57 protein-coding genes and 1 pseudogene (1 of these 58 cut by a window edge) are annotated in these 54,988 nt (G+C 64.8%); 29 read left to right on the top strand and 29 right to left on the bottom strand.

The annotated features are described in order from the left end of the window. Positions 1-475, top strand: partial view of an alpha/beta fold hydrolase gene (locus BEK68_RS00505; RefSeq protein WP_012435562.1) — the 3' portion only. 452 nt of this gene lie to the left of the window's left edge; 475 of the gene's 927 nt are visible here — the last part of the coding sequence; its start codon lies off the left edge, out of view; it ends in the stop codon at positions 473-475. Between the two features lie 9 nt (positions 476-484). Here BEK68_RS00505 and BEK68_RS00500 read toward each other — a convergent pair whose 3' ends face one another. Then, positions 485-1,633, bottom strand: coding sequence for an iron-containing alcohol dehydrogenase (locus tag BEK68_RS00500; RefSeq protein ID WP_012435561.1), 1,149 nt, complete (start codon positions 1,631-1,633; stop codon positions 485-487). A gap of 109 nt (positions 1,634-1,742) precedes the next feature. Here BEK68_RS00500 and BEK68_RS00495 point away from each other — a divergent pair, with 109 nt between their 5' ends. Genes BEK68_RS00495 through BEK68_RS00485 form a run of 3 tightly spaced genes read left to right on the top strand, consistent with a single transcriptional unit; the run spans position 1,743 to position 3,649 of the window. Further along, positions 1,743-2,723 (top strand): alpha/beta hydrolase, encoded by a 981-nt coding sequence (locus tag BEK68_RS00495; protein WP_012435560.1) that lies wholly within the window; start codon positions 1,743-1,745, stop codon positions 2,721-2,723. 14 nt (positions 2,724-2,737) lie between these two features. Next, positions 2,738-3,187 carry an acyl-CoA thioesterase gene (locus BEK68_RS00490; RefSeq protein WP_012435559.1) on the top strand — a complete coding sequence of 150 codons (450 nt, stop codon included), beginning with the start codon at positions 2,738-2,740 and terminating at the stop codon, positions 3,185-3,187. Between the two features lie 9 nt (positions 3,188-3,196). Continuing rightward, entirely contained in the window at positions 3,197-3,649 is a 453-nt protein-coding gene (locus BEK68_RS00485; RefSeq protein WP_004626914.1) for a GNAT family N-acetyltransferase, read from the top strand. Here BEK68_RS00485 and BEK68_RS00480 read toward each other — a convergent pair. After that, a complete protein-coding gene (locus BEK68_RS00480) occupies positions 3,639-4,544 on the bottom strand; it encodes a LysR family transcriptional regulator (protein WP_012435558.1) in 906 nt (301 codons plus the stop codon). The genes BEK68_RS00485 and BEK68_RS00480 overlap by 11 nt on opposite strands. Positions 4,545-4,642: 98 nt before the next feature. On the opposite strand from BEK68_RS00480, the gene BEK68_RS00475 reads away from it, so the two are divergent. Beyond that, positions 4,643-5,545 (top strand): sterol desaturase family protein, encoded by a 903-nt coding sequence (locus tag BEK68_RS00475; protein WP_012435557.1) that lies wholly within the window; start codon positions 4,643-4,645, stop codon positions 5,543-5,545. Between the two features lie 11 nt (positions 5,546-5,556). On the opposite strand, the gene BEK68_RS00470 is transcribed toward BEK68_RS00475, so the two are convergent. The 3 genes from BEK68_RS00470 to BEK68_RS00460 form a co-directional block, all read right to left on the bottom strand. Then, positions 5,557-6,372: an NRDE family protein gene (locus BEK68_RS00470; RefSeq protein ID WP_004626909.1), complete on the bottom strand. Its 816-nt coding sequence runs from the start codon at positions 6,370-6,372 to the stop codon at positions 5,557-5,559. A 128-nt stretch (positions 6,373-6,500) separates the two neighbouring features. Further along, positions 6,501-6,791 (bottom strand): DUF4936 family protein, encoded by a 291-nt coding sequence (locus tag BEK68_RS00465; protein ID WP_012435556.1) that lies wholly within the window; start codon positions 6,789-6,791, stop codon positions 6,501-6,503. Positions 6,792-6,804: 13 nt separating this feature from the next. Next, complete coding sequence (locus BEK68_RS00460) at positions 6,805-7,845, bottom strand: YgfZ/GcvT domain-containing protein (protein ID WP_004626904.1); 1,041 nt, start codon at positions 7,843-7,845, stop codon at positions 6,805-6,807. A 132-nt stretch (positions 7,846-7,977) separates the two neighbouring features. On the opposite strand from BEK68_RS00460, the gene mltG reads away from it, so the two are divergent. The 6 genes from mltG (at position 7,978) to BEK68_RS00430 (ending at position 12,838) form a co-directional block, all read left to right on the top strand. Continuing rightward, on the top strand, positions 7,978-8,976 hold the full coding sequence (gene mltG / locus BEK68_RS00455) for an endolytic transglycosylase MltG (protein WP_012435555.1): 999 nt from the start codon (positions 7,978-7,980) through the stop codon (positions 8,974-8,976). Continuing rightward, on the top strand, positions 8,973-9,590 hold the full coding sequence (gene tmk, locus BEK68_RS00450; protein ID WP_004626900.1) for a dTMP kinase: 618 nt from the start codon (positions 8,973-8,975) through the stop codon (positions 9,588-9,590). Before mltG ends, tmk begins: the two co-directional genes overlap by 4 nt. Before the next feature lie 81 nt (positions 9,591-9,671). Then, a complete protein-coding gene (locus BEK68_RS00445) occupies positions 9,672-10,682 on the top strand; it encodes a DNA polymerase III subunit delta' (protein WP_012435554.1) in 1,011 nt (336 codons plus the stop codon). A 42-nt stretch (positions 10,683-10,724) separates the two neighbouring features. Next, a complete protein-coding gene (locus BEK68_RS00440) occupies positions 10,725-11,144 on the top strand; it encodes a PilZ domain-containing protein (RefSeq protein WP_004626896.1) in 420 nt (139 codons plus the stop codon). Between the two features lie 52 nt (positions 11,145-11,196). Then, positions 11,197-12,000, top strand: coding sequence for a TatD family hydrolase (locus BEK68_RS00435; protein ID WP_012435553.1), 804 nt, complete (start codon positions 11,197-11,199; stop codon positions 11,998-12,000). Then, positions 11,984-12,838 carry an ankyrin repeat domain-containing protein gene (locus tag BEK68_RS00430; protein ID WP_012435552.1) on the top strand — a complete coding sequence of 285 codons (855 nt, stop codon included), beginning with the start codon at positions 11,984-11,986 and terminating at the stop codon, positions 12,836-12,838. Before BEK68_RS00435 ends, BEK68_RS00430 begins: the two co-directional genes overlap by 17 nt. Positions 12,839-12,890: 52 nt before the next feature. Here the strand turns inward: BEK68_RS00430 and egtB are convergent, their stop codons facing one another. Further along, positions 12,891-14,195, bottom strand: a complete 1,305-nt coding sequence (egtB, locus tag BEK68_RS00425; protein WP_012435551.1) for an ergothioneine biosynthesis protein EgtB — start codon at positions 14,193-14,195, stop codon at positions 12,891-12,893. 241 nt (positions 14,196-14,436) lie between these two features. Between egtB and BEK68_RS00420 the strand changes: the two genes are divergently transcribed. The 6 genes from BEK68_RS00420 to BEK68_RS00395 are packed head-to-tail and all read left to right on the top strand — an operon-like array spanning position 14,437 to position 20,095. After that, a complete protein-coding gene (locus BEK68_RS00420; RefSeq protein ID WP_004626889.1) occupies positions 14,437-15,507 on the top strand; it encodes a LacI family DNA-binding transcriptional regulator in 1,071 nt (356 codons plus the stop codon). Then, positions 15,504-16,535: an ABC transporter substrate-binding protein gene (locus BEK68_RS00415; protein ID WP_012435550.1), complete on the top strand. Its 1,032-nt coding sequence runs from the start codon at positions 15,504-15,506 to the stop codon at positions 16,533-16,535. Before BEK68_RS00420 ends, BEK68_RS00415 begins: the two co-directional genes overlap by 4 nt. Positions 16,536-16,537: 2 nt before the next feature. Beyond that, positions 16,538-17,389, top strand: coding sequence for an ABC transporter permease (locus tag BEK68_RS00410; protein ID WP_004626885.1), 852 nt, complete (start codon positions 16,538-16,540; stop codon positions 17,387-17,389). Beyond that, a complete protein-coding gene (locus BEK68_RS00405) occupies positions 17,386-18,183 on the top strand; it encodes an ABC transporter permease (protein WP_012435549.1) in 798 nt (265 codons plus the stop codon). The genes BEK68_RS00410 and BEK68_RS00405 overlap by 4 nt, the downstream gene beginning before the upstream one ends. After that, positions 18,180-19,241 (top strand): ABC transporter ATP-binding protein, encoded by a 1,062-nt coding sequence (locus tag BEK68_RS00400; protein WP_012435548.1) that lies wholly within the window; start codon positions 18,180-18,182, stop codon positions 19,239-19,241. Before BEK68_RS00405 ends, BEK68_RS00400 begins: the two co-directional genes overlap by 4 nt. 5 nt (positions 19,242-19,246) lie before the next feature. Beyond that, complete coding sequence (locus tag BEK68_RS00395; protein WP_024541688.1) at positions 19,247-20,095, top strand: phosphodiesterase; 849 nt, start codon at positions 19,247-19,249, stop codon at positions 20,093-20,095. Here BEK68_RS00395 and BEK68_RS00390 read toward each other — a convergent pair. Then, positions 20,092-20,346, bottom strand: coding sequence for an NAD(P)H-dependent oxidoreductase (locus BEK68_RS00390; protein ID WP_024541687.1), 255 nt, complete (start codon positions 20,344-20,346; stop codon positions 20,092-20,094). The two genes, BEK68_RS00395 and BEK68_RS00390, sit on opposite strands and share 4 nt — an antisense overlap. 21 nt (positions 20,347-20,367) lie before the next feature. Here BEK68_RS00390 and BEK68_RS26510 point away from each other — a divergent pair, with 21 nt between their 5' ends. Both BEK68_RS26510 and BEK68_RS26005 read left to right on the top strand, forming a co-directional pair. Next, a complete protein-coding gene (locus BEK68_RS26510) occupies positions 20,368-20,688 on the top strand; it encodes a LysR substrate-binding domain-containing protein (protein ID WP_367126610.1) in 321 nt (106 codons plus the stop codon). Then, positions 20,685-21,086 carry a LysR substrate-binding domain-containing protein gene (locus tag BEK68_RS26005; RefSeq protein WP_367126644.1) on the top strand — a complete coding sequence of 134 codons (402 nt, stop codon included), beginning with the start codon at positions 20,685-20,687 and terminating at the stop codon, positions 21,084-21,086. The genes BEK68_RS26510 and BEK68_RS26005 overlap by 4 nt, the downstream gene beginning before the upstream one ends. Here BEK68_RS26005 and BEK68_RS00380 read toward each other — a convergent pair. From BEK68_RS00380 to BEK68_RS00370, 3 genes are read right to left on the bottom strand one after another with little or no spacing between them, the layout of a single operon-like run. Continuing rightward, positions 21,075-22,550 carry an amidase gene (locus BEK68_RS00380; RefSeq protein ID WP_012435544.1) on the bottom strand — a complete coding sequence of 492 codons (1,476 nt, stop codon included), beginning with the start codon at positions 22,548-22,550 and terminating at the stop codon, positions 21,075-21,077. The two genes, BEK68_RS26005 and BEK68_RS00380, sit on opposite strands and share 12 nt — an antisense overlap. A gap of 20 nt (positions 22,551-22,570) precedes the next feature. Next, positions 22,571-23,785 (bottom strand): M20 aminoacylase family protein, encoded by a 1,215-nt coding sequence (locus BEK68_RS00375; RefSeq protein WP_012435543.1) that lies wholly within the window; start codon positions 23,783-23,785, stop codon positions 22,571-22,573. A 35-nt stretch (positions 23,786-23,820) separates the two neighbouring features. Continuing rightward, positions 23,821-25,125 carry an MFS transporter gene (locus BEK68_RS00370; RefSeq protein ID WP_012435542.1) on the bottom strand — a complete coding sequence of 435 codons (1,305 nt, stop codon included), beginning with the start codon at positions 25,123-25,125 and terminating at the stop codon, positions 23,821-23,823. A gap of 217 nt (positions 25,126-25,342) precedes the next feature. Between BEK68_RS00370 and BEK68_RS00365 the strand changes: the two genes are divergently transcribed. Next, positions 25,343-26,260 carry a LysR family transcriptional regulator gene (locus tag BEK68_RS00365; RefSeq protein ID WP_012761975.1) on the top strand — a complete coding sequence of 306 codons (918 nt, stop codon included), beginning with the start codon at positions 25,343-25,345 and terminating at the stop codon, positions 26,258-26,260. A 3-nt stretch (positions 26,261-26,263) separates the two neighbouring features. Here the strand turns inward: BEK68_RS00365 and BEK68_RS00360 are convergent, their stop codons facing one another. Then, positions 26,264-27,226 (bottom strand): AraC family transcriptional regulator, encoded by a 963-nt coding sequence (locus tag BEK68_RS00360; protein WP_012435541.1) that lies wholly within the window; start codon positions 27,224-27,226, stop codon positions 26,264-26,266. Between the two features lie 119 nt (positions 27,227-27,345). Here BEK68_RS00360 and BEK68_RS00355 point away from each other — a divergent pair, with 119 nt between their 5' ends. Both BEK68_RS00355 and BEK68_RS25895 read left to right on the top strand, forming a co-directional pair. Then, positions 27,346-28,557 carry an MFS transporter gene (locus BEK68_RS00355; protein WP_012435540.1) on the top strand — a complete coding sequence of 404 codons (1,212 nt, stop codon included), beginning with the start codon at positions 27,346-27,348 and terminating at the stop codon, positions 28,555-28,557. A 221-nt stretch (positions 28,558-28,778) separates the two neighbouring features. After that, positions 28,779-28,901, top strand: a pseudogene (locus BEK68_RS25895) (DEAD/DEAH box helicase); the annotation flags it as partial. A 244-nt stretch (positions 28,902-29,145) separates the two neighbouring features. Here BEK68_RS25895 and BEK68_RS00350 read toward each other — a convergent pair. Genes BEK68_RS00350 through BEK68_RS00335 form a run of 4 tightly spaced genes read right to left on the bottom strand, consistent with a single transcriptional unit; the run spans position 29,146 to position 33,836 of the window. After that, entirely contained in the window at positions 29,146-30,483 is a 1,338-nt protein-coding gene (locus tag BEK68_RS00350; RefSeq protein WP_012435518.1) for an MFS transporter, read from the bottom strand. A gap of 56 nt (positions 30,484-30,539) precedes the next feature. Further along, positions 30,540-31,187, bottom strand: a complete 648-nt coding sequence (gene leuD, locus BEK68_RS00345; protein WP_004626859.1) for a 3-isopropylmalate dehydratase small subunit — start codon at positions 31,185-31,187, stop codon at positions 30,540-30,542. Further along, entirely contained in the window at positions 31,174-32,616 is a 1,443-nt protein-coding gene (gene leuC / locus BEK68_RS00340; protein ID WP_009238149.1) for a 3-isopropylmalate dehydratase large subunit, read from the bottom strand. The genes leuD and leuC overlap by 14 nt, the downstream gene beginning before the upstream one ends. Before the next feature lie 14 nt (positions 32,617-32,630). Continuing rightward, positions 32,631-33,836 carry a CaiB/BaiF CoA transferase family protein gene (locus BEK68_RS00335; protein WP_004626857.1) on the bottom strand — a complete coding sequence of 402 codons (1,206 nt, stop codon included), beginning with the start codon at positions 33,834-33,836 and terminating at the stop codon, positions 32,631-32,633. 155 nt (positions 33,837-33,991) lie between these two features. On the opposite strand from BEK68_RS00335, the gene BEK68_RS00330 reads away from it, so the two are divergent. The 4 genes from BEK68_RS00330 to BEK68_RS00315 all read left to right on the top strand — a co-directional run bounded on the left by BEK68_RS00330 (position 33,992) and on the right by BEK68_RS00315 (position 36,618). Then, positions 33,992-34,891 (top strand): LysR family transcriptional regulator, encoded by a 900-nt coding sequence (locus BEK68_RS00330; protein WP_012435517.1) that lies wholly within the window; start codon positions 33,992-33,994, stop codon positions 34,889-34,891. Between the two features lie 85 nt (positions 34,892-34,976). Beyond that, entirely contained in the window at positions 34,977-35,972 is a 996-nt protein-coding gene (locus BEK68_RS00325; protein WP_012435516.1) for a hydroxymethylglutaryl-CoA lyase, read from the top strand. 81 nt (positions 35,973-36,053) lie between these two features. Then, positions 36,054-36,401: a hypothetical protein gene (locus BEK68_RS00320; protein ID WP_004626854.1), complete on the top strand. Its 348-nt coding sequence runs from the start codon at positions 36,054-36,056 to the stop codon at positions 36,399-36,401. A gap of 7 nt (positions 36,402-36,408) precedes the next feature. Continuing rightward, positions 36,409-36,618, top strand: coding sequence for a DUF1653 domain-containing protein (locus BEK68_RS00315; RefSeq protein ID WP_004626853.1), 210 nt, complete (start codon positions 36,409-36,411; stop codon positions 36,616-36,618). Positions 36,619-36,713: 95 nt separating this feature from the next. On the opposite strand, the gene BEK68_RS00310 is transcribed toward BEK68_RS00315, so the two are convergent. From BEK68_RS00310 to bioA, 5 genes are all read right to left on the bottom strand, one after another. Further along, the gene (locus BEK68_RS00310) at positions 36,714-37,238 is read right to left on the bottom strand and encodes a hypothetical protein (protein ID WP_012435515.1); all 525 of its coding nucleotides are present in this window, start codon (positions 37,236-37,238) and stop codon (positions 36,714-36,716) included. A 165-nt stretch (positions 37,239-37,403) separates the two neighbouring features. After that, the gene (locus BEK68_RS00305) at positions 37,404-37,922 is read right to left on the bottom strand and encodes a hypothetical protein (RefSeq protein ID WP_012435514.1); all 519 of its coding nucleotides are present in this window, start codon (positions 37,920-37,922) and stop codon (positions 37,404-37,406) included. 37 nt (positions 37,923-37,959) lie between these two features. Continuing rightward, entirely contained in the window at positions 37,960-38,667 is a 708-nt protein-coding gene (gene bioD / locus BEK68_RS00300; RefSeq protein WP_012435513.1) for a dethiobiotin synthase, read from the bottom strand. Between the two features lies 1 nt (position 38,668). Continuing rightward, entirely contained in the window at positions 38,669-39,916 is a 1,248-nt protein-coding gene (gene bioF / locus BEK68_RS00295; RefSeq protein ID WP_012435512.1) for an 8-amino-7-oxononanoate synthase, read from the bottom strand. Beyond that, positions 39,903-41,318 (bottom strand): adenosylmethionine--8-amino-7-oxononanoate transaminase, encoded by a 1,416-nt coding sequence (gene bioA, locus BEK68_RS00290; RefSeq protein ID WP_012435511.1) that lies wholly within the window; start codon positions 41,316-41,318, stop codon positions 39,903-39,905. Before bioA ends, bioF begins: the two co-directional genes overlap by 14 nt. A gap of 385 nt (positions 41,319-41,703) precedes the next feature. Here bioA and BEK68_RS25655 point away from each other — a divergent pair, with 385 nt between their 5' ends. After that, complete coding sequence (locus BEK68_RS25655) at positions 41,704-41,865, top strand: hypothetical protein (protein ID WP_012435510.1); 162 nt, start codon at positions 41,704-41,706, stop codon at positions 41,863-41,865. Between the two features lie 67 nt (positions 41,866-41,932). Here the strand turns inward: BEK68_RS25655 and BEK68_RS00285 are convergent, their stop codons facing one another. The 9 genes from BEK68_RS00285 to BEK68_RS00245 form a co-directional block, all read right to left on the bottom strand. Then, positions 41,933-43,129 (bottom strand): benzoate/H(+) symporter BenE family transporter, encoded by a 1,197-nt coding sequence (locus BEK68_RS00285; protein ID WP_004626846.1) that lies wholly within the window; start codon positions 43,127-43,129, stop codon positions 41,933-41,935. Positions 43,130-43,142: 13 nt separating this feature from the next. Then, positions 43,143-44,462 carry an MFS transporter gene (locus tag BEK68_RS00280; RefSeq protein WP_004626844.1) on the bottom strand — a complete coding sequence of 440 codons (1,320 nt, stop codon included), beginning with the start codon at positions 44,460-44,462 and terminating at the stop codon, positions 43,143-43,145. A gap of 100 nt (positions 44,463-44,562) precedes the next feature. Further along, a complete protein-coding gene (locus tag BEK68_RS00275; protein WP_004626842.1) occupies positions 44,563-45,345 on the bottom strand; it encodes a 1,6-dihydroxycyclohexa-2,4-diene-1-carboxylate dehydrogenase in 783 nt (260 codons plus the stop codon). Continuing rightward, positions 45,342-46,370 (bottom strand): benzoate 1,2-dioxygenase electron transfer component BenC, encoded by a 1,029-nt coding sequence (gene benC / locus BEK68_RS00270; RefSeq protein ID WP_012435509.1) that lies wholly within the window; start codon positions 46,368-46,370, stop codon positions 45,342-45,344. The genes BEK68_RS00275 and benC overlap by 4 nt, the downstream gene beginning before the upstream one ends. Positions 46,371-46,405: 35 nt before the next feature. Continuing rightward, on the bottom strand, positions 46,406-46,894 hold the full coding sequence (benB, locus tag BEK68_RS00265) for a benzoate 1,2-dioxygenase small subunit (protein ID WP_004626838.1): 489 nt from the start codon (positions 46,892-46,894) through the stop codon (positions 46,406-46,408). Beyond that, complete coding sequence (locus BEK68_RS00260; protein ID WP_004626836.1) at positions 46,891-48,249, bottom strand: Rieske 2Fe-2S domain-containing protein; 1,359 nt, start codon at positions 48,247-48,249, stop codon at positions 46,891-46,893. Before BEK68_RS00260 ends, benB begins: the two co-directional genes overlap by 4 nt. A 28-nt stretch (positions 48,250-48,277) precedes the next feature. Next, the gene (gene catA, locus BEK68_RS00255; RefSeq protein ID WP_012435508.1) at positions 48,278-49,213 is read right to left on the bottom strand and encodes a catechol 1,2-dioxygenase; all 936 of its coding nucleotides are present in this window, start codon (positions 49,211-49,213) and stop codon (positions 48,278-48,280) included. A gap of 35 nt (positions 49,214-49,248) precedes the next feature. Beyond that, complete coding sequence (gene catC, locus BEK68_RS00250) at positions 49,249-49,539, bottom strand: muconolactone Delta-isomerase (protein WP_004626833.1); 291 nt, start codon at positions 49,537-49,539, stop codon at positions 49,249-49,251. Between the two features lie 36 nt (positions 49,540-49,575). After that, positions 49,576-50,685, bottom strand: coding sequence for a muconate/chloromuconate family cycloisomerase (locus BEK68_RS00245; protein WP_012435507.1), 1,110 nt, complete (start codon positions 50,683-50,685; stop codon positions 49,576-49,578). A gap of 111 nt (positions 50,686-50,796) precedes the next feature. Between BEK68_RS00245 and BEK68_RS00240 the strand changes: the two genes are divergently transcribed. Beyond that, on the top strand, positions 50,797-51,708 hold the full coding sequence (locus BEK68_RS00240; protein WP_012435506.1) for a LysR family transcriptional regulator: 912 nt from the start codon (positions 50,797-50,799) through the stop codon (positions 51,706-51,708). 103 nt (positions 51,709-51,811) lie between these two features. Continuing rightward, positions 51,812-54,847 (top strand): transglycosylase domain-containing protein, encoded by a 3,036-nt coding sequence (locus tag BEK68_RS00235; protein WP_012435505.1) that lies wholly within the window; start codon positions 51,812-51,814, stop codon positions 54,845-54,847. Positions 54,848-54,988: the final 141 nt, after the last annotated feature.

The raw sequence follows: 54,988 nt of genomic DNA, 5'->3' as shown, positions 1-54,988 counted from the left end.
GGCTTCATCAGCGTATATGAATTGGCTACGCCAGCCGGGCTCGGAGGAGGCGCTGGCCGCCAACGAGTTCGAAAAGCTCGAGGGCTTCTTCAGCGGTATGGGCCAGCCCGTGGCCGAATGGTTCACGCCCGAGGTGCGGGCGCGCTATCACGCCGCCTGGAGCCAGCCGGGCGAAGGCGGCTCGCATGGCCTGACCGGCGGCGTCAACTATTACCGCGCCTCGCCGTTGCACCCGCCCACCGAGGGCACGGCGCCGTTGCGCATCGACCAGATGCCGCCCGAGGCGTTTATTGTGAAGGTGCCCACGCTCGTGATCTGGGGCGAGATGGACATGGCGCTGCCGAAAAGCCTGCTCAACGGGTTGGAACGCTTCATTCCTGACATGCGCCTGGAGCGCATTCCCGACGGCACGCACTGGGTCGTGCACGAACAACCGGAGCGCGTTAATGCGCTGATCCGGTCGTTCGTTTCCTGAACGCCCGCGTTACATCGACTCCGCCAGCATGCGGCGGTAGTCGTCCGCTGTGGCGATGCGCGGGTTGGTCTTGTGGCAGTGGTCGAGCAGGGCGCCTTCCACGACGTGTTCCAGCGCATCTTCGGGCACGCCCATCTGGCGCAGGCCGGTCGGCAGACCCAGGCGCGCCGTCAGGTCGTGCACGGCCTGGGCAAGGTCGGCGCCCGCCGGCAGGTTCATCACGCGGCGCATGCGGGCGTAGCGGTTGTCGCGCACCACCGTCTCGGCCGTTTCGTTGAAGCGCAGCACCGCCGGCAGCACCACCGCATTCAGCGTGCCGTGATGCAACCCAGTCTTGCCGTCGACCTTCACGCCGCCCAGCGGGTGCGACAACGAATGCACGCACCCCAAGCCCTTCTGAAACGCCATCGCGCCCTGCATCGACGCGCTCATCATGTTCAGGCGCGCATCGCGGTCAGTGCCATCGCGCGTGGCGCGTTCGATGTTGGCCCATGCGCGCTCCAAACCATCCAGGGCGATGCCGTCCGCGGGCGGGTTGAACGCCGGGGCCAGGAAGGTCTCGATGCAATGCGCGATCGCGTCCATGCCAGTGGCGGCCGTCAGCGCGGGCGGCAGACCGAGCGTCAGTTCCGCATCGCAGATGGCGGACTTGGGCAGCAGATGCCAGGAGTGGAAACCGAGCTTGCGGCCGTCTTCCAGGATGATGATCGCGCCGCGCGCCACCTCGCTGCCGGTGCCGGCCGTCGTGGGAATCGCAATCAGCGGCGCTGCCGCTTCCGTGATCTTCGTGCTGCCGCCCTCGATGGTCGCGTAGGTGGTGAGCGGTTCCGGGTGCGTGGCCGCAATGGCGATGCCCTTGGCCAGGTCGATCGACGAACCGCCGCCAATGGCGATCAGCCCGTCGCAGCCGGCGTCTTTATACTGTGCGGTGGCTTTCAGCACCATCGCCTCGGTTGGGTTGGAGGGCGTTTCGTCGAACACGGTGACGGGCAAGCCGCCCGTGGCGTCAATGGCGCGCTGTGCCAGCCCTGCGGCGGCTACGCCCTTGTCGGTCACGATCATCGGCCGGCGGATGCCGACGCGTGCGCATTCGCTTTTCAGTTCATTGATGGTGCCGAAGCCAAGGTGAACGTGCGTGAGGTAGAAGATGAGGGCCATGCTGTCTCCAGAGGGTGTTGGTCTGCATCGCCCGTCTTGTCGTGCGGGCGTGGTTCAATGGATACTCCGATGATAGCCAAATTAGAACGATCGTTCAGTTCCCGCCCTCATGCAGCACCCGTCTCTCGACCTGCACGTCGCCCAGTTGCTCGATCTGGTTGCGCGTGCCAAGCGTCCGCCGCTGAATGCCCTTGACCCAGCCGACGCCAAGATTGCCTACGAAAAAAGCAGCCCCATCGTCGACATCCCGCCCATCGCGCTGGAAGCTGTGCATGACCTGACGGTGACGGCGCGCGATGGCCATGCCATCCCTGTCCGCACGTACGCAGCGCGCGAGGCCAGTTGGGCCGATCCGCTGCCCCTGCTGGTGTATTTCCACGGCGGTGGTTTTACCGTGGGCAGCATCAAGACGCACGACCAGCTTTGCCGGTCGCTGGCGGCCAAATCGGGGGCGATGGTGTTGTCAGTGGACTACCGGCTTGGGCCCGACTGGAAATTTCCGACCGCAGCGAACGACGCATTCGACGTGCTGCAGTGGGTGTTCGATGAAGCCCCCACCATGGGCGCTGACCCAGCCCGCATCGCATTCGGCGGCGACAGCGCGGGCGGGACGCTGGCCGCGATCAGCGCCATCGAGGCACGCAACCGCGGCCTGGCACCTGTGCTGCAGCTGCTGATCTACCCCGGCACCACCGCGCGTGAATCCACGCCGTCGCACCGTGAGTTTGCCGAGGGCTACCTGCTGACGCAGGACATGATCCACTGGTTCTTCTCTCAATACCTGCGCAGTGATGCCGACCGCGACGACTGGCGTTTCGCCCCGCTCGATGCAGGCGGCCATGGCGCGGACGTGACCGGCGTCTGCCCTGCCTGGATTGCCGTGGCCGGCTTCGACCCGATCCGCGATGCGGGCATCGGCTACGCCAACAAGCTGCGCGCGGCAGAAGTGCCCGTCGAGCTGAAACTGTACGAAGGCATGATTCACGACTTCTTCAAGATCGGGCGCTTCGTGCCGGCTGTGGAAGACGCGCACCGCGATGCCGCCGACGCGCTACGCCGAGCCTTCGGCACCGAGACCGAATCCCTATAACGAGAGGAGACCGCATGGCGATCGAGGATTTCCGTCACAGCACGCCGCTGCGCGTACGCTGGGCCGAAGTCGATGCGCAGAGCATCGTCTTCAACGGCCACTACCTGCTGTACGCGGATGTGTGTATCACCGAATACTGGCGCAGCATCGGCGTGCGGTATCCGGTGGATGTGGTCGACACCTTTGGCGTGGATTTCTACGTGGTCAAATCCACGCTCGAATACCACGCCTCCGCGCGCTTTGACGACGAGCTGGACCTGCGCTGCCGGGTGGCGCGCCTCGGCCGTTCCAGCATGCGCTTTATCATCGAGATGTATCGCGCAGACGAACACCTCGTCACCGGCGAAGTCATCTATGTGTGCGCCCGTCCAGCCACACCCATGGCCACGCAGACCTCCGCGCCGATTCCCGAGACGCTGCGCGAACGCATCCTCAATTTTGAAGTTCTGAAGCCTGAAGTGTGAGAACGAAGCATGACCGCCCCTGAATCTGTCCGCCCGCTTGCCGGTGTTGAAGTCGAGCGCTGGGATGCCGTGCGCGAAGAAGCGCGCGCCATCCGCTACGACGTGTTTGTCATCGAACAAGGCGTGCCCGTTGAACTGGAATGGGACGAGTGGGATGACGAGTGCTGGCATGCGCTGGCACACGATACGGCGGGGCGCCCCGTCGCCACTGGCCGCCTATTGCCCGACGGCCATATCGGCCGGATGGCGGTGCGCAAGGAGGCGAGAGGCACGGGCGTTGGCGCACGCGTGCTGGAAGCCTTGATCGACAAGGCGCAGTCGCTTGGCTATCCCGAGCTGATCCTGAACGCACAAACCCACGCCATGCCGTTCTACTCGCGCGCAGGCTTTACGGCCGAGGGCGAGGAGTTCGAGGAGGCCGGCATTCCGCACCGGACCATGCGCCGCGTGCTTACACGTTGATGTCCTGGGCGGCCCGCACAATGGCTGCGATGGCCGCCTGCGCCGCCGGCGACGCAGTTCTGCCGTGCAGCCGCACAATCCCAGTCTTGGACGGCGGCGAAAGCCACCCCGTCACTGCCAACCGCACCAGCGTGCCGGTCTCCAGCTCCGCCTTTACCGCAGCGTCCGTGGCACCCAGGACGGTGTCTGTCGTGAGCGCGACCGTCTTCAGTACGCCGTAGTTGTCGCATTCCAGCGCGATGCTGGCTTCCTGTCCTGCCGGCAGGCCAAGCAGCATCGCCAGTTCCACCTTTGACGGGCTCAGAAGCTTCGGTACGGCAATGCCGTATTCCCAAACTTCGCGCAGCGTGTGCGTGCGCCCTGCAAGCGGATGGCCGGCCCGCACGTACAGGTGCGGGGGCTGACCTCCAATCAATTGGATATCCAGCGCGGCGTCTTTCGGCATGTCGCGCACGTCGGCGGCGAAGAATTCGATGCTCTCGCTGCGCAGGCTCTCCAGCAGTTGCACCCAATTGCCGACTTCCATGCGCAGCGCCACCTGAGGATGTTGCTGCCGCAATTCCTGCAGCGCTTGCGGCATGAGCGTGGCCGTCAGCAGTGGCCCGACACCGAAGGCCGTGTCGCCAAGCTGGCTGTCGCGATACAGATCAACATCGCGTTGCAGGCAGCGCGCCTCGAACAGCAGGCGCCGCGCGCGTTCGATGACGAATTCGCCGGCGGGAGTGGGGCGCACGTCGCCGGTTTCGCGATCAAACAGGCGAATGCCGAGATCATCCTCGATCGCCTGGATGCTCCGGCTGAATGCGGGTTGGCTCAGATGCACCGCTTGCGCGGCACGTGCGAAGTGCAGCGTGTCGGCAAGGACAACCACGTGGCTGAGGCGTCGCAAATCCATGATGTTGCGTACTTTGCATTGAATGAATGTTAATTATGCATTGGACGCATTGGTATCGCCCTCCTAGGCTTGTCTCCACAACAAGCGAGGAGACACCAATGAGTTCGCACATGGAGCACGCGCTGATCGTCGCCTGCATCCTCGGATTTGCCGCCATGGAGTTCGTGACACGGCGCTACCAAGCCAACGTGCGCGGCCGCGCCACGGCCAACGATGCCTGGCTGGAAGTGCTGATGTTCATCAGCCTCGTTGCAGTGACGCAGCCGATCGCGCTGCTGGGCAGCAATGCACTCTGTAACTGGCTCATTCCGGCGCAGCACAACGCGTGGGCGGATCTGCCCTGGTGGGCGATGACGGGGTTGTTGCTGATCGGCGACGACCTCACGCAATACCTCTGGCACCGTGCTTCGCACACGCCGCTGCTGTGGCCGTTGCACCGCGCGCACCACAGCGCTTCCTACATGAGCGTGCGTATTACGTACCGCAACAACTTCTTCTACTACCTGATGATGCCGGGCCTGTGGATTGGCGGCGTGGCGGTGTACCTGGGCTTTGGGCCGGTCTATGCGGCGTACCTGGTCGTCAAGCTGACTGTCATTGTTGGCGCGCATTGCGCCTGGCCCTGGGACGCACCGCTGTACCGCATCCGCGCGCTGCGTCCGCTGATGTGGGTGATCGAGCGGACGATTTCCACGCCCGCCACGCACTGGGCGCATCACGCGCTCACCAACGCCGACGGCATCGGCCACTACAAGGGCAATTTCGGCAACCTGCTGTTTTTCTGGGATGTCCTATTCGGCACGGCGCATATCACGCGCAAATATCCCGCGCAGATCGGCTTGCAGGATGACGTGCTGTTCGGCGCAGAGCCTTGGACGGCGCAGATGTTCTATCCGCTGGTGCAGTCAAGGCGCGAACAGTCGGCGTTGCGCCCGGGCGGCGCGGCCATCACCGAAATGGAAGTGGACCAGGCCGCGAGCGCCAAGCAGGAAGCAGCCTGAGTGGGCAGCGCCTAGGTATCGGCGTGCGTGACGGTATCGAGCACGCCGAGATAGCGCGTTTCGCCAATCTGGCCCTGGGCGTCGAAGCGGCGCTCGGTCACGTCAAAGCACCCGTCGTGGCGGATGCGCAGGATGGTGCTGGCACGCGTGCCGTAGCGCGGCGAGCGGATGAAGGCGGCGGATAGCAGCTTCTCCCATTCAGGGGCCACGCCTGTGGCGGGCAAAGCGCCGGTCGGTGCTTCGCGCGCTTCCGATAGCAGATCGAGATAGCGCGCCACGTCCAGCGCGTTGCCGTGCCGGCCCGTATCTGCGGCCAGCGCTTCGGCAAAGGCAGCCATGCGATGCCGCACCTTGAACCACGGCGTATCGAGCAATGCGTTGGACAGCCCGTAAAGGCCGGGCGCGAGCTTGCGCGGCGCTTCGGCGCGGTTGCTCGTCCACCAGAGTTCGTCGCGCGTGGCGGTCAGCAGGTTGTAGCCGTTGTAGGCACGGTCGCGTGCGGCGAGGCTATCGAGATAGGCGGGCACCGACATGTCGTCCGCCATCAGGAAATTCGAGACGAGTTCCCCGCGCGAGCGTGCATCGGGCCGGCGCTCGGACGGCGCGCGGTAGTTTGTCAGCGCGGCAAAGCGGCCGTCACGCGTCATGCCCATCCACGTGCCTGCGTGACCGACCACCTGGGCCATGTCACGCCCGGCCAGGACATTGGGCGCGTCGCTCCACCACGCCAGCGGCGCGGCAGGGCGATCATAGAATTCGTCCCGGTTGGCGGCCACCACCAGCGCGTAGGCGGGGTGGGCGTGCCAGGCCGTGAGAATCAAACACATGAGCACTTCCTTTGAACATGCCGCGCAACGAACGACCAATGGTCAATGTGACGACCTGTGTCGCGCGGGCTTCGGCCAAGCATAGCAGCCTGCCGGATTTTTGCGATGTCGATTGCGGCAGGACGCCGTCAGCTGTTTTCCAGATCGACAAACAGCTCTGCATGGCGTTCACCCGCGACGAATTCACGCGGGCCGCCGGTTTCCCACAGGGCCGCCAGCGTGGTCGCAAACGCAGGCGGGACGTCGTCGTAGGACTCCATCCATGTGGCCTGGCCGTCGCGCGTTTCGGGCCGGCGCATCAACGCGCCGGCCACGCCGGTCGCCTCTTCCACGGTATCGAGCCAACGCTGCCAGCGCGGCAGGGCATTGGCAGCGTCACGCTCGGCGATGCGGAAGTAGACGAACAGGTGGTCGGCCATGGTGGGGGCGGTATCAGGCGTTTTCTGAAGCGGGAATGACGTACGGCAGTTCTTGCAGCGTCAGCATCGGGCCGTCCGGCGTGGCCAGGTGGATGACGGTGTCGAGGGCGTCCAGCTTCAATTCGACGAGTAGATCGGTCCCGCCATCCGGCGCCATGGCTGCATTGACCACCATGCCGCACGGTTGGTTCGGATCGGCTGCGCTGTAGACCTCGGCGCCGGCCGACGTGGGGGCATTGACGTGCGCGCGCTGCATGCGCCGCTTGAGCGTGCCGCGATACTGGCTGCGTGCCACGATTTCCTGCCCCGGATAACAACCCTTGCGGAAATCGACGCCGCCCAGCAGTTCCAGGTTCACCATCTGCGGGACGAACTGCTCCTGTGTGGGCAGGGTGATGTGCGGCACACCTGCCTGCAGGCTCAGCCAATCCCACACCTCGGTGCCGACCAGCGACAGCCGCGACGACAGCGTCTTCCAGGCGTCCTGGAAGTGCTCGGCATGCACCATCCATTGATAGCGCGGGCGGCCGCCGGCATCCGGCAGGCGGACGACGGCGCCGAATTGCTGGCCGACCGTGGCAGGCTGCTGCGCCACCGCGTTGACGGTATCGGGTTCAGGCAGCACGGCACCAGCCTCGCGCAGCGCTTCCGCCGCGTCAGGCCCGGCGACGCCGATGGCGATGAACTCGTCCATCGGGCGCAGCTTGGCCTTGGCGCGCAGCACGAACATCGACAGGCGCTTGGTCAACGCGGGCGCGATCAGCTTGTCTGTCTGCAGCACGATCGTATCGGCCTGGCGCCATACCAGCAGGGTGGCAAGCAGCCGTCCTTTGGGCGAGCAATAGCCCGCCAGTCGCGCCTGGTTCAGGCCCAGGCCGGTCACGGCGTTGGTGAGTTGGTTATGGAGGAACTCGGCGGCATCGGCGCCTTCGACAGCGATGCGCGCCAGATCGGTCGGCGCACACAGCACGCTGCCGCGCGTGGCGGCATCAAATTGCACGTCGAGCGGAGGAAAGCTCAGCGTATCGACAAAATCGTGGAAGACATCATTCATGGTGCGGGGCGGCCTGAGATTGACCCGGTATTATATTGGGCTGTCTGAAGGGCAGCTTGTGCCCTGTCTATCCATTTCAAGAGTGCGGCAATCGCCGGTGTCGGCCGGTTCCTCACACAGATTCGCAACAGAATGCTCTCTTTTCTCAAACGCTTGGTCCTGCTGGCCATCCTGATTGTGCTGGCGGCGGCAGGCGGCGTGGTGTGGTGGGCCCAGCAACCGGTGAGCCTGGCGGCGTCGCCGCTGGAGGTGGTGATCAAACCGAACTCGAGCGTGATCTCGGTCGGCAAGCAGCTTGCGAGCGCCGGTGTGGGCGTGCAACCGCAGTTGTTCTCGCTGGTGGCGCGCGCGACAGGCAACGCCAAGAGCCTGAAAGCCGGCGGCTATGCGCTGGAAACCGGCGCGACGCCCATGTCCATCTTGGACAAGATGGCGCGCGGCGATGTCACGCATTACGTGGTCACCGTCATCGAGGGCTGGTCGATGCGGCAGATGCGGGCGGTGGTGGACGCAGAGCCTGCGCTCAAGCACGACACGGCCGGCATGTCCGATGCAGATCTGATGCGCAAGATTGGGGCGCCTGAAACCAATCCGGAAGGCCTGTTCTTTCCCGACACCTACCTCTTCGCACGGGGCAGCAGCGACGTGGAGCTGTACCGTCACGCGTACCAGGCCATGCAGAAGCGTCTGAACGATGCCTGGGCCAAGCGCTCACTGGATCTGCCGTACAAGACGCCGTACGAAGCGCTGACCATGGCCTCCATCATCGAGAAGGAGACCGGCCAGAAGCTGGAACGGCCGATGATTGCCGCCGTGTTCGTCAACCGCCTGCGCAAGAACATGCTGCTGCAGACCGACCCGACGGTCATCTACGGCATCGGTGCCGGCTTTGACGGCAATTTGCGCAAGCGCGACCTGCAGACCGACACGCCGTACAACACCTACACGCGCACCGGCCTGCCGCCCACGCCAATCGCGCTGCCGGGCATGGCGTCGCTGCAGGCGGCACTGAACCCGGCACCGTCCGACGCGCTGTATTTCGTGGCGCGCGGCGACGGCAGCAGCCAGTTTTCGACCAACCTGACGGACCACAACCGGGCCGTCAACAAATATCAGCGCGGCCAACCATGACCGGCAAGTTCATCACATTCGAAGGGATCGACGGCGCGGGCAAGAGCACGCACCTGGCGTGGTTTGCACAGCAACTGCAGGCGAAGCTCGCGCCCCTGGGCAAAAAGGTGGTCGTCACCCGCGAGCCCGGCGGCACGCCGCTGGGCGAGCGACTGCGCGAAGTGTTGCTGCACGAACGCATGCACCTGGAAACCGAAGCGCTGCTGATGTTCGCGAGCCGCCGCGAGCACATTGCCGAGGTGATTCAGCCCGCGCTGGACGCCGGCGATTGGGTCATCTCGGACCGCTTCACCGATGCCACGTTCGCCTATCAGGGCGGGGGCAGGGGCCTGGCAATCGACCGGCTGGAAGCGCTGGAGCACTGGGTACAGCAGGGCCTGCAGCCGACCAAGACCATCCTCTTCGATCTGGCGCCTGAAATTGCCGCCGCGCGCCTGGCCGATGCCCGCACGCCGGACAAGTTCGAGGCCGAATCAGCGCAGTTCTTCCTGCGCACGCGCGCCGAATACCTGCGCCGCGCGGCAGCCGAACCGGATCGATTTGTCGTGCTCAACGCCAACCGCGAGCGCAGTGATATCCAGAAAGACTTGGAGAATCTGCTTGCAACGCTCTGATTTTGCAGGCAATTTCGGATACGGAAATAATGGTTCCACGGCAAGTTTTCGCATCAATAATCTGACGCAACCCATTGATTCATGATGCTTTATCCTTGGCAATTCGCTGATTGGTCCCGCCTGCAAGCCATGCGGGCCAAGCTGCCGCACGCGATTCTGCTCAACGGCCAGGCCGGCACCGGCAAGCGCGATTTCGCCATGCACTTCGCGCAAAGCCTGCTGTGCGATACGCCGGCGGCCGACGGCCAGCCCTGCGGCACATGCGCGGCCTGCAACTGGTTTGCGCAGGGCAACCACCCGGACTTCCACCTCGTGCGCCCTGAAGCGATGGAAGACGCGCCCGAGACGGAGAAGGACGCCGACGGCAAGAAAAAGGCGCCGAGCAAGATCATCCGCATGGAGCAGGTCCGTAACCTGATCGAAGGCGTGGGGGTCGGTACGCACCGGGCCGGGTTGCGGGTGGTGGTGCTGTATCCGCTCGACGCGTTGCAGACCGAAGGCGCCAACGCGTTGCTCAAGACGCTGGAAGAGCCGCCGCAGAACACCGTCTTCCTGCTGGTGACGGATCGTATCGACCGTATCCTGCCGACCATTCTGTCGCGCTGCAGGCAGTTTCCGCTGCAGCCGCCGCAGCCCGAGGCCGCGCGCCAGTGGCTGGAGCGGCAAGGCGTGCCGCACGCGCAGGATCTGCTGGCCGAGTTCGGTAACGCGCCGCTGGCCGCGCTGGCCGCCGCCGAGTCCGAAGACCGTCCGCTGCTGCAATTCCTGCTTGAACAGCTCGGCCAGGGCGCAAAGCTCGATGCACTGGCCACGGCCGACCATTTACAAAAATTGTCGGTCCCGGCCGTTCTCAGTACCATGCACCGATGGGTCTTTGACTTGATGGCGGCACGCTTGGCGGGGCGTCCGCGCTACTTTCCGGCGCAGCGCGATGTGCTGCAACGTTGCGCGAATACCATTCCGCTGGACCGCCTGGAACGTTTTGCGCGTGCCTTGCCGCAGCGGCGCCGCTCCGAGCAGCATCCGCTGGCCGCGCGGCTCGTCATCGAAAGCCTTTTGCTGGATTACCGGCAGCTCTTTCCGTCTGCCTGAACCCGAACCCGCACCTGAACGTTTGCACTCTGTGGACACCCTGTGAGCACTGCACCTCTTCGTACGCCCGGCACTCCCGTCACCCCTGGCACCCCCGCTGCACCCGGCACGGCTTCAGGCGCACCGACCCGTCCGGGCATCGTCTCGCTGGCCATCAAGGATGAAGCTGGCCTGCACGCCGCCTACATGCCGTTCCTGAAGAACGGCGGCATCTTCGTGCCGACACAGCGCCCTTACCGGATTGGCGAGGAGGTCTTCCTCGTGCTGTCGCTGCTGGACCGCCCGCAGAAGTATCAGGTGGCCGGCAAGGTAGCCTGGATCACGCCGGTGGGCACGCCGGCCAAGACGCCGGGCATTGGCGTGCACCTTGGCGAAGATGAGCAGTGCCGCGTGCTGCGCCGTGTGATCGAAGAGGTGCTGGGCAAACAGATCAATTCGCAGCGCCCCACCCAAACACTTTGATTTTTTCCTGATACGGCGCACGAAGTTTACGCCGTAACTTTCTGATTATTCGATGTTTGTCGATTCCCACTGTCATATCAATTTCCCCGACTTGCGCGCGCGCCTGCCTGAGCTGCTGACGCGCATGCGGGAGAACCGCGTCACGCACGCACTCTGCATTTCCGTCACGCTGGAGGATTTTCCGAGTGTGCTGGAGATTGCCGAGCAGGAGCCCAACGTGTACGCCACCGTGGGCGTGCATCCCGACGCTGAGGCCGACGTCGAAGAAGGCCGGTCCATTGAAGAGCCCACGCTCGAGCGTCTGCTGACGCTGGCCGATCATCCGCGCGTGGTCGGCATCGGCGAAACCGGGCTCGACTACTACCGCCTGGGCGACCGTACCGTGGCCGACATGGAATGGCAGCGCGATCGCTTTCGTACGCATATTCGCGCGTCGAAGCAGACCGGCAAGCCGCTGGTGATCCACACGCGCTCGTCGGCTGAGGACACTTTGGCCATCATGCGCGAAGAGGGCGCCGAGGCCGCAGGCGGCGTCATGCATTGCTTTACTGAGACCTGGGACGTGGCCAAGGCCGCGCTGGACCTGGGTTTCTATATCTCCTTCTCGGGCATCGTGACGTTCAAGAACGCGGTGGACCTGCAGGAAACCGCCAGGAAGGTGCCGCTGGACCGCATGCTGATCGAGACCGACTCGCCGTACTTGGCGCCGGTGCCGTTCCGAGGCAAGACGAACGAGCCGGCGTATGTGCGGCACGTGGGCGAATTCCTGGCTACGCTGCGCGGCGAACCACTCGAGCGGATTGCCAGCGCCACCACCGAGAACTTCTTCAATCTATTCAATGCGATACCGCGATAACTTGAAGCAAGCGATGAAAAAAATCGCACTGGCTGGTGCGCTGACCATGGCGTTGTCGGGTGCCGCATTCGCCACGCCGCAGGACGATCTGCGCAACGCCGTCGAATACAACCGCCCGGCGCTGGTGCAGAAGTATGTCGCGCAGGGCGTCGACCCCAACCTGAAGACCCGCGATGGCACGCCGCTGCTGGTGGATGCGCTCAAGGAGAAGAACATCGAGGTGGCCGAGGCGCTCATCCGCGCCAAGAACATCGATTTCGAGCGCACCAATGCCGCAGGTGAAAACGCGCTGATGATGGCCGCGTACCAGGGCCTGCTGCCCATGGTGAAGCTGATGGTGGAAACGTACGACGTGGAGGTCAACAAGACCGGCTGGACCGCGCTGCATTACGCCGCCACCAATGGGTATGACGACATCGTCAAATACCTGCTCGACCACGCGGCCTATATCGATGCCGAAAGCCCCAACGCGACCACGCCGCTGATGATGGCCGTCATGGGCGGGCACATCACCACCGTCAAGCTCCTGCTGGACGAGGGCGCCGACATGAACCTGCGCAATCAGCAGAAGATGGACGTGATCGACTTCGCCAAGCGGTATCACCAGGATGAGATTGCTGCGGGGCTGGAATCGCGCCGGCGCAAGCTGGCGGAGCAATCCGGCAAGCCTGCTGCAGCACCGGCGCCTGCGGCCGCAGTCTCGCAGCCTGCCAAGCCTGCAGCGCCGGATGTGCCAACGCCGATGCCGCCCGCCAAACGCGGCGCCGGTGCGCCCAGCCCGGCCGGTCGGGATACGATCGGCACGCCCACCAACATGCTGTTTGACAGCAACCGCTAGACGCGGCCCGAACGGCCCGGCACGTCAGCGCCGGTGCCGGGCGTGATGCGCTTCACGCCCGCCGCGCCAGCCGCACTCCGGTGAACTGCCACCGTTGGTGCGGATAGAAGAAGTTGCGATACGTCGCCCGCAGATGCCCCTCGGGCGACACGCACGATCCACCGCGCAGCACCATCTGGCTGCACATGAACTTGCCGTTGTATTCGCCCACGGCGCCCTCGGCCGGCTCGAAGCCCGGATACGGGCCATAAGGGCTGGCGGTCCATTCCCACACATCACCGAACAATTGACGCAGGCTGCCGGCCTGGGCGATGCCGTGGTCGGGAAGCGGGCGTAGCGCGCCGCGGCCGGCGAAGTTGCCTTGCACGGGCAGGCCTTCGGCGGCGTGCTCCCATTCGGCTTCCGTCGGCAGGCGGGCGCCGGCCCAGCGGGCGTAGGCATCGGCCTCGTAAAAGCTGACGTGCGTGACCGGCGCGTCCAGATCGACCGGCTGCAGGCCGTGCAGCGACATCTGCTGCCAGCCTTCAGCCTCATCCATGCCGGCGCGCCAGTAGAGCGGGGCGTCAATGCCTTCCCGCTGCACCCACGCCCAGCCGTCGGCCAGCCACAACGTTGGCTGGCAATAGCCGCCGTCCTGCATGAAGGCGAGCCACTCGCGGTTGGTGACAGGGTGCGTGGCCAGCGCATACGCCTCCAGCCACACGGTGTGACGCGGGCCTTCGCAGTCGAACATGAAGTCAGTATCGGTTCCCGTATCGGTTCTGCCGATCTGTACGGCGCCGCCCTGGAAGCTGACCCAACCCGGTTGCACCGGGGCCGCGTGCACGCGTGCTACGGGCGCTTGGGCATAGGCCGGGCACAACGGGTTCTGCGCAAACAGGTGGAGAAGATCGGTCAGCAGCAACTCCTGGTGCTGCTGTTCGTGGTGCAGGCCGAGGGTCACCAGACGGGCAAGATCGTCCGATACGCCGCCGGCCAGCAAGCGCTGCATGGCCGCATCGACATGGGCGCGGTAGGCGCGCACCTCGTCGAGCGTGGGGCGCGTGAGCATGCCCCGGCGCGGGCGCGGGTGCCGCGCACCGACCGTTTCGTAGTACGAATTGAACAGGTAACGGTAGCGAGCATCGGGTGAGCGATAGTCCGGCACGTTGGGGCCAAGGATGAACTCCTCGAAGAACCACGTCGTATGGGCCAAGTGCCATTTGGCGGGGCTGGCGTCGTCCATGGACTGGACGGTGGCATCGGCGTCGGACAACTGCGCCGTCAAGGCCAGGGATTGCGCTCGCACCATGCCGTAGTGCTGCATCAGCGCGGGCAGGGCGGTGGTCGGCACATCAAATACAGGCGATACGCGCATGGGGTCTCCAGAGCAGGCAGCGAGGACAGCACAGCAGCAAGTGGGCCATGCCGCTGCGCGCGCATTGGCGCCCCCAGCTTGCCCATGTTCGTAAGAAGCATATGCGAGCTTTGTAACTTTGCCATGCGCAACGCTGGCGATGCTGCGTTGCGGTAATGGCTGCATCGCAGCATCGATTGTCATGAAACAGTCACTGCGCGCACCTAGCATGTAAACGTTTACACCTTCCCGGGGGCGCGTAGTGGGCAGCAGCATCAAGGACGTGGCGACGCACGCCGGCATTTCGATTGCCACCGTGTCGCGGGCGGTCAATACGCCGGAGCGGGTGAGTGCCTCGACGCTGGCCCGAGTGCAGGCGGCCATGGATGCGCTGCACTATCGCCCGAACGCGCTGGGCCGCCAGTTGCGCGCCGAGCGCACGGGCTTGCTTGGCGTGGTGCTGCCGTCGCTCGCCAACCCCGTGTTTGCCGAGTGCATGCAGGGCATCGAGGAAGCCGCATCCATCACCGGCCAGCGTGTGATGCTCATGACGACCGCCTACGACCGCGAGCGCGAGGCCCGCGCCATCGAGACCATGCTCGAGCAACGTGTCGACGGTCTGATCCTGACCGTGGCCGATGCAGCCGCCAATCCGCATCTCGATCGACTGGACGCCGAGCACGTGCCTTATGTGCTGGTCTACAACGACACGGTCGGCCAGGCACGCATTCCGGCGCGCTGCTGCGTGACGGTCGACAACCGGGCCGCTGCGCGCGACGCCATCCGCGCGTTGCTGGCGCAAGGGCACCGACAGATCCGTATGCTCACCGGCACGCTGGCGGCCTCGGACCGTGCGGCCCTGCGCCACGACGGCTACCGCGAAGCGCTGGAGGCGGCCGGCATTGCGCCGCAGCCGCCCGTCGAAATTGACTTCAATGCCGATGCCATGCTGCCCGCCGAGTTGGCCCGGCTGCTCGCACCGCCGCGCCCGACCGCCATTTTCTGCAGCAACGACCGCCTCGCGCTGCTCACCATCCGCTCGCTGCGCGAGATGGGCCTGCGCGTGCCCGAAGACGTGAGCGTGGTCGGCTTTGATGGCCTGGCGATAGGGCAGTGGCTCTCGCCCACGCTGGCCACCGTGGCGCAGCCGCACCGCCGGATCGGCACCGATGCGGCCACGGCGCTGGCTCGCCGCATCGCCGGCGAGGTGGTCCCCTCGATTACCTTGCCGCACCGCCTGCTGGCGGGCGGCACGCTGGCCCGAGCGCCGGCTGAAACGTCTCTCTCCGTTGTTTCTTCCCTCACGTCTGATACGCAAGGAGCGTCTCGATGAAACGTCTCGTTCAATGGCTGCGCGCGTGCGGCCTCGTGGCTGCCGGCGCCATCGCCCTGGCTACGCCGGTGCAGGCACAGCCCGCGGGCCAGCAGGTCGCCATCTGCTACAACTGCCCGCCCGAATGGGCCGACTGGGCCAGCCAGATCAAGGCCATCAAGGAAAAGACCGGCATTACCGTGCCGTTCGACAACAAGAACTCCGGCCAAGCCATCGCGCAGATGCTGGCGGAGAAATCGCACCCTGTGGCCGACGTGGCATACCTCGGCATCACGTCTGCGTATCAGGCCAAGGAAAAGGGCCTGGTCGCCAACTACAAGCCCAAGCATTGGGAAGACATTCCGGCCGGCATGAAAGACCCGGACGGCGCGTTCTTCTCGATCCATTCCGGCACGCTGGGCTTCTTCGTCAACAAGGACGCGCTGGAAGGCAAGCCGGTGCCGCGTTCCTGGAAAGACCTGCTCAAGCCCGAATACAAGGGCATGGTCGGCTACCTCGACCCGAGCAGCGCCTTCGTCGGCTATGTGGGCGCCGTGGCGGTCAACCAGGCGCTGGGCGGCTCGCTTGACGACTTCGGCCCGGCCATCGAGTGGTTCAAGCAGTTGAAGAAGAACGCGCCGATCGTGCCGAAGCAGACAGCCTACGCGCGCGTCGTGGCCGGTGAAATCCCGATCCTGCTCGACTACGACTTCAACGCTTACCGCGCCAAGTACAAGGATCACGCGAACGTGGAATTCGTGATCCCGCAGGAAGGCACGATTGCCGTGCCGTACGTGATGAGCCTGACAGCTGGCGCGCCGCATGCCGAGAACGCCAAGAAGGTGCTCGATTTTGTCCTGTCGGACGAAGGCCAGACGCTGTGGGCCAACGCCTACCTGCGCCCGGTGCGCGCCAGCGCCATGAGCAAGGAAGCCGCCTCGCGCTTCCTGCCGGCCAGCGAATACGCCCGTGCAAAGACGGTCGACTTCAACAAGATGGCAGCCGGCCAGCAGGCATTTGGCACGCGCTACCTGAACGAGGTCCGCTGAGCATGAGCACCGTCACCCGAACCACCTTGCCCGACGATGCGGTGTTGCCCGCTCGGTGGCGGGTGGCGTTGCTGGCACCGGCCGTTGCGCTGTTCTGCGCGTTCTGGCTGCTGCCGATGGCCGCGCTGCTGCGTGTCAGCGGCAGCGAGGGCGTGATTGCCACCTACACCGCAGCGCTGACCACGTCTCGCTACCTCAGCAGCCTGTTTTCGACGGTAATGCTGTCGGCGGCAGTCACGCTGGCGACGCTCGTCCTCTCGACCATCGCCGGGCTGTTTCTGGTGCGCCACAACGTACCGGGAAAGCAAATGATTACCGCCATGCTGACGTTTCCGCTGGCGTTTCCTGGTGTGGTGGTCGGCTTCATGGTGATCCTGCTGGCGGGGCGCCAGGGACTGCTGGGCGACGTCACGCACAAGCTCATCGGTGAGAAATGGGTGTTCGCCTATTCCATCGGCGGGCTGTTTCTCGGCTACCTGTATTTCTCGATTCCGCGCGTTGTGCTGACGGTGATGGCGGCGGCGGAAAAGCTCGATCGTTCACTGGAAGAAGCGGCGCGCTCGCTCGGCGCATCGTCGTGGCAGGTCACGCGCGATGTGCTGGTGCCAGGGCTGGCGCCTGCGCTGATCGCCTCCGGCGCGATCTGCTTTGCCACGTCGATGGGCGCATTCGGCACCGCCTTCACGCTCGCCACCGATATCGACGTCTTGCCGATGACGATCTATACCGAGTTCACGCTCAACGCGGGCATTGCGATGGCGGCAGCGCTGTCGGTGGTGCTGGGCGTGGTGACGTGGCTGGTGCTGGCGATTGCGCGCACCGCGAGTGGTAGCCCAAGTGGGGCCGCAGCATGAAACGCGTGCTTTCTCTTTCGCAGTGGCTCATCACGCTGCTGCTGTGCCTGTTCCTGATCGTGCCGGTCGTGTTGTCGATGGCCGTGGGCCTGACGCGCAACTACATCCGCGGGTTCAAGAGCGGTTGGACGCTGGATTGGGTCTTCCAAGTCTGGGAGATGTATCACGCGTCGATCTGGATGTCGCTGCTGGTGGCGCTGTGCACGCTGGCGATCGTGCTCGCGGCCGGCGTGCCGGCAGGCTATGTACTGGCGCGGCGCCAGAGCCGTGCGAGCCGCCTGATCGAAGAATTCCTGACGCTGCCCGTGGCGCTGCCCGGCTTGGCGACGGCGCTGGGCTTGATCGTGGCGTACGGCGGCTTTGGCGGCTTTCGCGAGAGCCTTTGGTTCATCGTCGTCGGCCATGTGGTGTTTACGCTGCCGTTCATGGTGCGCTCGGTTGCCGCCGTGGCGGCAGGCCAGAACCTGAAGACGCTGGAAGAGGGCGCTGCCAGCCTGGGCGCGTCGTTCTGGCAGCGCTTTCGCACCATCGTGCTGCCCAACGTGCAACCCGGCATCCTGGCCGGCGCGCTGACGGTGGTGACGCTCTCGGTGGGCGAGTTCAACCTCACCTGGATGCTGCACACGCCAGAAACCAAAACCCTGCCGGTCGGCCTGGCCGACACCTATGCGTCGATGCGGCTGGAAATTGCCAGCGCCTACACGCTGATCTTCTTCGTCATGATCGTGCCGCTGCTGGTGCTGATGCAGCGCTTTGGCGGCCTGCGGGTGAACAACGGAAAGGCTTCCCGATGAGTACCGAATCCCTACATCTCGCGCCCGTGCCCATCCGGCTGCGTGGCTGCGGAAAACACTTCGGCGGCCAGCGCGTGCTGGAGTCGATGGACCTCGACATCGCCGCCGGCGAGACCGTCGTGCTGCTCGGCCCCTCGGGCTGCGGCAAGACCACCACGCTGCGCGTCGTCGCCGGGCTGGAGGCGCCGGACGCCGGCGGCACCGTGCACTTCGGCGATGAAGACGTGACCGCACGCCCGATCGAGCGCCGCCGCGTCGGCATGGTGTTCCAGAACTACGCGCTGTTCCCCAACCTGAGCGTGCGCGGCAATGTGGAATACGGCCTGCGCATCCAGCGCCGGCAGAACGGCTTGTCCGACACACAGATCAGCGCCCGGGCAAACACGCTGCTGGAGATGATGCAACTCACTCCGTACGCGGACCGCGGTGTCGATCAGCTCTCCGGCGGTCAGCGCCAACGCGTGGCACTGGCGCGCGCATTGGCGCCCGAGCCGCGCGTGCTGCTGCTCGACGAACCGCTAACGGCGCTCGACGCCAAGCTGCGCGAGTCCGTGCGTGCAGAGATGGACCGCCTACTGCGCAGTCTCGGCATCACGACCATCTATGTCACGCACGACCAGGAAGAGGCGATGGCGCTGGCCGATCGCATTGTCGTCATGGAAGCCGGCCGCATTGCGCAGATCGGCACGCCGCGCGAAATCTACTTCCAGCCGGCCAACCGGCACGTGGCGGATTTCATCGGCATCATGAACCGGCTCGACGGCACGCGGCAGGATGGCACGTTCGTCTGCGCGGGCGGCAGCGTGCGCGTGCCGGACGGCGACGGCAATGCGGTCTTCTTCCGTCCCGAAGATGCCGTGCTGGCCGACCCGTCCCAGGCGGCGCTGAAGGGCACGGTCGAGTCGGCGGTGTTTCTCGGCTTCCGCACCCGCGTGCGCGTGGCGGGCGTGTCAGCCACGCCGTTGTTCATCGATGTGCCCGGCCGCCAGCAGTTTGCGCTGGGCCATGCGGTCGGCTTCGATATCCCGGCAGACCGCCTCTTGTCCTTGCAAGCCTGATGCCGATGCACTTCCTGCAACTGACCGACCTTCATATCAAGCGCCCGGGGCGACTGGCTTATCGGCGCGTAGATTCGGCGGCCTATTTGTCACGCTGCGTGGCACATATCCTGGCACAGCCCGAGAAACCAGACGCTATCGTCCTGACCGGCGATCTGGTCGACGCCGGCGCGCCCGAGGAATACGCCCACCTGCGTGCGGTGCTGGCGCCGCTCGATGCGGCAGGCATCCGCATGCTGCCGGTGCTCGGCAACCACGATGGCCGTGATGCCGCACGCGAAGCCTTTGCCGATTGGCTCGCGCCAATTCCGGCCGCCGCGCAGGACACGCGTGCATTCCAGTACTGGACCGACATTGGCGATGTGCGCCTGATCGTGATCGACACGCTGGACACCGGCCATCCGGGCGGCCGTCTGGGCTTACCGCGCCTTGATTGGGTGGCCGAAGCGCTGGCATGCGAAACGCAACGCCCGACCGTCATCGCCATGCACCATCCGCCATTTGCCACCGGCATCGGCCACATGGACGTGCAATCGCTCGCCGAAGAAGATATCCCGGCCTTCGCGCAGATCGTGCGTGCCGCCGGCAACGTCGAGCGCATCATCTGCGGGCACCTGCATCGCTCCATCGACGTGCGTTTTGCGGGCACGGTGGCGTCCACTTGCCCATCGCCGGCACACCAGGTCGCACTGGATCTGGACCCTGATGCTGCGCCCGGTTTTGTCATGGAGCCACCGGCCTACAAGGTCCATGCGTGGGTGCCGGGGCAAGGCTTGGTGAGCCATCTCGCCTACGTGGGGCAATTTGATGGCCCGCATCCGTTTTTTGAGCCGGACGGCCGGCTGATCGACTAGGCCGCTTCCACGGCGGCCGCCAGACGGGCGACCAGCGCATCGGCCTCGCTTTCCGCCGATGCGATGGACGCGCGTAACCGCTTGTCGGCAAATTCGTCGTATTCGATCGCGACGGATGCCACATCCGTGACGCCGATGTAGCCGAATGCCGTGGCGACGCCGGCCTCGACGTGGTTCAGGTGGGCAATGCGCTGGCCGGGGCCGTAACCGAAAGCGCCGCGTGCGCTGAGGATGACGAGGCGCTTGTTCATGCCGGCGAGCAGCTGTATCCGGTGCTCAACACCGGCTTTGATGCGTTTGCGCAGGCCATCGATGCCATTCGTAGCTCCCAAGCGCAACCGGGGCGTCAGCGCGTGACGCTCACGGCACCGGTGGGGGTTGCTGCGCGCTGGCTGGTGCCTCGGCTGGGTGAATTTGCTACGCAGCATCCGGAGGTGGATCTGCGCATTCATGCGTCCGACACCGTGGTCGACCTGCATGGCGGCAGCGCAGACCTTGCCGTGCGCTATGGCGATACGCCCGTCACGGGGAAGGACTCGTCACCGAGCGGCTCTTTGGCGACGCCTATGCGCCGGTCTGCCACCCGGGCCTGAACGTGCGGTCGCACGACGATCTGGCGCGCGTGCCGCTTATCCACTCCGAGTGGCAGCGGACACTGCCGCAGCCGATTGCCTGGCCGATGTGGGCGCGCGCGGCAGGTATCGAGCACACGCTCAGGCACGACACGGGCATCGTGCTGTCCGACGACGGGCATGCCATGTCGGCGGCAATGGCGGGGCAAGGCGTGATCCTGGCGAACCTGCCCCTGGTGCGCGATGCGCTGGAGGCGGGCACGCTCGTCCAGCCTTTCGCAGCGCCGGTCATTCAGCGCTATGCGTTCTGGGCCGTGGCGCCATCTGCGCGGCTTGAAGACGCTGCCGTGCGCGCGGTGTGGGATTGGCTATGCGCGTGCCGGGAAAACACGGCACGTGTGCATCGCTCAGCCCAATAGCGGCGACGCGGCACGTGCCGGCGCGAACGCTTCGTGCCACGCGGCCGCAAGCTGCAGCAACGCAAACTCCGACCGGGGCGGCGCAATCACCTGCAGGCCCAGCGGCAGGCCATCGGCGGTCAAGCCCGACGGCAGGCTCGCGGCCGGCACGCCCGCCAGCGTGGCGCCAATCACGACTTCCATCCAGCGGTGGTATGTGTCCATCGCGCGGCCTGCTGCGGCCTTGGGCCAGTGCTCTTCGGCGGGGAAGGGCGCAACCTGCGTGCAAGGCAGGACGAGGAAATCGTAGTGCGCAAACTGCCGCAGCAGCGCCTGGTACCAGCTTGCCCGTGTGGCGATGGCTCGGTGGATGTCGATGGCGGTGCGGCTGCGTCCGTGCTCAATTTCCCAGATCGCTTCGGGCTTGAGCAAATCGCGCGTGGCGGCGTTGGCGTACAGCAGGCCGAGGTTGCCGGACACGCTCAGCGCGCGCAGCGTGCACCAGCATTCCCATAGCGCGTCCATGGCGAAGAAGGGCCGCACGGTCTCGACATGGCAGCCCAGCGTGTCGAACGTGTCGAGCGCATGCTCGTTGACGGCCAGCACTTCGCGGTCGACGGCAAGGTAGCCACCGAAATCTCCCAACCAGCCAATGCGGGCCTGCCGGAAATCCCGGTGCAGCGGCTGCATGAAGCACGCCGGATCGTCACTCAGCGACAGCGGCGCACGCGGGTCGTAGCCGGCCTGCGTGGCGAGCAGCCACGCGAGGTCGTGCGGATTGCGCGCCATGGGGCCTTCAGTGCCCAACTGCTGGAAGAACACGTCGCCGGTCGGTCCGTAAGGCACGCGACCGAGGCTCGGACGCAGGCCGTAGATGTTGTTCCAGGCCGCGGGGTTGCGCAGCGAGCCCATCATGTCGCTGCCGTCGGCCACGGGCAGCATGTTCAGCGCCAGCGCGGCGGCCGTGCCACCGCTGCTGCCGCCGGCCGAGCGCTCGGGGTTCCAGGCGTTGCGCGTAGTGCCGTACACGCGGTTGTAGGTGTGCGAGCCGAGCCCGAACTCAGGCGTATTCGTCTTGCCGATCAACACCGTGCCTTGCCGGCGAATGCGCTCGACGACGATGCTGTCATGCGTCGGCACGTTGCGCGCCATGGCGAGACTGCCCATCGCCGTCACCATGCCCGCGGTGGCCGCAAGATCCTTCGGCGCCTGCGGAAAGCCATGCATCCAGCCGCCGGACAAACCTTGCGACAGCAGCACATCCCGCTCGCGTGCCTGGTCGATGGCGGATTCGGCATCGATGCGGGCCACGACGGCATTGACCGTCGGGTTATGACGATCGATCTGCGCAAGGAACGCTTCCATGACTTCCACGCACGACACATCGCGCGCGTGGATACGCCGGGACAGTTCGATCGCGCTCCATTGGACGATCTCTTCGTTGGCGGCCGCAGGTGTTGCAGCGTGGCTCGGATTCGCTTGCATTGCTTGACTCGAAGTTCACTTCACGCGGCGGTCAGATAGGCCTGCGCCAGACGCACCCAGGCGGCTGCGCCCAACGGCAACACCTGGTCGTTGAAATCGTAGCCGGGGTTGTGCACCATGCAGCCGCCGAATTCGCCTTCGCCATTACCCAGGATCAAGTAGCAGCCCGGCACTTCATTGAGCATCCAGGCAAAGTCTTCGCTGCCGTTGAGCCCCTTGGGCGCCTGGGTGACGACGTTGGCCGCACCCACCAGTTCAGTACAGACCTGCTGCGCCAGTTGCGTCTCGGCCTCGGTATTGACCATGGGCGGTGTCAATTGACGATAGTCGATCTGCGCCTCGACGCCATGCGCCTGTGCGGTCAGGCTGACAATCTCGCGAATGCGCATTTCCACCAGCGCACGCGTTTCCGGCCGCGCTGCGCGCACATTCAGGCCAATCGTCACCGATTCGGGAATCACGTTGTGCGTTGCACCGCCGCGAATGAAACCGACCGACACCACCGCCGTGTCGTCAGGCGCGACATTGCGTGCGACCACGGTTTGCAACGCGGTGATGATGGCGGCCGACGCGGCAATCGGATCACGCGCGCGATGCGGCATCGCACCGTGTCCGCCCATGCCCTTGATGGTGACGTCGGCCACGTCGGAGGACAGGCTCACCGGTCCCGGCAGCACGCGGAAGCTGCCGGCCGGCACGCCCGGCATGTTGTGCAAGGCATAGACGGCATCGCAGGGGAAGCGCTCGAAGAGGCCGTCTTCGATCATGGCGCGCGCACCGCACAGGTTTTCTTCATCGGGCTGGAAGATGAGGTTCAGCGTGCCATCAAAATCGCGGCTCTCGGCCAGCGCCTTGGCTGCGGCGAGCAGGATGGCGGTGTGCCCGTCGTGGCCGCACGCATGCATCTTGCCGTGGTTGCGGCTGGCGTAAGGCAGGCCGGTCGCTTCAACAATGGGCAGGGCGTCCATGTCCGCGCGAATGCCAAGGCGGCGCGTGCCGTTGCCCAGCTTCAGTTGGCCCACCACGCCGCTCTTGCCGATGCCCGTGTGCACCTCGTAACCCCAACTCTTGAGCAGATCGGCCACCAACGTGCTGGTGGCGCCCACCTCGAAACCGAGTTCGGGCTGCGCGTGGATCTGACGGCGGATGTTGACGAACGTTTCTGCATCGATATGGACGGGCGGCAGGAGATGCGGCAACAGTTGGAACGGCGTGAGCGTGGGGGCTTTCGTCATGTCGGGGCTCCGGGGTTGGGGATGGGAATCCGGGGTCAATCAGTTTCGCGCGCTTCGCGCAGGCTCAGCACGGTCAGCAGCGTGATGGCGCTGCACGCCATCATGTAAAAGGCAGGGGAGAGCGGATTGCCGGTGCGGGCCAGCAGCCACGTCACGACAAACTGGCACGAGCCGCCAAACACCGTGACGCCGATCGCGTAGATGACCGACAGGCCGCTGGCGCGCACCTTGATGGGCAGCAGCTCCATCATCATGAGCAGCATGGGCGTGGTGCCCAGGTACAGCGTGCCGGTGAGCAACGCCGACAGTGCCAGCACCAGCGGCACGCTCGGGTAATGCGTCATCAGCCAGAAGGCCGGATAGAGCGCCGCCACGGTGACCAGCGTTGCGCCCACCACCAGAGGCTTGCGGCGCGGCAGGCGGTCGGCCAGCCAACCGGAAAGGAGCGACGCGCCGAAGCTCGTCAGCCCCGTCACGCAACCGGCCAGCAGCGACAGCGAAGCCGGCAGATGCAGCTCGCGGATCATGTAGGTCGGCATGAAGTAGATGACCAGATACGTGCCGACTGTCCCGCCGATGATCGTGAGCACGCCCTTGATGACCAGCCCGCCGTGGTCGCGAAACAAGGTGCCGAGCGGGCTCGGCGCATGCGCCTCGGCGGTGTGCGTTTCATCCAGGTGCGAGCGGATATACAGGCCCACCGGCGCAATCAGCAGGCCAAGGAAGAACGGCACACGCCAGCCCCAGCTCTGCAGCGCTTCCGGCGACAGGCTGCCGTACAGAATGGCCGCAGTCAGCGCGCCGCACAGCGCTGCAATGCCCTGGCTGCCCAACTGCCAGCTCACGCGAAAACCGCGCCCGCGGATACCGCCGGACTCCATCAGCATCGCCGTCGACGCGCCGATTTCACCGCCCAGCGAGAAGCCCTGCAGCAACCGCCCGGCAAGGATCACCAGCGGGCCGAGCAGGCCTGCGGTGGCGTATGTGGGCGCAACCGCCAGGCACAGCGTGCCGATGACCATCAGCCCGATTGTCAGCGTCATCGCGGCCTTGCGTCCGTGGCGGTCTGCGTAGTTGCCGATGACGAAACCGCCCAGCGGCCGCATCACAAAGCCGATGCCGAACGTCGCCACCGCGAGCAGCAACGAGCCGTACGCGCTGTCGGAGGGAAAAAACAGCTTGCCGATCATCAGCGCGAAGAAGCTGTAGACCGTGAAGTCGTACATTTCCAGCGCATTGCCGATCGAGCACGCGGCGATCAATCGCGCCTGGCCGGCGGGCTTGGGCGCAGCAACGGCCGAGGCGGGCAGGGCCGTAGTCTGCAAGGTGGCGTCGTTCATGGGGTCTCCGTCCACGATGTTGGAAAGGGCTTCTCTGAGCCTTGGGTGCTTGCAGTATTCAGGGAACGCGGGCGCTGAAAAAATCGCAAATATTCATCTCGATAACCAAATAGAATCACCGTCATAACCGGCATATATCCGCTATCAGGGAAAGCCCGTGAAGGCGTGAGGCGAGACGCACACCCAACCGTGTGCAATGAGCGAGGAGGAGAGCGAGGTGAAGCTGCACCAGTTGCGCATCCTGCTTGCCGTGGCACAGCACGGCAGCATTCACGAGGCCTCGCGCGGGTTGCATATCTCGCAGCCGGCGTTGTCCAAGGCGATTGCGGAACTGGAACGGGAGCTCGGCGTCACGCTGCTGTCGCGTTCGGTGCGCGGCGTGAGCCTGACGGCGTATGGGATGGCGCTCGTCAAACGGGCCAGCGTGGTCGAGCAGGAACTGCGTCACGCGCTGGAAGACATCGAAGCCATTCGCGGCCACGCAGAGGCCGAACTGAACATCGGCTTTACCGCCGTCGCCTCCAGCGGCCCGCTACCGGATGCCATGGCGGCATTCCGCACGCGCTTTCCCAATGTGGCGTTGCGCGGTTTCGAACAGCGCTCGCAGCAGATTCTTGAAGGTCTGCGCGAAGGCCGCATCGATCTGGGATTGATCTCCACCAACAGCGGGCCCGGCACGAGCAGCTTCCAGTGGGAGCCGTTATTCTCCGTGCCGATGCGCTTGGCGGTGCGCCCCGGTCATCCGCTACGGCGCACGCGCAAGCTGCGCTCGCTCCTGGATGCCGACTGGCTGGTGCTGGACCCGCTGGATGACCCTGGCAGCCCGATGGCAAGCCTAATGCGGCTGCACCGGCTGGAAATCCCGCACCGGATCGTGCAGAGCGGCTCCAACCTGCTCGGCCTGCAACTGGCTACCAAGACGGACCTGGTGAGCATGTGGTCGGATTTTGTCTTCACCAACACACTGGGGCCGCTGCGTACGATTTCGGGCGCGCTGGAGGTGCTCCCCATGGAAGACGAACTACCCGACTTCAGCGTCTACATGGTCTACCGATCGGCGGACCTGATGACGCATGCCTGCGCGGAATTCAGCAAGGAGATTCGGCACGCGGCGCAGCGCTATCGTCATCGCTGACCGTCACGCGTCGGCTTCCGCACCCTCCGCGCGCATGGCCCCCGGCGGTCGTCCGACCACCCGCTTGAACGCGCGGCTGAACGCAGCGAGCGACCCATAGCCGAGCCGGTACGCGACGGCTTCGATCGCCTCGCGGTCACGCGTGATCCATTGCGCGGCGAGCCGCATCCGCAGCTCGGTCAGATAGCGCACGGGCGTCATTCCGGTCGCTGCAAGGAAGCGCTCGGCAAACACCGAGCGCGAGACCCCGGCTTGCGCTGCCAGCTCCGCGACGCTCCAGTTGCGCCCTGGGTCACGATGCAGGGCGACGATCGCCGGACCGAGTTTCGGCTCGCGCAGCGCCTGCACCCAGCCCGTGGCGTCGCCGCAGCCGCACTCCACCCAGCCGCGCACGATGAAGGCGGCCACCACGTCCGCCAGCCGCGCGAGGATACCGGCAAAACCTGCGCGCTCCGAGCACGATTCGCGCTCCATCGCGTCGAGCATCGGGCGGATTTCCGGGTAGCGCGCGAGCAAGGTGCCGACGTGCATGAACTCCGGCATCGTGCCCACCAAGGGCTGCATGCCGCCCAGATCCAGCTCCATGCAGGCGCTGAAAATGAGCGCATCGCCCGGGGCCGCTTCCGCCCCGACGCCAACCGACGCCACCGTGTCGCAGATCTTCGCGGATTCAAAGCCGGCGATCTCGCGGCACGGCGCATCCGGATCGGACAGCAACGCGTGCGGGGTGCCCTGCGGCAGCAACACCGCATCGCCCGCTTCCAGCCGCATCGTCGCCCCCGACGCGTCGCGCAGCAGCACCGGCCCGCGCCCCACGAAGTGAAACTGCGCACGCCCCGGCGCCTTGCCAAAGCTCAGCCCGAAGGGCCGCGCCACGTGGATACGGCGGTACTGGACGCCGCTCAGCCGCATGCCGAGCAGCAGCTCGCTAACAAGGTCGTGCACGTCGGGCAGGGGAGTCAGCATGTCGAAAATCCGGACGATTGATCAACAAGGTCGGAGTGTATGCCATAGACCGTCCGGCTATCGGGCCCTACCATGCGCCCTTATTGGTATTTTCCCTGATGTTTTCGACGGAACGACGCATGAATCCCGGAATCTCCACTGCCGCGTCAATCGCGGCCCCGCGTGAACCGGCCTGGGGTGCTGTCTTTGCAATGGCACTGGGCGTGTTCGGGCTGGTCACGGCCGAATTCCTGCCTGCAAGCCTGCTGACGCCCATGGCGGAAAGCCTGGGCGTGACCGAAGGCGTGGCAGGGCAGGCCGTCACGGCCACGGCAACGGTTGCGCTGGTCACCAGCTTGTTGACCGCCGCTGTCACGCGGTCCATCGACCGGCGGCGCGTGCTGCTCGCATTCTCGGTGCTGCTTGTGGCATCCAATCTTGCGGTGGCGTTTGCAACCAGCCTCACGACGATCCTGATCGGCCGCGTTGTGCTTGGCATTGCACTGGGCGGCTTCTGGACCATGGCGACCGCCACCGCAATGCGGCTCGTGCCACCGGCGTTGGTGCCGCGGGCGCTATCGATCATCTTCAGCGGCGTGGCCGTCGCCACGATTGCCGCCGCGCCGCTGGGCAGCTACTTCGGCCACCTGATCGGCTGGCGCAATGTGTTCCTGGCCTCAGCGGGACTGGGAGTGATGGCGTTTGTGTCGCAGGTCTCGACGCTGCCGTCGATGGCGCCAAGTGGCACAACGCGCCTGCGCACGCTGATCGACGTGCTGCGCCGTCCGAGCGTGGGCATCGGGATGTTCGCGACGATCCTGGTGTTCACCGGGCACTTTGCGTTCTTCACGTACCTGCGGCCGTTCCTGGAGCAGGTGGCGGGCGTTGGCGTGAACGGGCTGTCGGCCATCCTGTTGGGCTACGGCATTGCCAACTTCGTCGGCACATCGTTGGCCGGCCGCGTGCTGGAACACCGGCTGCGCCCAATGCTGATCGCAATGCCCGCGTTGATGGTCGTGCTGGGCATCGCGCTCGTGGCGCTGGGCCGCGCACCGGTCATCGACGCTGTGCTGATCGCGCTGTGGGGCATGGCGTTTGGCGGCGTGCCGGTGGCGTGGTCGACATGGGTGACGCGCACCGTGCCCGATGAAGCCGAAAGCGCGGGTGGCCTGATTGTTGCAGCCGTACAGCTCGCGATCGCCACCGGCGCGGCAGCCGGTGGCTTGGTGTTCGACGCGAACGGCGCAGCTGGTGTGTTCATTGGCGCCGCCGTGGTGCTGGCCACTGCCGTCGCGACGATCGTGACGGGCGTGCCGAAGCGCGTCGAGGTGGTGCCGGCGATGGCCGAGTGAATTGGCGAGAATGGCGAGATGCGCGCTGCGAGGCTGGCCGGACGATGTCCCGCACCACTCAGCGCATGCGTCTATATTTCTCATAATTTGCATTATGTTAAATAAAAGACACGAGCAAAAACCAGAGCTGCGGCACGCAGTGGGAGCTGTCCGACGTCGTCATCAAGGATGAGGGCCAAAGGCCGCTGTTCCGCTGTGCGCTATGCGGCGCGCGCAGTTATATTCAGGCCGCAAGCCTGCCGATCGCCCCTGCCGGCCACGATCTGATCGCGCAGGCAAAAACGGGCAGCGGCAAAACCGCTGCGTTTGCGCTGGCCCTGCTCGCACGGCTCGACGCGCTGCGCAAGCTCAACGCCGACACGTTGAAGGGCAAGAAGGTCAGGGTTCGGTTGATGGACGAATGACGCCGGTACGCGGCCGCAGCGTTTGACGACGCAAATGGCACGTCGAAGCACGGCAGCGTCGCTCGGCACCCCGGCACATCCCTGAGCCTCAGTGCGTGTCGGCAGCGGCCTCAATCCCCTTCTCTTCTCAAAAAAAAAGCGCGGCGATTTCGCCGCGCAGCCAAAGTGCCGTAGGGATGGGCGCTTAGTGTGGTAGACCTTCCCCCTGCGTTTCCGGCAGGAACCACGGCAATACAAGCCCGAGGACGTAGACAGAGCCAAGCGCCAGTGCCGCATTGGCGACGCCACCGAACGAGTGGATCAACGAGCCGGCGATGATCGGGAACACCCAGGCGATCAGGCGCGCAGCATTGAAGACGAAACTGCACGCGGTCGAGCGTACGGTCGAGCCGAACAGCTCTGCCGGATAGATCGCCATCCACACATAGGCGCAGCCCAGCGTGAAGAAGCCGTTGATGGGCGCGACGACGGACATCGATTCAACCGAGGTCGTCATCGCGTAGGTCACGTAGGTCGTCGCCAATGAGCCCAGGAACGTCAGGAACAGGAAGCGGCGGCGGCCAATGGCGTCGATGATGAAGCCGGCGGCCATGTAGGCAACAATGGCGCCCACCGTGTAAAGAATCGTGATCTTCGAGCCCCAGCCGGCCGGGTTGGCCAGACCTTGTTCCTTGGCGAGTCCGATGGTGAAGGTCGGCAGCCAGCTCGAGATCGCCCACCAGCCGACGGTGGTGACCACCGAAAGCAGCAGCGTGACGAACGTACGGCGACGAGCCTCCGGTTCGCGGAACAACTGGGACAGCGTGAAGGGCCGCTTGTCGCTGCCGCCCTTGCCTGCCGCGCCGGTGGCGCTCCAGCGCTTTTCACGCACGGCCTGCTTCCATTTTTCCGACTCCTCGACACCGCGGCGGATGTACAGCACGAAGAACGCGGGCAGTGCGCCGAGGGCAAACATCAGCCGCCAGGTTTCCTGGCCCATCGGGAGCGACGACGACAGACCAAACCAGATCAGCGCAGCAATCAGCGTGCCCCAGCCAAAACCGGATTGCAGGAAGCCGGCGCCCTTGGCGCGCGCCTTTTCCGGCCAGGTTTCGGCAAGCAGGGAGATGCCCGTGCTCCATTCGCTGCCCATCGCCAGACCGGTGATGAAGCGCAGCGCGCACAACTGCACGAACGTCTGCGAGAACGTGGTCAGGCCCGAGAACAGCGCGTACAGAAAGATCGACCACAGCATCATCCGCTTGCGCCCGACATAGTCCGCCATCACGCCGCCCACCAGGCCGCCGATCCCCCAGCCGAGCAGAGTCACGCCGATGACGATGCCGGCGTAGAGGGCCGGCGTCGCCAGCTGTGCGGGTGTGAGCAGCGAATGCAGCATCGGGAATAGCACGACGACGAGCGCGAAGGCTTCGTAGCCGTCGAAAATCCAGCCCAGAAAGCTGCCGGTCAGCACGCGCCAGTGCGTGGGGGTCAGGTCTGCATGCCAGGGCTTGCCCGCAGCGACCGCTTGTTGGGTTTCCATCGTTGTCTCCTTTGGAAGATAGGGATATGCGGCTGCTTTTTGTGTGTTGTGCCGGCTTATGCTGGTGAGTTGAATAGCCAGGGTTCCGCGGTGCGGCGCGCCTGCTCGAATGCGGCGATGGCGCTGCGGTGCTGCAGCGTCAGGCCGATTTCATCGAGCCCGCGCAGCAGGCAGTCTTTTCGGAAAGGGTCGATGTCGAAGCGGTACACGTTGCCGTCCGGCGTCGTTACCGACTGCCCCGCCAGGTCGACCTGCAGCCGATAGCCGGGCGTGCGTGCGACGGCCCCGAACAGGCGGTCTACCACGTCGGTGTCCAGCACGATCGGCAGCAGCCCGTTCTTGAAGCAATTGCCATGGAATATCTCGGCAAAGCTCGGGGCGATGAGCGCGCGGATGCCCCAATCCCGGAGCGCCCACGGCGCATGCTCGCGGCTGGAGCCGCAACCGAAGTTCTCGCGCGCCAGCAGGATCTGCGCGCCCTCATAGCGGGCCTGATTGAGCGGAAAATCCGGCACGCGCGGGCGCGTCGAGCAATCCTGCTCCGGTTCACCGCGGTCCTGATAGCGCCACTCGTCGAACAGGTAAGGCCCAAAACCGGTCTTGCCGATCATCTTCAGGTATTGCTTTGGCAGGATGGCGTCGGTGTCGATATTGGCGCGGTCAAGCGGCACCACCAGTCCGTCAATCGAATCAAAAGCCTGCATCGTTGTTCCTCCCCAAAACATCGGCGCCAAGTTCGCTGACGGCAACGAAATGCCCCGCGATTGCTGCGGCAGCCGCCATTGGCGGGCTGACCAGATGGGTGCGCCCGCCAGCGCCCTGCCGCCCTTCAAAATTGCGATTGGACGTTGACGCGCAGCGCTCGCCCGGCTGCAGGCGGTCGTCGTTCATGCCCAGGCACATCGAACACCCCGGGTCGCGCCATTCAAAACCGGCATCGACGAAGATGCGGTCGAGCCCTTCGGCCTCGGCCTGGCGTTTGACCAGTCCGGAGCCCGGCACCACAAGCGCCTGCACGATGTTGGCCGCAACGTGCTTGCCGGCCACCACACGCGCCGCGGCACGCAGATCTTCGATACGTGCATTCGTGCACGAGCCGATGAAAATCTTGTCGAGTGCGATGTCGCGCAGCGGTGTGCCCGGCTCGAGTCCCATGTAGGTAAGCGCCCGGGTGATGCCTTGCCGCTTGATGGGGTCGCTTTCCTCGGCCGGGTCGGGCACACGGCCGTCGATGGTGACCACCATCTCGGGCGAGGTGCCCCAGGTGACGTGTGGGCGAATCGTGGTCGCGTCGAGTGCGATAGTCCGATCGAACTGCGCCCCTTCATCGCTGCGCAGCGTGCGCCAGTACGCCTGCGCGGCGTCCCATTGCGCGCCCTGCGGCGCACGCGCCCGCCCGCGAAGGTAGTTGATGGTTTTGTCATCCACGGCGACCATGCCGCAGCGTGCTCCGGCTTCGATGACCATGTTGCACAGGGTCATGCGTGCATCCATGCTCATCGCAGAGATGGCCGAGCCGGCAAATTCGATGGCATACCCGGTGGCGCCCGCGGTGCCGATACGGCCGATCAGCGCAAGCGCCACGTCCTTGGAAGTCACGCCGGGCGACAGGTCGCCCTCCACCAGCACGCGCATCGTCTTCATCTTTTTGACGATCAGGCATTGCGTGGCCAGCACGTGTTCGATTTCGGACGTCCCGATACCGAATGCCAGCGTGGCGAATGCGCCGTGCGTGGTGGTATGCGAATCGCCGCAGACGATCGTCATGCCTGGCAGCGTGGCCCCCTGCTCCGGCCCGATCACGTGCAGGATGCCCTGACGCGCGTCCTGCATCGGGTATTCGGTAATGCCGAAGCGCGCGCAGTTGCTGCGCAGCGCCTCGACCTGACGCCGCGCGATGTCATCGGTAATGCCGGCGGCGCGGTTGGCGGTCGGCACGTTATGGTCTTCGGTGGCCAGCACTGAGGCGGGCCGCCACGGGTGCAACCGGCTGATGCGCAGTCCTTCGAACGCCTGCGGGCTGGTCACTTCATTGACCAGATGCAGGTCGATGTAAAGCAGCGTGTGGCCATCGTCGGTATCACGCACGGCGTGGCGTTGCCACAGCTTTGCGAACAAGGTCTGAGGTGTCATGTGCGATCCCGCTGTCAGATGATGCCTTCGGCGCGCAGGCTGTCGAGCGCGGCAGCGTCGAGTCCGAGCGCGTGCAGCACCTCGTCGGTGTGCTCACCCAGCTCGGGGCCGACCCAGCGCGTGCTGCCCGGCGTGGCGGACAGCTTGGGCACGATGCCCGGCAAGTCGATAGGCTGGCCATCGGGCAAGGTGTGGCGCTCGATCATGCCACGCGCCGCATATTGCGGATCGCGTGCGATGTCGGCGGCGGTATAGATGCGCCCGCTCGGCACATCGGCTTGCTCCAGCACCTGCAGCACAGCGTCGATCGGATGACGCGCGGTCCATTCGCCGATCACCCCGTCGAGCAGATCGTTGTGCTGGACGCGCTTGGCGTTGTCGGCAAAGCGCGCGTCCTCCGCAAACTCCGGCAGGCCGATGGCCTGCATCAGGCGCTTGAAGATGCCGTCGCCGTTGCCCGCGATGATCACGTAGTTGCCGTCGGCACACAGGTAGGTGTTGGAGGGCGAAATGCCCGGCAGGCTTGAACCGGTGCGCTCACGCACGTGCTCGAACATCGCATACTCGGGGATCAGGCTTTCCATGATCCCGAACACCGCTTCGTACAGCGCCACGTCGATGAACTGCCCGGTGCCGCGATTGGCCTTGACGTGATGCATGGCCAGCAGCGCGCCAATCACGCCGTAGAGGGACGCCAGCGAATCGCCCAGGCTCACGCCCACGCGTACCGGAGGCCGATCGGCGTAGCCAGACAGGTAGCGCAGGCCACCCATCGACTCGGCAATCGCGGCAAATCCGGGCCGCTCGCGGTACGGGCCGCTCTGCCCGTAACCCGAAATGCGCACCATCACCAGCTTCGGGTTGATGGCCGAGAGTTGCTCCCAGCCCAGTCCCCAGCTTTCCATCAGACCCGGGCGGAAGTTCTCGATCACGACGTCGGCATCTTTCACCAGATCGCGGACGATCTGCTGAGCGCGTTCCGACTTGAGGTTGAGCGTGACCGATTTCTTGTTCCGGCTCTGCGAATACCACCACAGGGATGTGCCATCGTGCAGCTTGCGCCATTTGCGCAGCGGGTCGCCGTTGACCGGGGTCTCGATCTTGATGACCTCGGCGCCGAACTGGGCCAGCAGCGTGCCGGCATAAGGGCCGGCGATCAGCGACCCCAACTCGATCACCTTGATGCCTTGCAGCGGCAAGGGTTGATCTGGCTGTGCCATGTTGTCTCCTCTTTACTCCATATCGTGCAGCGCACAACATTGCCGCGCTCGATGAATGCATCATGGACACTTCTCGCCAGACCAAAAAACGCTAAATAATCAAGCGAGCCATCTCCAAAGGAGAAGGCTTCAACACGAAGGGGGAATGGACGACCATGCGTTTCGATCTGGAATCGCTGCAGGTATTGGTCTCGGTAATCGAGGAAGGCAGCCTGGCGGCGGCTTCCGAGCGGCAGCACATCGTGCCTTCGGCCATCAGCCGACGCATTGCGGAGCTGGAAAACGACGCCGGCACCGCCCTGCTCTATCGGCACAGCCGTGGCGTGGAGCCCACCCCGGCGGGCTCGGCGTTGTACTACCGGGCCAAGCGCCTGATCGATCAGATGCAGGAAATCTCGTCGGAAATGAGCGAGTACGCCCAGGGCGTGCGGGGGCACGTGCGCATGCACGTCAACTTTTCGACCATGGTCCAGTACCTGCCGGGCGACCTGTCCTCGTTCCTGTCGATCAACCCCGACGTGAAGATCGACCTGATGGAGAAAAGCAGCAGCCAAGTCCTGCGCTCGGTCGAAGCGGGTACCGCTGACATCGGCATCTGCAGCCAGCCGGAAGCTGCACCGGGGCTGGAAGTACGGCCGTATCACGTCGATAGGCTCGTCCTGATCGTGCCGCACGACCACCCGATCGGCGCGGCGCGCCACCTGCGCTTTGCCGATACCCTGGACTATGACTACGTGAGCATGCCGCTGGGCGCGTCAATCTCCACGCTCTGCGCGCAGAGCGCCGAGCAGGCCGGCAAGCAGCACAAGATCCGCATCCAGGTGACCAGCTTCGAGGGGCTGCGCAACATGGTGGCGGCAGGCCTTGGCATCGGCCTGCTGCCCAAGGCCAGTGTCAAGCCCTATCTGCGCAACAGCACGCTGCGCATGGTCGAGCTGGATGAGACGTGGGCACAGCGCCCGCTGTCTGTCATCACGCGGGGCTACGCGGCGCTGCCGGTGCCGGCCCGGCTGCTGATCGACCATCTGGTATCCCAGGCCAGCGCAGAAAACTAGCGCGAGCCATCTGGTTCGGAGAAGGCTCACGTCCTGATTCTTCAATTGCGCGCTGGCTGCCTGCGCAACACACTGCAGTTCCAACATGTCCAGCACGGGGAACGCAGTGGTACTCAACGGTCAAGGGAAAAGGGTGTTCATCCAGGAAGTCGCCACGCGCGATGGCTTTCAGATTGAACCGCGCATGGTTCCGACCCAAGACAAGATCGCGCTTATCGACCGGCTGAGCCAATGCGGGCTGAGCAAGATCGAAGTCACCTCGTTCACCTCGCCCAAGGCCATCCCGACGCTGGCCGACGCGGAAGACGTGATGCGCGGTATCGCGCGCGTGCCCGGCGTCACTTACGCCGCGCTCGTGCCGAATATGCGAGGCGCCGAACGTGCGGTGGACTGCGATGTCGACGAGTTGAACCTCGTGATGTCGGTAAGCGAAACGCACAACCTCGCCAACCTGCGCATGACGCCGGGGCAGTCGTTCCAGCAGGCTGCGCAGGTCGCGGCGGCAGTCCGTTCGAGCCGCACGTCGCTCAACCTTTCGCTCTCATGCGCGTTCGGCTGTCCGATGGAAGGCCAGATCCCCACTGACACCGTGCTGACCTGGGCGGCACGGGCCGTCGAAGCGGGCATCGGCGGCATCACGCTGTGCGACACCACCGGCATGGCCTGGCCCAGCCAGGTGTTCGCGCGGTGCAGTGCATTCCGGCTGGCGTTCCCCCAGACCACGCTGACCGTGCACTTGCACAACACGCGCGGCATGGCACTTGCCAACGTGCTGGCCGCGCTGCAGGCGGGAGTCGATCGCTTCGATGGCGCGCTCGGCGGCCTGGGAGGCTGCCCCTACGCGCCCGGTGCCTCGGGCAACGTCTGCACCGAAGACATGGTGCACATGCTTGAACTCCTGAACTACGACACTGGCACCAACCTTGGCGCCCTGCTGGAGGCTTCGCGACTGTTGCCGGGCCTCATCGGTCATGACACCAACGGTCAGGTCGCCAAGGCCGGACGCACCCACGATCTGCACCCCACGCCCGACTATGTTGAGACGGCCCGGCAGCACGCCCTGTCGAAAGCACCGGCTTGAGTTTCTTGACGGCCGGTCGTCATGGGTTCCGTGCCGTTCGGTATGATCCCGCCTGTAATCATTTGAATACAGGAGGACATCATGGGCGAAGCCAAACGACGCGGCTCTCAGGCCGACCGCATTTCTCAGGCGCACGCCCGGCTGGACGCGCTGCGTCCTGAAAAGCTGGTCTGCGGTGCCTGTCAGACCGCCTTTACCGAATTTGAAGGCATGGAGCCGCGCGACATGCCCGGCATCCACGCCATTTTCGGCGGCGAATGTCCGAACTGCGGCGAGAGCGTGATCTCGTTCAACGGCGAGCCCGAAGCCGTGGCCGCCGCCATGCTAGCGTACAAGGACGCCATGGAAGACGCCAAGCTCGGCGCGCAGACGCAAGAGGGCAAGCACGTGCCCTACGTCGACGAAGAAGACAAGCCCACCCAACACTGAAGCCGCCATGCAGAACACGCCAACGCGCCGCTACCGTCACTACAAGGGCGGCGAATACGAATGGCTGTGCGAGGCCACATACGAGCCGGATCCCGCCATCAGGATGACGGTCTATCGCGCCGCCAACGGCACGATTTGGACACGGCCATCGACGATGTTCCACGAGATGGTTGAAGTCGACGGCCGGCAAGTGCCGCGCTTCGCGCTGATGGACTGAATGCTGGCGGAAACCGTCTCCTTGCGAGCGGGCCTTCGGGCCCGTTTTACGTATTGGCGCGACGGCAGCGGTGCTTGGGCGGCGCGCAACGGCCATCAACCCGGCGCGGCCCGTTTCTGGCGCTTGAACCAGGCATGCCCGCCCGGCGCCCGGTCGCGAAATTCGAAGGTGATGCGCACGCGCCGCGAGACCTGCACGTAGACGCCGCACGTCAGCGTCAGTGCCACCGCAACGGCAACGCCGTCGATGAGAGTTGAACGCGCCCCTGGAACGCCGCCGGCCATGAGCATCAGTCCGATCAGCGGCGGCAGCAGCGCCATGTGCACAAGCATGGCCGGCCGGAACGCGCTGTCGTGCGTGGTAGCGAGCACCAGGACCGTCACGCAGGAAATCAGATAAAGCAGCGTAGTCAGGTTGATCGCCCCGCTGCCAGGCGCGTTGGCATTAAATAGATCGGCGCCTGCCAGTTGCAGCGCATCCATCGACAGCCCCTGCCAGAACACCCACGTTGGCCCGGCAATGGCAATGGCCAGCACCCACGGCAGCCATCCGGCAATGCCGTACAGCGGATGTTGGCCCGCTGCGATCGGGTCGATGTCGACCCAGCGATGCGTCAGCATGATGCACCCCCAACAATGCGCGTCCGTTCTGATGACGGTTGCTTTCGGCAAGCGCCGGCGGCGTCTGCCTCCCCTGCCCTCTAGCTTAGGTCGCCGCGCAATGCGCGCAATGCAGGAGGAACCCTGAGCGCACAATCGGATTGCGCTACCTCAACTGCCGCCCAACTAGCGGCGGAACAGCCGGAGGCGGTCCGGATCGTAAAGCGGGTCGGGCGTAATCTGCGTCAGTTGCAGGACGCCGGCGGGGTCGAAGTAGAAATGCATCAGCGACGGCCAGACGTCGTCTGCCTTGAAGCGGTACGACCAGACCAGCCGGTCCATGCGTGGGAAATACGCGGTTTCGACCGGCTGACCGAAATGCCGCAGCACGTCATCGCGGGTCCAGACGCCGATCTTGGCCTGGGCAAACTCGAGGCTGCTCAGGACTTGCTTGAAGGCGACGAGCTTGCCGCCGGCATCAAAGTCGGCCGCGTAGGTGAACTGCCCGTACGGTTTGGTCGGATAGAGCCAGCGGGTGCCGCCATCGAGCGGATAGGTTTCGCGCGGCGGCCCGAATTGCGCCTGCACGGCGGGCTCGTCCGCACCCACCAGCCGCTGCCCCTTGGTGACGGGGGACTCCAATACTGCACATCCTGCCGTCGCCGCCACGACAATCGCTACCGCCAGCCAACGCATCGCCCGCATCACAATGGTCCCTGTTGCACTGAGTGAAGCGCGTAGTTTACCGCCGCGTTTCAGCAGTGCGCGCGAGTAGCGGTGCGATGTCGACGTGGGCCGCGGCCAGCCGCGCATCGGCGTGCGGCAATCGCGGAATCGTGCCCAGATGCGGTGCGTTGATCCAGCGGCGCAGCGTGGCGACATTGTCGTCAAGCCCCGCCATGGACGGGTCGACCACGTTGCCGACCCAGCCGGCCAGATGCAGCCCGCGCGCGGCAATCGCCTCGGCAGTAAGGGCGGCGTGATTCAGGCAGCCTAGGCGCAACCCGACAACCAGCACCACCGGCAAGCCCAACGCCACGGCCATCTCAGCCGTATCAAAGTCGTCCGACAGCGGCACGCGAAAACCACCAACGCCCTCCACCACAACGGCATCCGCCAACGATCTGGCGTGTGCAAACGCATCGAGAATCGGCGGCAGCGTGATCGTCACGCCTTCGCGCGCGGCAGCCAAATGCGGAGACATCGGCGCGTCGAGCAACCATGGGCAAACGGTGTCGAACGGCAGATTGACTGACGCGGCGGCGCGCAGTTGCTCGACGTCTTCGTTGGTGCGCGTGGGCGCGCCCGCCAGCGTGCCTGCCGCAATCGGCTTGAGGCCCGCGGCACGGTAGCCGGCGTCGGCGAGCCGGGTCAGCAATACCGCGCTGACGAGCGTCTTGCCGATCTCCGTATCGGTGCCGGTGACAAAGCAATCGAAGCGTGCGGGCATATCAGGCTGCCTTGGCCGGCTGCAGCGATTGGCCGGCCGCTTCCAGCGCCTGCGCAAGCCGTTCGATGTCTGCATCGGTATGTGCCGCTGACAGCGTGATGCGCAAGCGTGCCGTTCCTGCAGGCACCGTCGGCGGGCGAATCGCGGCGATGCGGATGCCTTCGTGTTCGAGCGCGGCGGCCAGCGCCAATGCGGGTGCGTTCTCGCCAATCACGATCGGCTGAATGGCCGTGGGCGATGGCATCCATTGCCAGCCGAAGCGCGCAGCCAAACGCTGCGCGTGCGCACTCCACACGGCGATGTGGCGATCGAGGCGGGCGCGGCGTTCATCCCCCTCCTCGCTTGCGATCAGGTCCAATGCCGCTTCCACCGCACACGCAATGCCCGGCGGCGTGGCCGTTGTGAAGATGTACGTGCGTGCGCGCTGCACCAGCCAGTCAATCACCAGCCGATGTCCGACGATGGCCGCGCCCGAGCCGCCGGCAGCCTTGCCGAACGTGCCGACATAGATGATGCGCTGTGAGTGCAGCCCGAAATGAGACAGCACACCCGCACCGTTCTCGCCCAGCACGCCCAGACCATGGGCGTCGTCCACGATCAGCCAGGCGTCGTAGCGTTCGGCCAGCGCAAGCAGTTCGGGCAGCGGTGCGATGTCGCCATCCATGCTGAACACGCCATCCGTGACGATCAGCTTGTTGCGACTGGTGCTCGCGGCCAGAAGCGCTTCCAGCGCAGCGAGGTCGACGTGCGGATAGACCTTGATCGGCGCCCGCGACAACCGCGCACCGTCGATGAGCGAAGCGTGGTTCAGCGCATCGGAAAAGATCGTGCATTCCTCCGCCGGCCGGATGCCGCCAGCCTGCGCCATGGCACTCACCACGGCCAGATTGGCCATGTAGCCCGTGCAGAAGAACAGCGCATCCGCCTCGGGAATGTGTTCGCCTTGCAGCGCAGCCATGCGTGCTTCCAGCCGCGCGTGCGCGATCGAATGGCCGCTGACCAGGTGCGATGCGCCGCTGCCGAAGCCATATTGCTGTGTGCCCTGCGTCATCGCCTCGACCAAGGCCGGATGCGCTGCCAGGCCGAGATAATCGTTGCCGCAAAAGCCGAGAATGTCGCGCGGCGCTTCACCGGGCACGCTGATGCGCTGGCTGCGGTCGGTCGGGCTGTACGCGGTGCGGCGCACGCGGCGCAGGTGCGCGGCGTCGATAGCAGCTAGGCCCGCCTGCAGGTCGTCAAGCAATCGCATAGGTGTGTCCCTCTGTTTCGCCCGTGGCTTGGGCCAGCGTGTCTTCAAGCGTCTGCAGCGTGCGTTCGACCAGCGTGTCGGTCTCTTCATCGCTCAGCACATATGGCGGCAGCAGATAGACGGTGTTGCCGATCGGGCGCAGCAGCAGCCCGTGCGTGCGCGCCGTGAGCGCAAAGCGCTCGGCAAAGCGTGCACCGGCCACGTCCGGGTGCACGTCGAACGCGGTGATCATCCCGGTCTGGCGCAGATGGGCAAAACGCGCATCGTGCGACAGTGGCGCCAGGCCCTGAGCGATGCGTGCCGCGGTTACGCGATTGCGCGCAAAGACGTCTTCTTCAGCAAACAGATCGAGCGTGGCCAGTGCCGCGCGGCACGCCAGCGGGTTGCCGGTATACGAATGCGAATGCAGGAAGCTGCGTACCGGCGCATCGTCGTTGAACGCGTTGTAGATGACATCGCGCGAGAGCACGATCGACAGCGGCAGATACCCCCCGCTGATGCCCTTGGACAGGCAAAGCAGGTCCGGCCACACGCCAGCCTGCTCGCATGCGAAGAATGTACCGGTGCGGCCGCAGCCAACGGCAATTTCGTCTGCAATCCAATGCACGCCAAACTCGTCGCACAGCGCACGCACGCCGCGCAGATAGCTCACGTCGTGCATGGCCATGCCGGCCGCGCACTGCACCAGCGGCTCGATGATGACGGCGGCGATGGTGCCCGCGTTGGCGACGAGGCAATCGCGCAGTGCGGCCAAGGCGCGGTCGGCCACATCAGCGGCGGTTTCGCCGGGGCCGGCCAGGCGTGCGTCGGGCGATGGCACGCGGTGCGACTGCAGGATCAGCGGGTCATACGCATCGCGGAAGACCGCAACATCGGTCACGCCCAGCGCGCCGAGCGTTTCACCGTGGTAGCCGTGTTCCAGGCAGATAAAGCGATTGCGGGCGCCCCGCCCTGCATTCCGATGCGCGTGGAAGCTCATCTTGAGCGCAATTTCCACGGCAGAGGCGCCGTCTGAGCCGAAGAAGCTGTGGCCCAGCACGCCGCCCGTCAGATCGATCAGGCGCTCGGCCAACTCCACAGCCGGGCGATGTGTGGCGCCCGCCAGCATGACGTGCTCCAGCGAATCGAGCTGCGTCTTGAGCGCAGCGTTGATATGCGGATTGGCGTGGCCGAACAGGTTGACCCACCACGAGCTGGTGCCGTCCAGGTAGCGCTTGCCGTCAAAGTCGATCAGCCACGGGCCCTGGCCGCGCGCGATCGGCAGCGGCGGCATGGCATCGAGCCGTGCGTTCTGCGTGCACGGATGCCAGACGGCCGCGCGGCTGCGCGCCTGCCACGCCGTGTTGGCCGAGCAGGCACCTTGCGCGCCGGCAGCCGGCACAGGAATGGGGGGATACGCCATACGAACCTCCAGTCAACAACACCGGCCCGCATCATGCTGCAAAGCGGAACCGGCACATGGCGGCGTATGGTAGGTGCCTTGCGGATCAAACGACAAGCGGACAGATCAACGCTTTTTGTCGGCGAAATCATTGCCAATGCACGATGATGAGCGCTTTATCCGCAGATGTGCCGTGTCCTGCTTCGATCTCGCAGGGAAAAAATTTTTGCGAGGCGCGATTTTTGTGGCTTATGAGGCGCCTTTTCCCGCCCGGCCTTACCGTGGCGCCATATCAGCCGCGTGTGATATTCAGAATGTACTGAAAGTACGGCTTGCTTCATTGCTCCGTCCTAGGGATAACCCTATACTCGGGAAAACCCTAGATAACGCACTGAGAGAAAACATCATGATCCAGCAAGCCTATTACACCCCCAAGTTCGCCGGCCAAGCCCAAGCCACTCGTCGCCCGTCGCTGCTGCGCGCAGTGTTCAACTATTTCCGCAAAGGTTGGGATAACAACCTGGTGTACGCTGAAGTGGTTGGCAAGTCGGGCTCGTACCTGGGCTAAGACAGGTACGCCATCACGGCACACATGACAAAACGGCGCATTGGCGCCGTTTTTGTTTTGGAGCGCGCTATCGCTGCGCCGGCCTCAAGACAAGCGCCGCCGCCGAGCCGATCACAATTCCCCAGAATGCCGAGCCCAACCCGAACAGCGTCAACCCGGACGCCGTCGCCAGGAAGGTGATGATCGACGCCTCCCGGTGCTCGCCATCTTCGATCGCCCCCATCACGTTCGAGGCGATAGCGCCAATCAGCGCCAGCCCGGCCAGGATGGCCACGAACGGCTTGGGCAGCGCCGCAAACAGCATCACGATGGCACCCGCAAACGTGCCGCCAATCAGGTAGAACACTCCGTTGGCGATACCGGCCACGTAGCGCCTGGACGGGTCGTCATGTGCATCCTTGCCAGTGCACAACGCGGCAGTGATCGCGGCGATCACGATGGTGATGCCGCCGAAAAACGCCACGCTGATCGATGCCACGCTGGTGGCCGTCATGATCGGCTTGGCCGGGATGTCGTACCCGGAGCCGCGCAGCACCGCCATGCCGGGCAAAAACTGCCCCGTGAGGCTGACGACGACGAGCGGGATGGCCAGGCTCAGCGTCGAACTCAGGGCCCAGTGTGGGGCGATGAAGACCGGATGGGTGAATTCCAGCGTGACACCGTCAAAATGCGTCAGCCCCAGGGGCATTGCCAGCGCAATCCCGGCCAGCAATACCACGACGATGCAGTAGCGCGGCCACCAGCGCCGGCCCACCACGTAGATGGCGATCATGGAAAACGCCAGCACCGGCATGGCAGAAGCCGCGGCAAACGCGTGGGTACCGAACTGGAACAGGATGCCCGCCATCATGCCCGCGGCGATGCCCTTGGGAATCAGCCGCATGAGCCGGTCGAACGTGCCCGACACGCCGATCAACAGAATGACGACGGCCGCCGTGATGTACGCCCCCACCGCTTCATTGAGCGACAGCCCCGGGAACAGCGATACCAGCAACGCCGTCCCCGGCGCCGACCACGCCGTTACCACCGGGGCTTTCCACCGCCAGCTCGCGTAGATGCCGGACACCGCCGCGCCAATGGAGATCGCCCAGACCCACGACGCCACCATCGCATCCGGCACATGCGCGGCCTGCGCCGCCTGGAAGAAGATGACCAGCGGCCCCGCATACGAAATCAGCACGGCCAGGAACCCCGCCGCGACGGCCGAGAGGGACCAATCGGACAGCGCCCCGCGCGAGGCCGTTTGCGTGCTCGATGGATGCATCGCTGGTGGCAGATCAGCGCGCGATGACCGAGGCCGACCGCTGGTGGTTGATGAACGCCACGGCAATCGTCGCAATCACCGCCGGCACAGCCATGGCGAAGAAGTTGTGGTGCAGCGGTAGCGCCATCCCCACCAGCATGCCGATGACGATGGGAGCGAGGATGGCCCCGCTGCGCCCGACGCCCGATGCCCAGCCGATGCCCGTGGAGCGGATGCTCATCGGATAGAACTGCCCGGCATAGGCGTACGTCACGATCTGCGTGCCGATGGTGCAGCCGCCGGCCACGGCCACCAGCACGTACAGCGCCTCGGTTGAAGTCTTGATGCCGAGCAATGCGATCGACACCGCCGCCAGCGCATACATGGCCATCAGCACGTATTTGATGTTGAAGCGATCAGCCAGCCAGCCGCCGCCGATGGCGCCGAGCATGGCCCCGAAGTTCAGCACCAGCACAAAGGTGAGCGCCGAACCCAGGCTGTAGCCCGCCGACGCCATCAGCTTGGTCAGCCACGAGCTGAGCGCGTAAACCATGAACAGGCACATGAAGAAGGCAATCCAGAACATCGCCGTGCTGAAGCCGCGTCCGTCCTGGAACAGCCTGCCCAGCGGCGCTTCGTTGCCGCGATCGGCTTCGGGCAGGATGAAGGTGTCGCCTGGCTGAGGCGCATCGTTTGGGTTGAGCCGGCGCACGATGTCACGCACCGCATCGAGCTTGCCGGTGCGCAGCAGGAACGGCATCGATTCCGGCATCCACCGCAGGATCGCCGGCACCAGCAGCACGGGCAGCACAGCCGCGATGAACACCGATTGCCAGCCGTAGTGTTCCAGCAGACCCTTGCCCAGCAGCGCCGCCAGCATGCCGCCCACCGAATAGCCGCTGAACATGAGCGTGACGAGCGTGCTGCGCGCCCGGCGCGGCGAGTACTCCGTCATCTGCGCCACGACGTTCGGCATCACACCGCCGATACCGAGGCCCGCCAGGAAACGCGTCACGCTGAAGGTGACCGGGTCCGTGGAGAAACCCGCTGCCGCCGTAAAGACGCTGAACAGCACGATGCACACGGCAATCGCCCAGCGGCGGCCGATACGATCCGCAATCGTGCCCAGAAAGATCGCGCCGAACATCATGCCGAACAGTGCCGCGCTGACCATGAAGCCGGCGCTGGTGGGCGTGACGCCCATGTCCTTCATGATGGACGGCAGTGCAATGCCCGCGATGGCAAGGTCGTAGCCGTCAAAGATGATGATGAGCGCGCACCAGAACAGTGTGATGGCATGGAAGCGGCCGAACCGGGCGTGGTCGGCCACTGCGTGCAGGTCAATCTGACGCATGGGTGGTCTCCTTTGGGGTTTTTTTTGAAGGCGTGAGCGCCTTTCTTATGCTGGGTTGGCTTCTTCGACTGATGGCGCGCTCTGTTGGCGCTTCAAACCTTCAACCCAGGTCTCCGCCGCCGACGGGCAGTACCGTCCCGGTGATGTACGAGGCCTCATCTGACGCGAGGAACAGGATCGCCCGCACCTGCTCGTCGATCGTGCCGTAGCGGTGCATCAGGCTGCTGGCGAGGGTCTGGTCGACGATGCCCTGGTACCAGACGGTTTCCTGCTCCGACATGGGCGCCGCGTTGCGCGGGATCTTGCGCGGCGGTGCCTCCGTGCCGCCCGTGGCGACGGCGTTGACGCGAATGTTGTCGTCCGCATGTTCCAACGCCAGACTCGCGGTGAGCGCATTGACGCCGCCCTTGGCCGCCGAGTACGGAATCCGGTAGATGCCGCGTGTAGCGATGGACGACACGTTCACGATCACGCCCTGCTTGCGCTCGACCATGTGCGGCAGCACCGCGCGGCAGCACCACAGCGTCGGAAACAGTGAACGGCGGATCTCCGCCTCGATCTGCGCCTCTTCATAGTGCTGATACGGCTTGGCCCAGATGGTGCCGCCGACGTTGTTGATGAGCACGTCGATGCGGCCGAACGCGCCAAGCGCAGTCTGCACGGCATGCTGGGCACCGGCGTAGGTTTCGAGATCAGCCGTGGTGGCGTGGGCGTGGCCGCCCGCTGCCGCAATCTCGGCCTGCACTTCGTGGACGAGTTCGGCGCGGTCCACCAGCAGCACGTGCGCCCCCTCTTCTGCCGCAGCCACTGCCACGCCACGGCCGATGCCCTGCGCTGCGCCCGTCACCACGACGGCCTTGCCTGAAAATCGTTGCGTGCTCATGCCGCCTTCGCCTCCGGTACTGCATTGGGCGTGAACTTCTCGTAGTGGAAGCTCTTGGGTTTCACGCCTTGGTCGTCAAAGTACTTGCGCACGGCGTCTACCATCGGCGGCGGCCCGCACAGGTAGACATCAACGTCGCCATCGTTCAGCGCGTTGGCCGGAATGTGCTGCGTCACCCAACCCTTGCGCGGATGATTCGACGCGGCGTCGGCGACGACGGTGGCGTAGCTGAAGTTCGGCAACCGCGCCACATAGGCATCGATCGCGTCGACCTGTACCAGGTCGAGATCACGGGTCACGCCGTAGATCAGATGCACGTGCTGCTGCGAGTTGCTGCGCGCCAGCACTTCGAGCATCGACAGGAACGGCGCAAGGCCGGTGCCGCCGGCCAGGAACAACAGCGGCCGCTGCACATCACGCAGGTAGAAGCTGCCCAGCGGCCCCTGCAAATCGAGCTTGTCGCCCGGCTTTGCGGCTTCGAGCCAGGTGCTCATCACGCCGCCGGGAATCTTCTTGATCAGAAAGCTGATCTTCGTTTCACCGGGCGCTGAGGAGAACGAATACGAGCGGTGCTGGCCGCTTCCCGGCACACCGATGTTGACGTACTGGCCGGGCAGGAACACCGGCGCCGTGGCATCCACGTCCAGCTCGAGCACCACGGCGGCATCGTTGTGCAACTCGACGTTCGACACCGTTGCGCCGAACGTGCTCTGCCCCGTTTTGCAGGCGGTCGACGAGGTCGGCACCGCGATCACGCAATCGCTTTGCGGCACCATCTGGCACGTCAGCACAAGGCCGGTGTTCTTCTCGTCTTCGGTCAGGGCGTCTTCAATGTAATCGTCGCCAAGGTCGTAGGTTCCGCTCTCGGCGCGGCACTTGCAGGTCCCGCAGACGCCATCGGAGCAATCCATGGGCAGGTTGATCTTGGCGCGGAAGGCGGCATCGAGCACCTTCTCCCCCGCTTTGCAATCGATGAAGCGGGTCACGCCGTCTTCGAAGTTCAATGCGACTGTGAAACTGGACATGGAATACCTCACTGCCTTGGATACGGGTGTGCTCGTCAGACGTGATAGACGTCGAGCACCTGCCGGATGTAGTCGTTCTTCAGGACGATCTTCTTGGATGCGATCAGGAAACCTTCGCCGGCGCGGCGCAGGGTGACGAACATCGTGCCGAAGAAGTGATCGGTGGTTTTGTATCGGTGGCTGAGTGTGTGAAAGTTGTAGCGCACGTCGACTTCATCGCCGCGTTCGGCCAGGACTTCCACGTTGGTGACGGTGTGGCTGGTTCGCGGTTCCGGCGTGGACGCGCCGCTGCGCTCGGTCTTGATACGGAAGACGCGATCCTCCAGCCCGCAGCGATTGGCGTAGTACATCAGCGAGATCTGGCTTTGCGGGTCGTCGGTCAGCTGGTCATCGTCATCCCATGCCGGCATCCAGTAGGTGACGTCCTCCGCGTAGCACTCCAGCCAAGCGTCCCACTGGCGGTCGTCGAGCAGCCGCGCTTCACGGTACAGAGCCGCGCAGATGTTGTGGTAATTGGAGCTCATGCCGCCACTCCTTCGCTTTCTTTCTTCAGAGCCTCGCGCATGACTTGTACCCAATATTCGTGCTGGCAGACGAACAGCCCCTCGTCTTCACTGCGTTCACCCGAGATAAGCGGCTTCAGGCCCATCTTGGTGGCGTTCTCGTCGGGGCCGTGCACCCACAGCGGTGCGCCGCGCGACAGGTCGTTCCACAGCGCAGTGGTGCCGGCATAGCCGTTCTGGCAGGCGCGGAACTCTTCGAGGTCGTCGGCGGTGCCCATGCCGGTGACGTTGAAGAAATCCTCGTACTGGCGGATGCGCGTTGCGCGGTCGGTCGCGCTCTCGCCCTTCGGCGCGAAACAGAAGATCGAGACCTCGGTCTTGTCGACACTGATCGGGCGTACCACGCGAATCTGCGTGCTGAACTGATCCATCAGGAACACGTTCGGATACAGGCACAGGTTGCGGGTCTGGTTGACGATGAAGTCCGCTTTGATGTCGCCTACGCGCGCCTTGATTTCGTCACGGTGCGCATAGACGGGCCGCACTTCCGGGTTCATCGTCCTGGTCCACAGCAGGATGTGGCCATGCTCGAACCCGTAGACGCCCGCCACCGACTTGCTCCAGCTGTTCGCATCCACGGCCTGGGTGCCACCTTCCTTGCGCCGGCCCATCGTTGCGGCGTAGTTCCAGTGCACGGTGCTGACGTGGTAGCCGTCGCAGCCGTTCTCCATCTGCATCTTCCAGTTGCCGTCATAGACGTACGTGGAGTTGCCGCGCAGCAATTCCAGGCCTTCGGGCGCTTGGTCGACGATCTGGTCGATGATCACGCGCGCTTCGCCAAGGTAGGTTTCGAGCGGTTGCACATCGGCGTTGAGGCTGCCGAACAGGAAGCCGCGATAGTTCTCGAACCGCGCGACCTTTTTCAGATCGTGCGACCCGTGCGTGTTGAACTGCACCGGATACTCGGTGGTCTTCTCGTCCTTCACCTTGAGCAGCTTGCCGGTGTTGGAGAACGTCCAGCCGTGGAACGGGCACGTGAAGCTGCCCTTGTTGCCGTGCTTCCGACGGCAGAGCATCGCGCCCTTGTGTGCGCAGGCGTTGATGACCGCGTTCAGCTCACCCGTCTTGTCGCGGGTGATGACGATCGGCTGGCGACCGATCCACGTGGTGTAGTAATCGTTGTTGTTCGGAATCTGGCTTTCGTGCGCGAGATACACCCAGTTGTTCTCGAAGATGTGCTTCATCTCCAGTTCGAACAGATCGGGGTTGGTGAAGATGTCTCGGCGGCAGCGGAAGATGCCCGCCTCTTCGTCATCCACCACCGCGGTTGAGAGCAGGTGATCCAGTTCGTTGGCTTTGTCGATCAAGGCGGACATGGTCGTCTCCACGTTGAGGTCTTGGGTCTCAGGCCTCGGCCGAAGCACGCAGGCGGTTCACGCGCTGGTTGTCCTTGCCCTGCACCAGCGGCGTCAGCACGACGTTGAATTCGATGTCCTTGTACGCATCGGTCTTGAGGTCGAATGCGGCGCCGCCGGTTTTATCAACCACGTGCGGAATCAGTTCTTCACGGGTGGCGTAGGCAAAGTCGTCCCAGATCAGCGGGTCGCCTTCGATGTTGAATTGCGTCGTCAGCTTGCGGTGGCCATCGCTCGTGACGAAGAAGTGCACGTGCGCCGGCCGGTTGCCATGGCGGGCCAGTCCGTTCAGCAGTTGCTGGGTCGCACCCGCTGGCGGGCAGCCGTAGCCCACGGGCATGAGCGTGCGGAATTCGTATTTGCCGTCGGCACCGGTCCGGACCGCGCCGCGCAGGTTGAACGGGCTCTGCTCGCCGGTCGGGTCAAAGTGCGAGTAGAAGCCGTTCGAATTCGCATGCCAGCACTCGACCAAGGCGCCGGCGACCGGCTTGCCGTCCTGGCCGGTTACCGTGCCGTGAATGATCAACGGGCCTGCGGCGGGGTCCGGATCAACGTCGATGCGGGACACGCCATCGCGCACCGTTGCGCCCGCCACGTACAGCGGGCCTTCGATCGTGCGAGGCGTCCCGCCATTGAGACCAAGCGCCTCATCGGCGGCGTCCATGCGGATGTCGAGATACTTCTCCAGGCCCACGCCGGCAGCCAGCAATGCAGCCTCTCCGTCCTGGCCAAGCTTGTTCAGATAGTTGATGCCGGCCCAGACTTCATCCGGCGTGATGTCGAGATCGTCGATGGCCTTGAACAGGTCCGCCAGCAAGCGGTGGGTGATCTGCTTCAGGCGGGCGTTACCTTCGTTGCCATCCAGGTTGGTAGCGGCCTTCAGCAGGTCCTGCACTTCTTTCGTTTGGAATACGCGCACGTTCATGATGGGTGTCTCCACGTGGTTTTCTAGGGAATGTCTCAAGCGTCGTCGCTGTGAACTGACGACGGATGACGGCACAGCGGTGTCACGGAAATCTCCATGTACGGAAACAGCGGCAGCGCCGTCAGGATGTCGTGCAGTTCAGCATTGCTCTGCACGTCGAAGACGCTGTAGTTCGCGTACTCGCCAACCAAGCGCCAGATGTGGCGCCACTTGCCGCTGCGCTGCAGATCTTGCGAGTAGGCCTTTTCGCGCGCCTTGATCTCGTTGGCGACATCGGCGGGCATGTCGGCCGGCAGGCGGACATCCATGCGGACGTGGAACAGCATCGTGGTTTCCTTGGCGGTGTCTTGGTAAGGCGGTTGTTATTGGCGGCGCAGGCGCGCCAGCTTGTCGTGATCGATCTCGATGCCCAGGCCGGGGCCGGTCGGCACCTGCAACATGAAGTCGCGGTATTGCAGCGGCTCGGTCAGCAGTTCTTGCGTGAGCAACAAGGGGCCGAACAGCTCGGTGCCGAACTGCAGCTCGCCAAAGGTGGAAAACACGTGGGCCGACGCTGCTGTGCCGACTGCCCCTTCCAGCATAGTTCCGCCGTAGAGGCTGATGCCCGCAAGCTGCGCGATGGCGGCGACCTGCATGGCCGGAACCAACCCGCCGGACTGCGCGATCTTCACGGCAAAGACGTCGGCGCTCGCGCTGCACGCCAGTTCGAAGGCATCCAGCGGACCGTGCAGTGCCTCATCGGCCATCATCGGCACGGCGAACTGGCGGGCGAGGCGCTCCAGCGCGGCGCGGTTTTCTGCGCGCACCGGTTGCTCGATCAGGTCGATGCCGCCGGCCTGCAACGCGGCGATGCCATTGGCGGCGTCGAGCTCGCTCCAGGCCTGATTGACGTCCACGCGCACGCTCACGGCATCGCCCAGCGCCCGTTTGATGGCCAGTACATGGGCCACATCGTCTGCTACCGGGCGCAAGCCGATCTTCAGCTTGAAGATGCGGTGGCGGCGCTCAGCCAGCATCGCTTCTGCCTCGGCAATGTCCTTCTTCGTGTCGCCACTGGCGAGCGTCCAGGCCACCGGCAGCGCATCGCGTAGCCGGCCGCCCAGCAGTTCTGACAGCGGCACACCAAGCCGGCGGGCCTGCGCGTCCAGCAGCGCTGTTTCCAGCGCGCACTTGGCAAAGCGGTTGCCCTGGATGGTCTTGCGCACGCGAGCCATGGCTGCCGCCACATTGCGCGCCTCCATGCCGATCAGCAGCGGCGCGATGTGCGTGTCGATGTTGACCTTGATGCTCTCGGGGCTCTCTTCGCCGTAGTTGAGGCCGCCAATAGTGGTGGCCTCGCCCCAGCCTTCGATGCCGTCTTCGCAGCACACTCGCACGAGGACGAGCGTCTGCGTGTGCATGGTGGCGACGGACAGTTTGTGCGGACGGATGGTGGGCACATCCACTAGAATTGCCTCGATCGAGCGAATCATGTTTTCCAGGTATCAGAAGAACTGCTATCAACGTGGGAACCAGATTACGCAGCGCGAATTGTCACGTCCAACACTGATTTAGTATCAGTTTCATACTCCAGAGGTATAAGAATGGAGCTACGCCACCTTCGCTACTTCGTTGCCGTCGCTGAAGAGCTGAATTTCACCCGTGCCGCTGAACGGCTGCACATCGCGCAGCCGCCGCTCTCGCGGCAGATTCAGCAGTTGGAAGAGGAAGTCGGCGTGCTGTTGTTCGAGCGCGGCAGCCGCCCGCTCAAGCTGACCGAAGCCGGCCGCTTCTTTCACGCGCACGCGCGGCAACTGCTCGCGCAGACGGCCGAACTCGCCTCGATGACACAGCGCGTCGGCCAGATCGAGCGGCGCCTGTCCATCGGCTTCGTGGCATCAACGCTGTATGGGATGCTGCCGAAGGTCATCCGGCGCTTTCGCGCGGAGTACCCGATGGTCGATCTGACCATGCACGAGATGACGACCATGGACCAGATCCAGGCGCTCAAGGACGGCCGCATCGATGTCGGGTTTGGGCGCATACGCTATGAAGATCCAAACGTGCGACGCATCCTCCTGCGCGATGAACGGCTGATCGTCGCGCTGCCGTCCGGCCATGCGCTGCTGGACGGCAGGACAACCGCATCCCTGCGCGACCTTGTCGGCGACACGCTCATCATTTACCCGCGCACACCGCGTCCGAGCTATGCCGATCAGGTGCTCGCCCTCTTCCACGATCGCGCGCTGGAACCCAGCAAGATCTACGAGGCACGGGAATTGCAAATTGCCTTGGGGTTGGTCGCCGCAGGCGAAGGGGTATCGGTGGTGCCGCGCAGTGTGGCGGGCCTGCGGCGCGAAGATGTCTGCTACATGGAACTCGACGATCCGCAATTGGTCTCGCCCATTATCTTCAGCGCGCGGCTGCTCGATGAGTCTGAAGACATCCAGGCCATGCTGGCGCTGACGTATCGGTTGTACGACGAGCAGAAAATCCCGTATTACGTGCCCTCGTAAGGCTTGCAATGGCGGCTCCCAAGTTACAAGCCGCTGGACACGACGGCCGCATGGGCTAGATTGAAGCAAGGCGCCCGTTCGCCTGCGATTGGAGCGCAAGCGAGTGAAAAGAATACGCCGCCCCATCATCATCAAATTGGTCGTCGTCGTGGCGCTGGTGCTTGCGATGGCCGCCTTGCTTGTCGCGCACGAATTCCGCACCTCCGCCTGGCAAGCCCGCTACTTCGCGCAACTGGCGAAGTCGCAAACCTTTCCCATCAAGCCCGGGCCGAACAATTCGGCCCGCTATCCAAACTCCGGCCCCTACGACCTGCGGCTCGGCTATCACGATCTCCCCACCTTTCTGGACCGCCTGCGCTCGCGCGGCTACATCGTCGCCCAGCAGGCCGTGCCATCCAAGGAGATGGTCGCGCGCATGGACAGCGGCATGAATCCGCCCTATCGCGAGAAGGACCAGGCTGGCCTGGAATTGCTCGATGACGATGGCCGCCCGATCTACCGCGTGCGGCACCCCGAACGCGTGTATGACAGTTTCGCGTCGGTGCCGCCGCTGCTCGTCAACTCGCTGCTGGCGATTGAAAACCGCACGCTGCTGCAGACCGAATACCCCAAGCGCAACCCGGCCGTGGAGTGGTCGCGTCTCGCGCGCGCCGTCTGGGACCGTGCCCTTCACGCGGTCGACCCGGCGCATGAATCGCCGGGCGGTAGCACGCTCGCCACGCAAATCGAGAAGTACCGCCACTCGCCCGAAGGCCGCACCGAATCGCCCAGCGAAAAGCTGCGGCAAATGTTCTCCGCATCCGCCCGCGCTTACCTGAACGGCGAAGACACCACTGCAGCGCGCCACCAACTCGCGGTCGATTACCTGAACACCGTGCCACTGGGCGCACGCGCCGGCTTTGGCGAGATTCAGGGGATTGGCGATGCGCTGTGGGTCTGGTACGGACGCGACTTCGCCCAGGTAAATGCATTGCTCGCGGCCCAGTCGGCCGCGCCGCTCGCAGACCGTGCGCTGGCCTACAAGGAAGCGTTGAGCCTGCTGGTCTCGCAGCGGCGGCCGTCGTATTACCTTGAGAACCTGGATGAGCTGGAGACGTTGACCAACGCCTACCTGCGCGTGCTGGCCGCGTCCGGCGTGATTCCGCCCGCGCTGCGCGATGCGGCGATTGCGCAGTCGCTCAAGCAGCAGGCGCTGAACACGCGCGTGCCGCCCCCGCCGCTGGAGCATAAAGGCACGAACGCCGTACGCGTGAACCTGGCGGGCATGCTTGGCATCTCGCGCATGTATGCGCTCGACCGGCTCGACCTGACCGCAAGCAGCACGCTGGACGCGCCGTTGCAGCGCGATGTCTCATCTGAGCTGCGCAAGCTGCGCGACCCGGCCCGCGCCAAGGCCGCCGGCCTCGTCGGCGACAAGATGCTGGAGCGCGGCGACCCGGGCGGCGTGACCTACAGCTTCACGCTCTACGAACGCGCGCAGGGCGGCAACCGCGTGCTGGTGCAAGCCGATACGTTCGACAAGCCGTTCGATATCAACGAGGGCGTCAAGCTGGATCTGGGCTCAACGGCCAAGCTGCGCACGCTGGTGACGTACCTTCAGATCGTGGCCGAGTTGCAAAAGCGCTACGCCGATCAACCTGTGGCGGCGCTGCGCAAGGTCAACATTCCCGTGCAGAACCCGATCGAGCGCTGGGCTGTCGACTACCTCGCCCACACGCAAGACCGGTCGCTCACGGCGATGCTCGATGCATCGATGGAGCGCAAATACTCCGGCAACGCCGGCGAGTGGTTTGCCACCGGCGGCGGCATGCAGAGTTTCGAAAACTTCGAGAAATGGGAGGGCACCCAGAACTTCACGGTGCGCGAGGGGCTCAAGCACTCCGTCAACCTCGTCTTCGTCCGGATCATGCGCGACATCTCGCGCTACTTTCAGCACCAGTTGCCCAATGCGGGCGCCGAGGCGTTGACCAACCCCGATTCCCCACAGCGACAGGTCTACCTGCAACGCTTTGCCGACCGCGAAGGCAAGCTCTTCATGGGCCGCTTCTATACCAAGTACAAAGGCAAGACCGACCGGGAGCGTGAAGCCATCCTAGTGCAAAGCACGCGCGCCACGCCGGTGCGGCTGGCTACCATCTACCGCAGCATCGACCCGGAGGCCGGACCAGGAAAACTCGCTGCATTCATCCGCAGCTACCTGCCAGGCGCGAAGCTCGATGAGGCCGAACTCACCAACCTGTATGAGAAGTATTCCGTCCAACGCTTCGACCTGGCCGACCGCGGCTACATTGCCCGGCTGCATCCGCTGGAGCTGTGGCTGGTGGCGTATCTGCGGACCCATCCTCAAGCCACGCTCACGCAGGTGAACGAGGCAAGCGCAGATGAGCGCCTGTCCGTCTATAAATGGCTGCTGCAATCGCACCGCAAGGCCGCGCAAGACAAGCGCATCAAGCAGATGCTGGAGATCGAGGCGTTCCAGCAGATTCACGCGATGTGGAAGCGGCTGGGGTATCCGTTCGAATCGTTGGTGCCCTCATACGGCACGGCCATCGGCGCATCGGCAGACCGGCCGGCATCGCTGGCGGAGTTGATGGGCATCATCGAAAACGACGGCATCCGCCTGCCCAGCGTACGCATCGACCGCCTGCGCTTCGCCGCCGACACGCCTTACGAAGTCATGCTCTGCCGCGACCCCAACGCCGGAGAACGCGTGCTGCCGCCCGAGATTCCACCCTTGGTCAAATCCGCGCTGGCCGGCGTCGTCGAAGGCGGCACCGCCAAGCGTATCTCCGGCACGTTCATCCAGAAGGACGGCAAACCCATCGCCATCGGCGGCAAGACCGGTACCGGCGACAACCGCTTCAAAACCTTTAGCCGCGGCGGCGGCCTTATCTCCGAGCGGGTCGTCAGCCGCTCCGGCGCGTTCGTCTTCTATCTGGGAGACCGCTACTTCGGCACCGTCGTCGCCTACGTAGCCGGCGCAGACGCGGCCAAGTACAAATTCACCAGCGCCCTGACGGTGCAAGTGCTCAAGGTCCTGGCGCCCACGCTGATGAACCACCTGGACCTGCAAGACGAGGCGCCAGCCTTCAACTGCAAAATGCCGCAGGCCACGGCGCCGGAACAGAAGCTGGATTGAGCAAAGTCTGCACAACCGACGGCGACAACGCAGGCCGCCAGACGGTGTGGCCGTACCCTGCCCTAGATGGCGCCTTGAATTTCTGTTGCAGGGAGAAAAAAGGAAGGAGGCTTGTCTGAGCGCAGCGAGTTTGCCTCCCTT

The organism is Ralstonia pickettii (assembly GCF_001699815.1).
Taxonomy (GTDB): Bacteria; Pseudomonadota; Gammaproteobacteria; order Burkholderiales; family Burkholderiaceae; genus Ralstonia; species Ralstonia thomasii.
The sequence above is the reverse complement of the archived record's forward strand: the minus strand, read 5'-3'. Positions and strand labels throughout refer to the sequence as shown.

What these genes read in the sequence shown, in the direction of transcription:
- BEK68_RS00285 (WP_004626846.1), bottom strand. Translation starts at nt 43,129, where the DNA reads ATGCATCCATCGAGCACGCAAACGGCCTCGCGCGGGGCGCTGTCCGAT.
- BEK68_RS00390 (WP_024541687.1), bottom strand. Translation starts at nt 20,346, where the DNA reads ATGAACAAGCGCCTCGTCATCCTCAGCGCACGCGGCGCTTTCGGTTAC.
- BEK68_RS00495 (WP_012435560.1), top strand. Translation starts at nt 1,743, where the DNA reads ATGCAGCACCCGTCTCTCGACCTGCACGTCGCCCAGTTGCTCGATCTG.
- BEK68_RS00400 (WP_012435548.1), top strand. Translation starts at nt 18,180, where the DNA reads ATGAGTACCGAATCCCTACATCTCGCGCCCGTGCCCATCCGGCTGCGT.
- BEK68_RS00280 (WP_004626844.1), bottom strand. Translation starts at nt 44,462, where the DNA reads ATGCGTCAGATTGACCTGCACGCAGTGGCCGACCACGCCCGGTTCGGC.
- BEK68_RS00445 (WP_012435554.1), top strand. Translation starts at nt 9,672, where the DNA reads ATGATGCTTTATCCTTGGCAATTCGCTGATTGGTCCCGCCTGCAAGCC.
- BEK68_RS00405 (WP_012435549.1), top strand. Translation starts at nt 17,386, where the DNA reads ATGAAACGCGTGCTTTCTCTTTCGCAGTGGCTCATCACGCTGCTGCTG.
- BEK68_RS00475 (WP_012435557.1), top strand. Translation starts at nt 4,643, where the DNA reads ATGAGTTCGCACATGGAGCACGCGCTGATCGTCGCCTGCATCCTCGGA.
- BEK68_RS00435 (WP_012435553.1), top strand. Translation starts at nt 11,197, where the DNA reads ATGTTTGTCGATTCCCACTGTCATATCAATTTCCCCGACTTGCGCGCG.
- leuC (WP_009238149.1), bottom strand. Translation starts at nt 32,616, where the DNA reads ATGACACCTCAGACCTTGTTCGCAAAGCTGTGGCAACGCCACGCCGTG.
- BEK68_RS00415 (WP_012435550.1), top strand. Translation starts at nt 15,504, where the DNA reads ATGAAACGTCTCGTTCAATGGCTGCGCGCGTGCGGCCTCGTGGCTGCC.
- BEK68_RS00240 (WP_012435506.1), top strand. Translation starts at nt 50,797, where the DNA reads ATGGAGCTACGCCACCTTCGCTACTTCGTTGCCGTCGCTGAAGAGCTG.
- egtB (WP_012435551.1), bottom strand. Translation starts at nt 14,195, where the DNA reads ATGCGCGTATCGCCTGTATTTGATGTGCCGACCACCGCCCTGCCCGCG.
- mltG (WP_012435555.1), top strand. Translation starts at nt 7,978, where the DNA reads ATGCTCTCTTTTCTCAAACGCTTGGTCCTGCTGGCCATCCTGATTGTG.
- BEK68_RS00460 (WP_004626904.1), bottom strand. Translation starts at nt 7,845, where the DNA reads ATGAATGATGTCTTCCACGATTTTGTCGATACGCTGAGCTTTCCTCCG.
- BEK68_RS00375 (WP_012435543.1), bottom strand. Translation starts at nt 23,785, where the DNA reads ATGACGAAAGCCCCCACGCTCACGCCGTTCCAACTGTTGCCGCATCTC.
- BEK68_RS00370 (WP_012435542.1), bottom strand. Translation starts at nt 25,125, where the DNA reads ATGAACGACGCCACCTTGCAGACTACGGCCCTGCCCGCCTCGGCCGTT.
- benC (WP_012435509.1), bottom strand. Translation starts at nt 46,370, where the DNA reads ATGTCCAGTTTCACAGTCGCATTGAACTTCGAAGACGGCGTGACCCGC.
- BEK68_RS00355 (WP_012435540.1), top strand. Translation starts at nt 27,346, where the DNA reads ATGAATCCCGGAATCTCCACTGCCGCGTCAATCGCGGCCCCGCGTGAA.
- BEK68_RS00260 (WP_004626836.1), bottom strand. Translation starts at nt 48,249, where the DNA reads ATGTCCGCCTTGATCGACAAAGCCAACGAACTGGATCACCTGCTCTCA.
- BEK68_RS00310 (WP_012435515.1), bottom strand. Translation starts at nt 37,238, where the DNA reads ATGCTGACGCATCGCTGGGTCGACATCGACCCGATCGCAGCGGGCCAA.
- bioA (WP_012435511.1), bottom strand. Translation starts at nt 41,318, where the DNA reads ATGGCGTATCCCCCCATTCCTGTGCCGGCTGCCGGCGCGCAAGGTGCC.
- BEK68_RS00350 (WP_012435518.1), bottom strand. Translation starts at nt 30,483, where the DNA reads ATGGAAACCCAACAAGCGGTCGCTGCGGGCAAGCCCTGGCATGCAGAC.
- BEK68_RS00320 (WP_004626854.1), top strand. Translation starts at nt 36,054, where the DNA reads ATGGGCGAAGCCAAACGACGCGGCTCTCAGGCCGACCGCATTTCTCAG.
- BEK68_RS25655 (WP_012435510.1), top strand. Translation starts at nt 41,704, where the DNA reads ATGATCCAGCAAGCCTATTACACCCCCAAGTTCGCCGGCCAAGCCCAA.
- BEK68_RS00305 (WP_012435514.1), bottom strand. Translation starts at nt 37,922, where the DNA reads ATGCGGGCGATGCGTTGGCTGGCGGTAGCGATTGTCGTGGCGGCGACG.
- bioF (WP_012435512.1), bottom strand. Translation starts at nt 39,916, where the DNA reads ATGCGATTGCTTGACGACCTGCAGGCGGGCCTAGCTGCTATCGACGCC.
- BEK68_RS00430 (WP_012435552.1), top strand. Translation starts at nt 11,984, where the DNA reads ATGCGATACCGCGATAACTTGAAGCAAGCGATGAAAAAAATCGCACTG.
- BEK68_RS00395 (WP_024541688.1), top strand. Translation starts at nt 19,247, where the DNA reads ATGCACTTCCTGCAACTGACCGACCTTCATATCAAGCGCCCGGGGCGA.
- BEK68_RS00360 (WP_012435541.1), bottom strand. Translation starts at nt 27,226, where the DNA reads ATGCTGACTCCCCTGCCCGACGTGCACGACCTTGTTAGCGAGCTGCTG.
- tmk (WP_004626900.1), top strand. Translation starts at nt 8,973, where the DNA reads ATGACCGGCAAGTTCATCACATTCGAAGGGATCGACGGCGCGGGCAAG.
- BEK68_RS00490 (WP_012435559.1), top strand. Translation starts at nt 2,738, where the DNA reads ATGGCGATCGAGGATTTCCGTCACAGCACGCCGCTGCGCGTACGCTGG.
- BEK68_RS00315 (WP_004626853.1), top strand. Translation starts at nt 36,409, where the DNA reads ATGCAGAACACGCCAACGCGCCGCTACCGTCACTACAAGGGCGGCGAA.
- BEK68_RS00245 (WP_012435507.1), bottom strand. Translation starts at nt 50,685, where the DNA reads ATGATTCGCTCGATCGAGGCAATTCTAGTGGATGTGCCCACCATCCGT.
- BEK68_RS00470 (WP_004626909.1), bottom strand. Translation starts at nt 6,372, where the DNA reads ATGTGTTTGATTCTCACGGCCTGGCACGCCCACCCCGCCTACGCGCTG.
- catA (WP_012435508.1), bottom strand. Translation starts at nt 49,213, where the DNA reads ATGAACGTGCGCGTATTCCAAACGAAAGAAGTGCAGGACCTGCTGAAG.
- BEK68_RS00465 (WP_012435556.1), bottom strand. Translation starts at nt 6,791, where the DNA reads ATGGCCGACCACCTGTTCGTCTACTTCCGCATCGCCGAGCGTGACGCT.
- benB (WP_004626838.1), bottom strand. Translation starts at nt 46,894, where the DNA reads ATGAGCTCCAATTACCACAACATCTGCGCGGCTCTGTACCGTGAAGCG.
- leuD (WP_004626859.1), bottom strand. Translation starts at nt 31,187, where the DNA reads ATGCAGGCTTTTGATTCGATTGACGGACTGGTGGTGCCGCTTGACCGC.
- BEK68_RS00325 (WP_012435516.1), top strand. Translation starts at nt 34,977, where the DNA reads ATGTCCAGCACGGGGAACGCAGTGGTACTCAACGGTCAAGGGAAAAGG.
- BEK68_RS00485 (WP_004626914.1), top strand. Translation starts at nt 3,197, where the DNA reads ATGACCGCCCCTGAATCTGTCCGCCCGCTTGCCGGTGTTGAAGTCGAG.
- BEK68_RS00275 (WP_004626842.1), bottom strand. Translation starts at nt 45,345, where the DNA reads ATGAGCACGCAACGATTTTCAGGCAAGGCCGTCGTGGTGACGGGCGCA.
- bioD (WP_012435513.1), bottom strand. Translation starts at nt 38,667, where the DNA reads ATGCCCGCACGCTTCGATTGCTTTGTCACCGGCACCGATACGGAGATC.
- BEK68_RS00410 (WP_004626885.1), top strand. Translation starts at nt 16,538, where the DNA reads ATGAGCACCGTCACCCGAACCACCTTGCCCGACGATGCGGTGTTGCCC.
- BEK68_RS00330 (WP_012435517.1), top strand. Translation starts at nt 33,992, where the DNA reads ATGCGTTTCGATCTGGAATCGCTGCAGGTATTGGTCTCGGTAATCGAG.
- BEK68_RS00480 (WP_012435558.1), bottom strand. Translation starts at nt 4,544, where the DNA reads ATGGATTTGCGACGCCTCAGCCACGTGGTTGTCCTTGCCGACACGCTG.
- BEK68_RS00380 (WP_012435544.1), bottom strand. Translation starts at nt 22,550, where the DNA reads ATGCAAGCGAATCCGAGCCACGCTGCAACACCTGCGGCCGCCAACGAA.
- BEK68_RS00500 (WP_012435561.1), bottom strand. Translation starts at nt 1,633, where the DNA reads ATGGCCCTCATCTTCTACCTCACGCACGTTCACCTTGGCTTCGGCACC.
- BEK68_RS00335 (WP_004626857.1), bottom strand. Translation starts at nt 33,836, where the DNA reads ATGGCACAGCCAGATCAACCCTTGCCGCTGCAAGGCATCAAGGTGATC.
- catC (WP_004626833.1), bottom strand. Translation starts at nt 49,539, where the DNA reads ATGCTGTTCCACGTCCGCATGGATGTCCGCCTGCCGGCCGACATGCCC.